This is a genomic window from uncultured Senegalimassilia sp. (genome assembly GCF_934632265.1).
Lineage (GTDB): Bacteria > Actinomycetota > Coriobacteriia > Coriobacteriales > Eggerthellaceae > Senegalimassilia.
Genome location: NZ_CAKTYH010000001.1, coordinates 1 through 54107, shown reverse-complemented (window position 1 = coordinate 54107; position 54107 = coordinate 1). Strand labels below are relative to the sequence as shown.

27 protein-coding genes and 1 pseudogene are annotated in these 54107 nt (G+C 64.4%); 15 read left to right on the top strand and 13 right to left on the bottom strand.

From position 1 onward, the window contains the following. The first annotated feature begins 231 nt into the window (after positions 1 to 231). Positions 232 to 519, top strand: coding sequence for a co-chaperone GroES (locus Q0H50_RS00140; protein ID WP_042432634.1), 288 nt, complete (start codon positions 232 to 234; stop codon positions 517 to 519). A 90-nt stretch (positions 520 to 609) separates the two neighbouring features. Next, a complete protein-coding gene (groL, locus tag Q0H50_RS00135) occupies positions 610 to 2244 on the top strand; it encodes a chaperonin GroEL (RefSeq protein WP_294414997.1) in 1635 nt (544 codons plus the stop codon). A 343-nt stretch (positions 2245 to 2587) separates the two neighbouring features. Here the strand turns inward: groL and Q0H50_RS00130 are convergent, their stop codons facing one another. The 7 genes from Q0H50_RS00130 to Q0H50_RS00100 form a co-directional block, all read right to left on the bottom strand. Next, positions 2588 to 3661: a type IV pilus twitching motility protein PilT gene (locus Q0H50_RS00130; protein ID WP_294418111.1), complete on the bottom strand. Its 1074-nt coding sequence runs from the start codon at positions 3659 to 3661 to the stop codon at positions 2588 to 2590. A gap of 31 nt (positions 3662 to 3692) precedes the next feature. Then, a complete protein-coding gene (locus tag Q0H50_RS00125; RefSeq protein WP_294418110.1) occupies positions 3693 to 4175 on the bottom strand; it encodes a hypothetical protein in 483 nt (160 codons plus the stop codon). 1 nt (position 4176) lies between these two features. Continuing rightward, positions 4177 to 4605: a hypothetical protein gene (locus tag Q0H50_RS00120; protein WP_294418109.1), complete on the bottom strand. Its 429-nt coding sequence runs from the start codon at positions 4603 to 4605 to the stop codon at positions 4177 to 4179. A gap of 1 nt (position 4606) precedes the next feature. Further along, positions 4607 to 5146, bottom strand: coding sequence for a DUF4860 domain-containing protein (locus Q0H50_RS00115; protein ID WP_294418108.1), 540 nt, complete (start codon positions 5144 to 5146; stop codon positions 4607 to 4609). Continuing rightward, a complete protein-coding gene (locus Q0H50_RS00110; protein ID WP_294418107.1) occupies positions 5143 to 5469 on the bottom strand; it encodes a hypothetical protein in 327 nt (108 codons plus the stop codon). The genes Q0H50_RS00115 and Q0H50_RS00110 overlap by 4 nt, the downstream gene beginning before the upstream one ends. A 20-nt stretch (positions 5470 to 5489) precedes the next feature. Further along, positions 5490 to 6542: a type II secretion system F family protein gene (locus Q0H50_RS00105; protein WP_294418106.1), complete on the bottom strand. Its 1053-nt coding sequence runs from the start codon at positions 6540 to 6542 to the stop codon at positions 5490 to 5492. A 158-nt stretch (positions 6543 to 6700) separates the two neighbouring features. Further along, on the bottom strand, positions 6701 to 7654 hold the full coding sequence (locus tag Q0H50_RS00100; protein WP_294418105.1) for a transglutaminase family protein: 954 nt from the start codon (positions 7652 to 7654) through the stop codon (positions 6701 to 6703). 424 nt (positions 7655 to 8078) lie between these two features. Here Q0H50_RS00100 and Q0H50_RS00095 point away from each other — a divergent pair, with 424 nt between their 5' ends. From Q0H50_RS00095 to Q0H50_RS00085, 3 genes are all read left to right on the top strand, one after another. After that, a complete protein-coding gene (locus Q0H50_RS00095; RefSeq protein ID WP_294418104.1) occupies positions 8079 to 22682 on the top strand; it encodes an Ig-like domain-containing protein in 14604 nt (4867 codons plus the stop codon). Between the two features lie 4 nt (positions 22683 to 22686). Further along, a complete protein-coding gene (locus Q0H50_RS00090) occupies positions 22687 to 23238 on the top strand; it encodes a hypothetical protein (RefSeq protein WP_294418103.1) in 552 nt (183 codons plus the stop codon). A 427-nt stretch (positions 23239 to 23665) separates the two neighbouring features. Further along, positions 23666 to 24622: a putative manganese transporter gene (locus Q0H50_RS00085; RefSeq protein WP_294418102.1), complete on the top strand. Its 957-nt coding sequence runs from the start codon at positions 23666 to 23668 to the stop codon at positions 24620 to 24622. A 291-nt stretch (positions 24623 to 24913) separates the two neighbouring features. On the opposite strand, the gene Q0H50_RS00080 is transcribed toward Q0H50_RS00085, so the two are convergent. After that, the gene (locus tag Q0H50_RS00080) at positions 24914 to 26116 is read right to left on the bottom strand and encodes a diphosphate--fructose-6-phosphate 1-phosphotransferase (RefSeq protein WP_294399149.1); all 1203 of its coding nucleotides are present in this window, start codon (positions 26114 to 26116) and stop codon (positions 24914 to 24916) included. Between the two features lie 416 nt (positions 26117 to 26532). Between Q0H50_RS00080 and recJ the strand changes: the two genes are divergently transcribed. Genes recJ through Q0H50_RS00065 form a run of 3 tightly spaced genes read left to right on the top strand, consistent with a single transcriptional unit; the run spans position 26533 to position 32996 of the window. Continuing rightward, entirely contained in the window at positions 26533 to 29898 is a 3366-nt protein-coding gene (gene recJ / locus Q0H50_RS00075; RefSeq protein WP_294418100.1) for a single-stranded-DNA-specific exonuclease RecJ, read from the top strand. Next, the gene (locus Q0H50_RS00070; protein ID WP_294418099.1) at positions 29882 to 32293 is read left to right on the top strand and encodes a bifunctional (p)ppGpp synthetase/guanosine-3',5'-bis(diphosphate) 3'-pyrophosphohydrolase; all 2412 of its coding nucleotides are present in this window, start codon (positions 29882 to 29884) and stop codon (positions 32291 to 32293) included. The genes recJ and Q0H50_RS00070 overlap by 17 nt, the downstream gene beginning before the upstream one ends. A 43-nt stretch (positions 32294 to 32336) precedes the next feature. Further along, the gene (locus tag Q0H50_RS00065) at positions 32337 to 32996 is read left to right on the top strand and encodes an MBL fold metallo-hydrolase (RefSeq protein WP_294418098.1); all 660 of its coding nucleotides are present in this window, start codon (positions 32337 to 32339) and stop codon (positions 32994 to 32996) included. A 92-nt stretch (positions 32997 to 33088) separates the two neighbouring features. Here Q0H50_RS00065 and Q0H50_RS00060 read toward each other — a convergent pair whose 3' ends face one another. From Q0H50_RS00060 to Q0H50_RS00050, 3 genes are all read right to left on the bottom strand, one after another. Then, entirely contained in the window at positions 33089 to 33718 is a 630-nt protein-coding gene (locus tag Q0H50_RS00060) for a DUF47 family protein (protein ID WP_294418097.1), read from the bottom strand. Positions 33719 to 33918: 200 nt separating this feature from the next. Beyond that, the gene (locus tag Q0H50_RS00055) at positions 33919 to 34860 is read right to left on the bottom strand and encodes a trimeric intracellular cation channel family protein (RefSeq protein WP_294418096.1); all 942 of its coding nucleotides are present in this window, start codon (positions 34858 to 34860) and stop codon (positions 33919 to 33921) included. A 169-nt stretch (positions 34861 to 35029) separates the two neighbouring features. Next, positions 35030 to 35986 carry a zinc dependent phospholipase C family protein gene (locus Q0H50_RS00050; protein ID WP_294418095.1) on the bottom strand — a complete coding sequence of 319 codons (957 nt, stop codon included), beginning with the start codon at positions 35984 to 35986 and terminating at the stop codon, positions 35030 to 35032. 191 nt (positions 35987 to 36177) lie between these two features. Between Q0H50_RS00050 and Q0H50_RS00045 the strand changes: the two genes are divergently transcribed. Next, positions 36178 to 37416, top strand: coding sequence for an MFS transporter (locus Q0H50_RS00045; RefSeq protein WP_294418094.1), 1239 nt, complete (start codon positions 36178 to 36180; stop codon positions 37414 to 37416). Positions 37417 to 38490: 1074 nt separating this feature from the next. On the opposite strand, the gene Q0H50_RS00040 is transcribed toward Q0H50_RS00045, so the two are convergent. Continuing rightward, positions 38491 to 39249: a hypothetical protein gene (locus Q0H50_RS00040; protein WP_294418093.1), complete on the bottom strand. Its 759-nt coding sequence runs from the start codon at positions 39247 to 39249 to the stop codon at positions 38491 to 38493. Between the two features lie 1887 nt (positions 39250 to 41136). Between Q0H50_RS00040 and Q0H50_RS00035 the strand changes: the two genes are divergently transcribed. The 4 genes from Q0H50_RS00035 (at position 41137) to Q0H50_RS00020 (ending at position 46246) form a co-directional block, all read left to right on the top strand. Further along, positions 41137 to 42468 (top strand): NCS2 family permease, encoded by a 1332-nt coding sequence (locus Q0H50_RS00035; RefSeq protein WP_294418091.1) that lies wholly within the window; start codon positions 41137 to 41139, stop codon positions 42466 to 42468. A gap of 181 nt (positions 42469 to 42649) precedes the next feature. After that, positions 42650 to 43930 carry an aspartate kinase gene (locus Q0H50_RS00030; protein WP_114620166.1) on the top strand — a complete coding sequence of 427 codons (1281 nt, stop codon included), beginning with the start codon at positions 42650 to 42652 and terminating at the stop codon, positions 43928 to 43930. A gap of 175 nt (positions 43931 to 44105) precedes the next feature. Next, positions 44106 to 45161: an aspartate-semialdehyde dehydrogenase gene (locus tag Q0H50_RS00025; protein ID WP_294418089.1), complete on the top strand. Its 1056-nt coding sequence runs from the start codon at positions 44106 to 44108 to the stop codon at positions 45159 to 45161. Between the two features lie 341 nt (positions 45162 to 45502). After that, positions 45503 to 46246, top strand: a complete 744-nt coding sequence (locus tag Q0H50_RS00020; RefSeq protein WP_294418088.1) for a TlyA family RNA methyltransferase — start codon at positions 45503 to 45505, stop codon at positions 46244 to 46246. Between the two features lie 160 nt (positions 46247 to 46406). On the opposite strand, the gene Q0H50_RS00015 is transcribed toward Q0H50_RS00020, so the two are convergent. Next, a complete protein-coding gene (locus Q0H50_RS00015; RefSeq protein ID WP_294418086.1) occupies positions 46407 to 48752 on the bottom strand; it encodes a hypothetical protein in 2346 nt (781 codons plus the stop codon). Between the two features lie 400 nt (positions 48753 to 49152). Between Q0H50_RS00015 and gltB the strand changes: the two genes are divergently transcribed. Next, positions 49153 to 53871 carry a glutamate synthase large subunit gene (gene gltB / locus Q0H50_RS00010; protein ID WP_294418085.1) on the top strand — a complete coding sequence of 1573 codons (4719 nt, stop codon included), beginning with the start codon at positions 49153 to 49155 and terminating at the stop codon, positions 53869 to 53871. 3 nt (positions 53872 to 53874) lie between these two features. Next, positions 53875 to 54107 (top strand): annotated as a pseudogene (locus tag Q0H50_RS00005) (glutamate synthase subunit beta); the annotation flags it as partial.

The following is a 54107-nucleotide window of genomic DNA, read 5'->3' as shown; positions in this document are numbered from 1 at the left end:
GCGGCTATCGGCCGCCGGCTCTCCCCTCTGCCTTATGCAGCTGCACAAGAAGTTTGCGAAGCGCGCCATAAATCACCGTAATCCACTTGCAATCGGACGGCCGGCTGCTATAGTAGGCAATGTGTTTAGCACTCGTTACCAAAGAGTGCTAGCACTCAGAAAGACAGAGTGGTTAAATAACGGGTATGCGAAACCAATCTCGCGTAATCGATGCGAAAGGAAGGCAGCGTTATGAATCTGAAACCCCTGGGCGACCGCGTTATCGTGAAGGCCGACGAAGCTGAGGAGACCACGGCTTCCGGTCTGTTCATCGCATCCGAGGCCAAGGAAAAGCCTCAGAGCGGCGTCGTTCTGGCAGTCGGCGCTGGCAAGCCCGATAAGGACGGCAACCTGGTTCCCGTTCCCGTGAAGGTCGGCGACAAGGTCGTCTACGGCAAGTTCGGCGGCCAGGAGATCAAGGTCGACGGCGAGGACCTGCTCATCCTGCGCGCCGACGATCTGTACGGCGTCTTCGAATAAGTTTCGATCGTTTCACCTCGTAAGTAAGCATGGGCCCGCGCCCGGTATCTTGGAACCGCGCGCGGGCCGCATTCGAAAGGAAGCTTTAGAATGGCTAAGGATATCAAGTTCGAGGCTGATGCCCGCAGCGCTCTGGCCGCAGGCGTCAACAAGCTGGCAAACGCCGTCAAGGTCACGCTCGGCCCCAAGGGCCGCTACGTCGCCCTGGAGAAGTCCTTCGGCGCTCCGCTGATCACCAACGACGGCGTCACCGTCGCCAAGGAAGTCGAGCTGGAGGATCCGGTCGAGAACATGGGCGCCCAGCTCATCCGCGAGGCCGCTGTCAAGACCAACGACGTCGCCGGCGACGGCACCACCACCGCCACGCTGCTGGCCGACGTGATCGTCTCCGAGGGCCTCCGCAACGTCACCGCCGGCGCCGACGCCCTGGGCATCCGCCGCGGCATCCAGAAGGCAACCGACGCCGTGGTCGAGGCCATCAAGGCCGACGCCACCCCGGTTTCCACCACCGAGCAGATCACCAACGTCGGCACCATCTCCGCCGGCGACGCCGTGATCGGCGCCAAGATCGCCGAGGCCATGGACGCCGTGGGCAAGGACGGCGCCATCTCCGTCGAGGATTCCCAGACCTTCGGCCTGGATATGGACATCGTCGAGGGCATGCAGTACGAGCGCGGCTACATCAGCCCCTACATGGCCACCGACATGGAGAAGATGGAAGCCAACCTCTCCGACCCCTACATCCTGCTGACCGATCAGAAGATCTCCAACATCCAGGACATGGTCCCGCTGCTGGAGCAGATCATGAAGACCGGCCGCCCGCTGTTCATCGTCGCCGAGGACGTTGAGGGCGAGGCTCTGGCCACCATCCTGCTGAACAAGCTGCGCGGCACCTTCACCGCCGTGGCCATCAAGGCCCCGGGCTTCGGCGACCGCCGCAAGCGCATCCTCGAGGACATCGCCGCCGTCACCGGCGCGCAGGTCATCGACAAGGACTTCGGCATGACCCTGGCCGATGCCAAGATCGAGATGCTCGGCACCGCCAAGACCGTCAAGGTCACCAAGGACCGTGCCCTGATCGTGGACGGCGCCGGCGACAAGGCCGCCATCCAGGACCGCATCACCCACATCAAGAAGGAGCTGGAGCGCGTCGACTCCGACTTCGACCGTGACAAGCTCCAGGAGCGCCTGGCCAAGCTGTCCGGCGGCGTGGCCGTGCTGAAGGTGGGCGCTGCCACCGAGGCCGAGCTCAAGGAGAAGAAGTCCCGTATCGAGGACGCCCTGCAGGCTACCCGCGCTGCTGTCGAGGAGGGCATCGTCGCAGGCGGCGGCGTGGCTCTGATCAACGCCATCCCGGCTCTGGACACGCTCGAGATCACCGATCCCGACGAGAAGGTCGGCGTGGAGATCATCCGCAAGGCCATGGAGGCCCCCATGCGCGCCATCGCCCAGAACGCTGGCTTCGAGGGCTCCGTCATGGTCGACAAGGTCCGTCACATGGAGAAGGGCGAGGGCGTGAACTTCGCCGACGGCACCACCGGCAAGATGATCGAGATGGGCGTCAACGACCCCGTCAAGGTCACCCGCACGGCTCTGCAGTCCGCTGCTTCCGTGGCTGCCCTGATCCTCATCACCGAGTGCACCATCAACGAGATCCCGAAGGATCCCGATCCGGCGGCCGCTGCTGCTGCCGCAGGTGCAGCCGGCATGGGCGGCATGATGTAAGCAACAGGTTCATAAACCTTGCAGCAAAAGGACCCGCTTCGGCGGGTCCTTTTCGTGTTTAGCGGGGAAGGCGCGGCCGCCGCGGCTTCGATATGCGCACCTGCGGTGCTCTGTGCGATCGCGGCGAAGCGCGCCGCAGGTGCAGCCGCCGCTGCTTTCGCCCAGCATATCGCGCTACGGCGGGCAAAAGCGCGCGCTGGGAAGCCTGAGCCGCCTGCTTAGGTTCTCCGACCAGGTGCTCAGTCGCCCATTCGATCGTCAAGGCGCAGCAAAAACGCCCTCCTGCGGTTGCAGGAGGGCGTTTGCGGCTTCGTATGCGGTCGGCAGGAGAGTCCAGCGGGCCTTACAACCCCTCGGCCTGGAAGCGGCGCAGGAGGGCTTCCTGGTGGTGCGAGTACTGCAGCGCGACGTCCTTCGCTACCTTGCCATCGCGCACGGCGTTGAACAGCCCCTGGTCCATGGTCTGCATGCCGGCAGCGCCGTTGGAGGCGATCACGGAGTCGATCTGGTAGGTCTTCTCCTCGCGGATGAGGTTGCGGATGGCGGTGTTCATGTGCATGACCTCGAACACGGGGATGGTGGTGCCGTCGAGCGCGGGGATGAGCATCTGGCTGACCGTTGCCTGCAGCACGAGCGACAGCTGGGTGCGGATCTGGCGCTGCTGGCTGGCGGGGAAGGCGTCGATCATGCGCTCGATGGTGTCGGCGGCGCTGGTGGTGTGCAGCGTGGAGAGCACCAGCTGCGTCATCTCGGCGGCGTTGATGGCGGTGCCGATGGTCTCGGCGTCGCGCATCTCGCCGAGCAGGATGACGTCGGGGCTTTCGCGCATGGCCGAGCGCAGCGCCTCGGAGTAGCTGGCGACGTCGGTGGGGATCTCGCGCTGCGTGATGATGCAGGAGCCGTGCTTATGCACGAACTCGATGGGATCCTCCATGGTCAGGATGTGGCCCGTGCGCTTGTGGTTCATGCGGTCGAGCATGCACGCCAGCGTGGTGGACTTGCCGCAGCCGGTGGGGCCCGTGACCAGCACCAAGCCCCTGTTCAGGTCGGCCAGGCGCATGACGGACTCGGGGATGTTCATCTCGTCGGGGTCGGGCAGTCCGAAGGGGATGACGCGGATGACGGCGCCGTAGGAGCCGCGCTGACGGAAGATGTTGGCGCGGAAACGGCCGACGCCCGGCACGGCGAAGCTGAAGTCGTCGTCGTGGTTGACGCTGTCGGTGAACAGGCTCAGGTCGCGTCCGGCCAGCTCGTAGACCGTTGCGATGTATCCTTGCGTGTCGGCCGGGGTGAGCGTGGGCGTGTCCGTGCGCACATGCGATCCGCTTGCCTGGTATGACAGAGGCAGGCCGGCGATGATGAACACGTCCGAAGCGCGCACCTCTATCATCTTCTCGAGTAGGCTTTTCAGTTGCATGGCGATCCTCCTATGCTATTGCTTCTCGTCGTTAGTTGGTTGAAAGAAGAGCTTGCTCGGGAAGCTCTTGCGCGGTAGTCATCTTCCAGTCGTCCACGGTATAGCCGTTTGCGGTGATGGTCGCCGTGGCGGCAAGCTCCTTGCCGTCTTGCGCGACGACCGTGAACGTGACCTGCGTGCCCGCTACGTCGATGAAGGACCGCAGGTCGTGGGCGCCGCTTGCCTCGGCGGCGTTCTCCAGCAGCTTGTCAGAGCGGTGCTGGACCAACGCGGCGGCCGTTGCGGGCGAGCCGCTTTCGGCGATCTGCTCGTCGATCTGGGCGAGCAGCGCTTGGCCGAAAGCGTCCAGCTCGTAGGTTTGCGACAGCGCGTCGGCCTGCCGCTGGGCCATGGCCTCGGTTGCGTGCGTGGTGGTGACGCACAGCATGGCCAGCACCGCCAGCAGCAGCACGGACACCAGCGTCAGCAGCGTGATGGGGCCGATGCGCACGCCTTCCCCGGTTCGCCTTGCCATGCTATCTCACCCCGCTTTCGTAGCGCGACGCGTCGAGCGCGTACACTTCCCCGGAATCGTCGCTCACGGTGATGTGCGCCGTGTACAGCGTGCCCCGGCCCTGCGCGTCGGAATCGACGTCGCAGCTGACCGTCAGGCCGTCGGAGCCGTCGACGGCGGATGCGTTCCCGGCGGCGACGCCCTGGCCGACCGTCTTGCCGGCGGCGACGGCTGCAGGGTCGGACGAGAACTCCTCGGCGGCGTTCTGGGCCAGCAGCGTGGCCCTTGTCAGCTCCTCGGCCTGGTGCGCCGCAACCGCGGAGTGCGTGAACAGCTGCGTGAACACGGCCATGGATGCGATGAGCACCGCCATAAGCACCAGCGCCTCGATGAGGAACGCCGTGTTGACCTTGGTCTTCGAGGCGTCTTCGATCTGCTCGATCTTCGTCATCCTAGGCACCTCCCTGCATGTAGCGAAGGGCCACCTCGGCGGTCCCCTGGTCGGTGGTCACGGCCAGAAGGCCGTTGGAGTACGAGAAATCGAAGGTGTCGGAAGCCGTCACCTCGGTGGCCTTCTCGGGCGTGTACCCGCTGCCTGCCAGGCTGTATTCCTGCACCACCTTGCCCTCGTACAGATAGAAGCGCGTCTCGTACGTGCCGGAATCCAGCGGCTCAACCACCACGAGCGACTTGCCTTCCGGCCCCTGGCCTTGGGCGATGGCGCCCTTGGAGTCGTTGGCGCGCACGACGTTGCAGATGAGCCCCGCCCCTTCGCGCTGCGCGCTGCTAGCCTGTTGATCTGCGGAAACAGCCTTATAAACGGTCACGCCCGAGATCATCGCCATGAGCAGCGCCGCAAAGAACACCGTCAGCAGCAGCGTGGGGAAGGCGCGCCTTGCGGCGGCGCGTTTTTCGTTGGACGGCGCATCTTGCGTCACGGAAGCGATGGCATGGATGCGCTGCTTGTGGGTTTCGTTCGCCTGCGGGTTCATCGGGGCGTCACCACCACGCTGGGCATGATGTTGTCGGCGAAGCACTCGTAGGTGATCACGTAGTCATCATGGTTGATGGTCAGCCCGTAGCTTTCCTCAAGGTGCTCAAGCGAGCTCGGGTAGCTGCCCTCGATGGCGCAGCACTGCTTGGCCGCGGCCAGGACGGAATCGCGCAGGGCCACGGCGCCTTGCGTCTTGGCGTTCTCCTGCACGACGCTGTATACGGCGAAGGCGGCGACGACGAGCGCCGCCACCAGGCATGCGGTGACGGCGATGCGCTTGCGCCGCCGCTTGATATCGTTGTCGGTGAGTTCGTGGAACATGGCTGTCACCTGCGGTTTCGCTACGCGATCGATCCCATGATGCCGATGAGCGGCAGCATGACGGCGATCAGGGTTGCGCCGACGGCGATGGTCAAAAACGCTGCCAGCGTAGGCTCGACCCGGTCGACCGCGGCGTCGATCTGCACGTTGGCGTCGTCGAAGAACACCTGCGCAAGATGGCCGAGCACCTCGTCGACGGAGCCTGCGCGCGTGCCCATGAGCAGCATGCGGCCGTACACGGGCTCGACGATCTCGTGCTCGTTGATGGCCTGGGCAAGGCTGTGCGGGTTCTCGAGGTCGATCATGGAATCGTAGGCTGCCTGCAGCTTCGCCTTAAGCTGCGCATGGTCGATGGTGGCCATGGCCTTGCGCATGGCGTCTTCCTCCTGCACGCCCGATGCTACCAGGGACGAAAGCGCGCTGACGAAGCGGGAGAGCGCCAGCTGGTACATGGCGCGGCGGGTGCCCGGGTAGCGCTCGAGCATCTTCAGCACGCGGCCTCGCCCGCCCTCGCTGCGCGCGCAGATGGCGATATACAGGGCGGCTATGGTGGCGAGCAGCACGATGGCAAGCGCGACCCAGCCGATGGCGATGGACGCGCCCACGGTGTTGAAGGAGCCCGAGGTCATGGAGCCGGACAGGTTCTCGTAGGCGCTGGAGAAGATGGGGAGGATGACCGCCACGGTGAACACCAGGATGACGCTCATGATGCACAGCAGCGCCGCCGGGTAGCCGACCGAGTTGCGCAGCTTGGCGAACGCGCGGCCTTCGCTATCGTAGTAGCGCCCGAGGCTGCGCAGCACGCGCTCGGTGCGTCCCGATGCCTCGCCGACGCGCACCGTTTCCGTTGCGTAGGCGGGGAAGGCGCCGGTGGCCTCCATGGCGTCGGCAAGGTTGGAGCCTTCGACGACTTTGGAGTAGACCGCATCGCAGACGCGCTTGAACTCGGATTGCTCGCGGTTCTCCGCAAGCATGTGGACGGCTTCGTCCGTTTGGACGCCGGCAGCCAGCATGGTCGCCACGCTGCTGCAGAACGCGCTGATGGCGCCGCTCTCCAGAAGCTTTCCTGTCATCGGTACCTCCTGGGTTATCGGTTTAAACGTTCGTTATTGTCTCACATCTAGTAGGTCGTGGTGTGCGTTTTCGCCTGTTTTTGAGATGAAGTTGACACCCCGGGGCCACTATGTACCGGGCGAAGGGGTTTCGGTAGCGAGCGCTTTCGCCCGTACGTCTAGTACACATAGCGATCGGTGTAGCTTTCCCCGTCCCCGACGTTCGCCCCGCCCCCCGTTGCGGCGAAGGTCAAGTCGATGCGCGACCAGGTGTTCGGGGAAACGCTGAAGCGGGCGCTTTGCCAGGTGCCGTCGATGTTCACCATGATCCACGCGTGGTAGATGCCCTGCGGCGAGACGGTGCCGGTGACGATCTTCGCAGGGATGCCCTGGCTTCGCAGCATGGCCGCGCCCAGGCTTGCGTAGTCGAAGCAGATGCCCTTGCCCGACTGCAGCGTCTCGTCCGGGTCGGGGATGTAGCCGGTGGAATCCTTGAGCTTCGCGGCCTTGTCGTCGTCGTAGGCCACGTTGTCCACGATGTAGGTGCAGATTGCGCGTAGGGCCTCCCCTTGGTTCTCGCAGCCTTCGACCAGCTCGCGGGCCTTGTCCACGCAGCTGCTGGAAGCGGTGTAGCTGCAGTAGACGTTCGGGCGCAGGAACGGGGCGAACTCCGAGGTCAGCGCGACGTCGATGTCGGCGCTGCACAGCTCCACGTAGTTGTTGCCCGACGTGTTGCGCATGATGCGCACCGTGTACGGGCCGTCGCCGAACGCCAGCGGGCACGCGATGGGCGTGCCGTTTTGGGGCATGTCGAAGCTGGAGCTTGCCTGGCCACTGATGACCTGGGCTTTTATGCGGGCGCTTGAGGTTGCGCTCACGCTGACGTAGCCGTCTTGCGCGTGGGACGCATCGATGAGCGCGTCGTTGGCGCCCGTGGCGGCGCTCGCGTCGAACAGCGTTTCCCCGACCGCGGCGGCAGGGGAGAACGCGGCGCCGGTGGCTTGGTCTTTGCCGGCGCCTCCCGCGCCGCCGGAGCCGCTGCATGCGGTAAGCCACATCAGGGCGCAGAAAGCCGTCGCCGCGATGGCGGCGAAGAAAGGGAGGGTGCGCCTTGTCTGTGCGGATGATTCCATGATGCGTCGATTATACGCGCGAAGGGTGCGATTTCGGCGTGCGCCGCCGAACGGTTTTCGAGGGAGGCGCCGCGGTTGCTTCGCCGTTCGGTATGCCGTCCTGAAAACCCGGAAAACCCTGCTATCAGAGGGGTGACAGATGTGGGGGTATCCGAGTGAGGGGGCTTCTAGTGCGGCCTAGGTGAAGGGGAAGGGTGAACCTGGTGTTGAGCAGGCATTTTGCTGAAATTCAGATATGAATTGAACGCGGAGATATAGTGGTAGGGGAGGTACAGTTTAGGGGGACTCGTTGTATAATTGCTCAGAATACCCGTACTAGATCGATTGCGCCTTTCGAAGGGTCGTGAGTGCGGTATCAAGACGGGTTGAAACGGTATTTCAACTGCGAACGTTTTCGGCGGAAACGCTTGATGGGGTGAACGATATGAAGGCAAAAAGCAACGAGCTGACGGTGGACAGCATGACGCAGCGGTACTCGCTGGGCCATAAGGCGCTGTCCGTAGCGCTGTCCGTGGTCTTGATGGGATTCGGCTGGCCGGCGGTTTCGCCGTCGCAGGTGTACGCCGGGGATGGCGAAACCGCCGCCGATGCGGCGGCGCAGGTCGAGAGCGCCTCGTCCGCCGCGGCCACGAGCGCGGCTGACAAGGCCGCCGATACGGCGGCAAGCTCCGCGGCGTCCGCAACAAGCTCCGCGGTGCCTGCGGCAAGCGAGCAGCCTGCTTTCGCGACATCGCAGCAGCAGGCGGCTTCTAGCGCCTCCGAGTCCGCGCAGCCCGCTGCAACGCAGCAGGTCGAAAGCGCGAAGGAGGACGCCGGTACGGCCGACGTCGAGCTGGTGCTGGGCAACGCCTCCATCACGTATATGAACCAGGTCGTCTCCGCGCCTGCGCATAAGGTCACCGTGCCCGTGAAGGACGACTTCAAGTTCACGGTGTCCCTCGATAACGGCTACAACCTCACGAAGGCGGTGCTCAAGGTTTCCGGCAAGGAGAACCCCATCTCACCCGATGACCAGGGCGTATACACCGTCTCCGCCGCCGACGTCGCCGCCGGCGCGACCGTGACGCTTGAGACCGAGGCGGTTTCCAGCGAATCCGGCAAGGATGCCGCCGCCGTCTCCATCGAGGACGACGCCGACGAGGAGGCACAGGCTTCCGTCTCCGGCGCGGGCGCCATCTCCGGCCCCACTTTCGTAGCCCAGGGCAACACCATCACGCTCACCTATAACGGGGATATGAGGATCGACAACTGGTATGGTGGCGATGGTCTTTTCTCCGGATGGGACGTTTCGGCCGACAAGAAGTCCATCACGTTGACCGCAACCAGCAACTGGGCGTTCACCGGGTCCGAGAAGACGACAACCATCTACCTGGGATACATTGACCAGTCCGGCACGTGGCATAACCAAGGTGACGACCGCTTGGCTTTCAACGTGACCGTCAAGAAGCGTGCGTTCACCGTCGTGCAGCCGGAGTCGGTTGCGGAAGGCCAGGATCATTTCTGGATCCCGCAGATCAAAGACAACGAGACGGGGAAGGTGTTCAGCATTTCCGATGCGCCAAGCGGCGCCTTCCTCCCGCTCGAGTACTACCGTGATGGCCAGAGGATTGAAAACGCCAGCCAGTATTGGCATGATGCGAACGAGTTCTCTAAGCCCGGCACCTATACGGTAGTTGTTAAGCCGAATAACGGATGGATTTACGACTTCGAGGGTATGGGTCAAATCGAAATCACCATTCCCACCAAGAAGCCCGACAGCACGGACTTTGAGAAGTGGATCTACGTTGGCGAAAGCGTCGACCTGGAAGGCGACGGAAGCGCGTGGTGGGGCGAGTCGTGGACGGTGCTCAACGGCTCCGAGAACATCGAGCTGTCCGGGTCCAGCAGCGGGTCGCGAACCGCAAAGGGCCTTAAAGTTGGCGATGCGACGGTGCAGCGTGATTACACTTCCGCTTTGGGCTGGCGGTATACCGAAACCTTCACCATCCATGTGATGAAGAAGCCGGCGGCGACGTCGCTGTCCATTTCCGGGCCTGATACGGTCGAGCAATTCAAGAACATCACGCTGACCACGGACTCCGATACGGGCGTCACGTGGACGTCGAGCGATCCCTCGGTCGCCACCATCGATGCCTCCGGCAAGGTGGTTGGCGTCAAGGCGGGCACGGTCACTATCACGGCCACCACGGTCACCGCTGAGGGCAAGGTGCTCACCGCCACCCACGAGGTGACGGTGACGAAGTCGACCGCCTCGGCGACGAGTTGCTATCTGTTCTTCCAGAACAGCCCCACCGCCGACCCGGACAGCAATAAAACTTCGCAATGGTTCCCCTCCGGCGATGTCCTGGGGGTCAAGGTCAATCTTGACGGTTTGAACCTTCCAGGTGGCAAGAACAGCTACGACAATGTAGCGAATCGTGTGATGCAATGGCCTGATGGCAGTACGGGGACAAGCTGGACTCTCGACAAGAACGCGTATAGCCAGTACTGGAACGCTGTTTTCCAGGCATGGAAGGACACGCTTTCCAAGGAGCAGGGTACTCAAATCACGGAAGACGACGTGGAGGAGATCGCCCTTTATCCGTACAAGATCTCGAACAATACGAATGTCGGTTGCGGGTACCACCTGGATTGCAAGGTAGTGGTGAAGTGCAGCAAGGCGATTAACGCGGTGTTTTATCTGCAGGATGCCGATGCGTCCGGCTTCGCTCAGTATGATGCTGCTACGTACAAGCTGGAAAAGGGCATTGCGCAGGTTGCCGCTCCTTCCGTAACCCCCGCCGCGGAAAAGACCGTCAACGGCGTGAAGTACAAGTTCATGGGTTGGTACTCCGACCAGGCTTGCACGCAGGCGGTGTCGTTCCCCATGCGCGCGAGCGAGAACGTGAACTATTACGGCAAGTATGTCGCTTGCGACCAGTCGATCCAGGTCAACTATTATCTCCAGGGGACCACAACTCAGGTTGCGCCGTCACAGACCCTTTCCGGTTATATGAAGGGTCAGACGGTTGTGCAAAGCCCCATTTCCGTTGAGGGCTATACGCCTGTTTCCGGCGAGATAAAATCCGGCGTGGTGGGCACCGATTCTTCCATCGACTTCTACTACACCGCAAATCCGGTGGACTATAGCGTCGAGTACTACTGGACGGGTTCGGACAAACCGCTTTCAAGCGAGAAGCGTTCGGGCCATGTGGGCGACCAGGTCACCGGACTTGAGCCTAAGGCGATCGACGGTTACACACCGGTAAGCGATAACATCAAGGACCTCAAGCTTGGTGTCAAAGAGTCCGATAATGTGGTCAAGTTCTACTACCGCCAGAACGTTTCGCTGACGGCGAATTCCGATACCAAAACCTATAACGGCTCCGAGCAGAGCGTCGAAGGCTACACGACGAACCTTCCCGAGGGCGTGAGCACCAGCTTCGATGGCGTGACGCTCGACGGCGGCAAGGGCACGAACGCCGGGGACTACCCGTATACGTTCGCGGATGGCACCATCGGCAAGGTCAGCTCCGATAATAAGTACATCGTGACCGAGACGACGCCCGGCACCCTGCACATCAGCCCCGTCGACAAAGAGGTCGTTGTGAAGATCGCGGGCAAGACGGGTACCGAGAAATATAACGGCAAGCGGCAGACCGTCTCCGGCTGGGACGTGGCCGAGGCGCCCGACGGCTTCGATCAATCGAAGATCGCCCTTGCAACGGGCGCTACGGCCGAGGCAAGGGGCAAGGATGCCGGCACCTACAATATGGGGCTTACTGCCGCCAGCTTCGTTTCCTCTGACGGCAACTACGCCAAGGTGAGGTTTGAAGTCGTCGACGGCTCGCTTGAGATCACCAAGCGAAAGGTGACCCTGTGGTCCGAGGACGGCCACAAGAACTATGACGGCCGCGCGCTTCAGCGTCAAACCGATATCCGCGTCGACGGGACGAAGGACGTCTACGACAACGATAAGGACACCACCACCCAGAAGACCTTCAAGGGCGATGGCTTTGTCGAAGGCGAGGGCGTGAACAACAAGAACGTCAGATGGTTCGACGAGAACAACATCGCCCCTGGCTGCTATGACAACAAGTTCGAGTGTGAGCCTCTTTCCGGCACCAACTTCGACAACTACGAAATCACGTACAAGTACGGAAAGCTGTACGTGAACAAGCGCGCCGACAATAAGAAGTACGAGGTCACCGTCAAGGGTGCGAGTGGCACGTCCGTCTATGATGGGCAGCCTCATAGCGCAACCGGCTTGGAAACGACTGTCTATGCTAATGAAAAAGGTGTTCAGTTCTCCATCCAGGCCAAGACGTCCGGGGCTGAGAATAAGGTGGACGCCGGTGAATATGAGAACAAGGTTTCCGACGTTGTCATCACCGATCCCCATGGCAACGACGTGACCGATCAGTTCAAGATCACGACTGAGGATGGCAAGCTCATTATCGACAAGCGCTCGGTGACGATCACGGCTGGGTCCGCGGAAAAGGAATATGACGGCAGCGCGCTGACCGCTGATCAGGCTAACCCGAAGTTCACCACTGAGGGCTTCGTTGACGGCCAGGGCATCTCCAACGTTACCGTAGAGGGCTCGCAGACCCAGTGTGGCACTTCCGCCAGCACCATCAAGGACAAAAGCTGGAAGTTCCAAAACGGGACGAACGGAAACAACTACAGCGTCACCGTAAAGCCGGGAACGCTGACGGTGAAGCATCGTTCGGAGGACAAGAAGTATGTCATCACGCTGACGGGTAAGAGCGATGATGCCGCAACCTATGACGGCAATGAGCACGCGGTGTCCGGCGTGGTGCAGGATAAGTGGACCTTCGACGGCGTCGAGTACACTGTTTCGAATTACCATGCAAGCGTTTCGGGCACGGATGCTGGCACCTATAGCAATATCGTCACGAGCGGTGACGGCGGCTATAAGGTGACTGACCCGAACGGCACCGACGTGACGGCGGAGTTCTCCATCAGCGTCGCTCCGGGCACGCTGACCATTAACCCCGCTGAGGCAATCGTGACTGCCGGCTCTGCGAGCAGGGCTTACAACGGGTCCGCGCTGACTGCCGCCGAGGCTAATCCGCAGTTCGCCGAAGAAGGCTTCGTGGGCGAGGATGGTATCGCGTCCGCTAAGGTCGACGGCTCCGTCACCGATGTCGGCGTAACCGAAAGCAGCGTGGTGCAGGACAGCGTCGTGTTCAAGGACGGCACCAAGGCCTCCAACTACGACATCACGTACAAACTCGGCAAGCTTGAGGTGACGCCCAACACCGACGAGGTGGTCGTCACCATCGCCGAGAAGTCCGATACGAAGGAATACGACGGTACCGAGCAGTCCGTCGAGGGCTATTCCTTTGTCGGCATCTCGAATAGGGAATACGCCGCCACGGATATCGAGTTCGTGGGATCTGCCGACGATAAGGTTGCCAAGGGCACCGATGCCGGCGCGTATGGGATGAACCTCAAGTCCGAAGACTTCAGGAACAACAGCGCCAACTTCACCAACGTGAAGTTCGTAATCGTTGACGGCTCGCTCACCATCACGAAGCGCTCCGTCACGCTGGCTTCCGCCACGCCTGCTGAGAAAACCTATGACGGCAACCCGCTTGAGGATCATACCGTCAGCATCACGAGTGGCAGCCTGGCTACCGGGGATACGCTCGTCGCAGACGTCACGGGTTCTCAGACCAATGCCGGCAGCAGCGCTAACGTGTTCACGTACAAGTTGGTGAACGCTGCGGGCGAGGAGCTGGCGAAAGACGCCGAGGGCGCCTACCGCAACTACGACGTCACCAAAGTCGAGGGCGTTCTGAAGGTGAACCCGGTGTCCGATGGGGTTGTCGTGACTATCGCGGGCAAGCATGTCGAGGGCGCTTACAACGGGAAGCCTTTGACGGCTGCCGGTTATGCCTTTGAGTCCACTAACGCGCTGTACACCAGCGAAAAGGTCGCTTTCTCCGGCGAGAGCAGCGTGTCGCGCATCGATGCCGGCACGACCGTCATGGACCTGCAGGGCAAGTTCACGAATGCCGATGCGGTCAACTTCCCCAACGTGCGATTCGAGATTGCGGACGGTTTCGTTGTTGTCTCCAAGGCGGAGGTGAAGCTTCAGTCCGCCGACCTTACGAAGGAGTATGACGGCACGGCTCTGACCAATAAAAACGGCGGCGAGGACCAGACCCCGCTTGAGGTGGAGTCCGGCTGGGCCGAGGGTGAAGGCGCCGCTTACACCTTCACCGGTTCTCAGACGCTGGTGGGCGGTAGCCCCAACGCGTTCAGCTACACGCTGAATGAGAATACGAAGGCGGACAACTATGAGATCAGCGTGATTCCCGGTCAGCTGACGGTGACCAATCGCCAGGCGCAGTACCAGGTCACGGTCGAGGCAAACTCCTCCATTGACAACACGTACGACGGCGCTGAGCACGCGGCAACGGGCTTGAAGGCGTCCGAGTTCACGGTGGAAGGCCAGAAGTACACGGTCGAGGGCCTGAAGACCTCCGACCCGAAGGCCGTTAACGCTGGCGAATATGCGAATACCATCAGCGGCACGCCGGTAGTGAAGGATGCCAATGGCAACGATGTGTCCAGCCAGTTCGCCGTAACGTTGGTTCCGGGCAAGTTGGAGATCGCGAAGCGCTCCGTCACGCTGACCTCGGCAAGCGAGAGCCGGGAGTACAACGGCGAGGCGCTGACCAATGATGGCGTCACCGTTGGCGGTGGCGGCTTCGTTGCGGGCGAGGGCGCAGTCTATAGCGTGACGGGCACCATCACCGACGCCGGCAAGACGACCAACTCGTTCACGTATGCGGCCAATTCGGGCACTAACTTCGACAACTATACTATTACTAAGGCAGAGGGCACCCTTGAGGTGATGCCGGTTGCCGACAAGGTCACCGTCACCATCACGGGCAAGAGCGCCACACTGTCTTACAGCGGCTCTGAGCAGAACGTGACCGGTTACGACTTCGCTACGAGCGATGATCGCTACCGCGAAGCCAACGTCAAGTTCCAGGGCGAAGCCGTTGCCAAGGGCACGAATGCCGGCACCTACAACATGAACCTGGCTTCCGGGCAGTTCTCCAACATCAGCGGCAACTTCACCAACGTTGAGTTCGTGGTCGTCGATGGCTCGCTTAAGATTGAGGGCGGCACGATCGACGCTGACGGCGTTGTCTGGGATGTGCGCGATGTGCAGAAGGTCTACGATGGCACGCCGCTTTCTGCGTATGTCGCAACAGCCACCGATAAGTTCGGCAATCCGCTCAAGGTGGAGTACAGCACCGACGGTGAACAGTGGACGGACGATCCGTCGAAGATCTCGCTGACCCATTTCAGCGCTCACGCTCAGCCGGTGATGCTGCGCGCGACGAGCCCCAACTACGCTGCTGGTCGGTACGCGACAAACGAGGAGTCAATCGCGATTACCAAGCGCCTGGTCACGTTGACTTCCAAGGGCGACAACAAGAAATATGATGGCGAACCGCTTACCAACCATACCGTGATGGTTACTCCGAAGGGCGAGGGGACCGGCTTCATCGACGGCGAGGGCGTGACCATCAACGTCACCGGCTCCCAGACCGATGCCGGCGAAAGCGATAACACCTTCGACTACACCTTCGACGAAGGCACGAACGCCGGCGACTACTGGGTGACGACCAAATTCGGTAAGCTCGTGGTGACCGCCAGCGATTCCGAGGTGGTTGCGACCATCGCCGGCCATAACAAGACCGTCGAATACAACGGTTCTGAGCAGTCCGTCGACGGTTACGACTTCGTCGAGGCTTCAAGCAAGTTGTACGGTGAAAGCGACTTCACCTTCAGCGGAGAGGCCGTTGCCAAGGGCACGGATGTCGGAACCTACAACATGAACCTTGCTTCCGGGCAGTTCGCCAACAAGAGCGGCAACTTCTCGAAGGTCACGTTCGCCGTTAAGGACGGCACGCTGACCATCACGCCGAAGTCCATCGTTCCCGATTCCGAGAACCCGAAGAACACGATGTCCGTCGATTCGCCTGCGAACGTCGTCTACAACGGGCAGGATCAGACGTGGAAGCCCGTGGTCAAGGATGGGGAGCGCACGCTTGAGCCCGGCAAGGATTACACCGTCGAATACAGCACCGCCGACCACACCAACGTCGGCGAGGTCACGGTCACCATCACCGGCGCCGGCAACTATTCCGGTGAGGTCAAGCGCACGTATCAGATCACCAAGCGCCCCGTTGAGCTGAAATCCGAGGGCGGCTCGAAGCCTTACGATGGCACCGCGCTTGTCAAGCCCGAGGTTTCCGGTTGGCAGCAGCAGGGAGATACCGGCTTCGTGGAAGGCGAGGTTTCCAACGTTCGCGCTACGGGTTCTGTGACCACCGTTGCCGAGGGTGAGGTCACCAACTCCATCGCATACGATACAAACGCTGGCTTCAACGCGAGCAACTACGCCATCTCCAAGGACGAGGGCAAGCTGAGCATCACGGCGCTTGCGGCCGAAGATGGCATCGCCATCACGCCGAAAAACGCTACCTATATATATGATGCGTCTTCGCGTGAGGCGGACGCCGCAACGGCTAAGGCTTCCGTCGAGGGAACCGACGTGAACCTTGAGTATCGCGTCAAGGACAGCGCCGATGCCGAGTGGCGCAGCAACCCTTCTGCGATCACGGCGATTAACGCCGGCACCCTGACCATCGAGGTTCGCGCTTCCGCCGCGAACTACAGCGGCTATAAGTATGCAGAGCAGACGCTTATCATTGAGAAGCGCGACGTCGAGCTGACGTCCGCCAGCGCTTCCAAGGTCTACGATGGCACGCCTCTTACGAAGGACTGGATTGACATGGGCCCGAATCGTCCTGACACGGGCTTCATCTGGACCGACCTTGCCGGCGACGGCCAGGTGCACGCGACGGGTTCGCAGACCGAGGTCGGTTACTCCGAGAACTCGATCTCCTACCAGCTCAAGGACGGCGCGGAGAATAACTACAACATCATCGGCAAGCACGTCGGCATCCTTACGGTGACGGCTCAGTCCATCGCGCCTGATCCGCAGAACCCGGATTCCTATAAGGGCGTCGTGATCGACGAGCCGAACGACCATGTCTACGACGGCACGGAGCACAAGTGGGCTCCCGAGGTCACCGACAAGGACGGCAACAAGCTCGTCGAGGGCGACGACTACACGGTGTCCTACGATACCGACGACTTCGTGAACGTGAAGATCGTCAACGTGACGATTGCTGGCATGGGCAACTACACGGGCACGTGCGTGAAGACGTACGAGATCACGAAGGCGCCGCTGACCGTGAACGCTGGCAGCGCTTCCAAGGTCTATGACGGCGAAGCCCTGACCGCGGGCGCGACGATCGAGGGCCTTGTCGGCGACGAGACCGCGACCGCCCAAACCCAGGGTTCCCAGACCGAGGTCGGCTCTTCTGCCAACACGGTGTCGGGCATCACGTGGGATACCGCCAAGGAAGGCAATTACTATATCGCCGCGCAGAACGACGGCACGCTGACCGTTACGCCCAAGGGCATCGCCCAGATGACCGCCGACAGCCTGTCCGACGTTACCTACAACGGCGAAAGCCAGCAGCAGAAGCCGGTCGTGAAGGATGGCGAAAAGGTGCTGGTCGAAGGCGTTGACTACGAGCTGACGTACTCCGAGAACACGACCGATGCGGGCATGGTGACCGTGACCGTTACCGGCCAGGGTAACTACGCCGGCAGCGTCGAGCGCGCGTACCGCATCACGCCCGCGCCGCTTACGGTTGCCACCCCGAGCGCCTCCATGGTCTACAACGGCAACGCCCTGACCGCCGCCGGCTCCATCTCCGGCTTCGTCAACGGCGAGTCCGCGCCCTTCGAGACCACCGGCAGCCAGACCGAGGTCGGCACGAGCGACAACACCTACGCCATCGACTGGGCGGCGGCCGGCGCCACCGCCAAGCAGGCGAACTACACGGTCTCCGAGACCGTCGGCAAGCTGACCGTCACCGAGTCCGCCGACGAGGTGGTCGTGACCACCACGGGCGGCACGTTCACCTACGACGGCGCGTCCCATGGCGCCACCGTGACGGTCAGCGCGCTGCCCGAGGGCTACACGCTCGAGGTCGCCGCGTCCAGCGCGACGGCGACGAACGTCTCCGACGGCGAGGTTGCGGCCACGGCAGACGTGCTCGTCATCAGGAACGCCCAGGGCGAGGACGTCACCGGCAAGCTGAACGTCAAGTTCATCGACGGCGCCATCAAGGTCGAGCCGGCGAAGCTGACGGTCACCACCCCGAGCGTCTCCAAGCCCTACGACGGCCAGGCGCTGACGGCCGAGGGCAAGGTCTCCGGCTTCGTGAACGGCGAGGCGGCCACCCTCAAAACCACCGGCAGCCAGACCACCGTCAGCAAGAGCGAAAACGGCTATGAGCTGGTGTGGGACGACAACGCGAAGGCTGAGAACTACACGGTCGAGGAGAACCTCGGCACGCTCGAGGTCACCAAGAGCATGGTCGGCATCGTGGTGATCCCGCAGGGCGGCACCAAGGTCTACGACGGCACGGCCCTTGAAAGCGCCGGGGTCAACGTGATCGGCGTGCCCGCGGGCTTCACCCTTTCGGCCAAGACCAAGGGCTCCATTACCGATGCCGGGTACGTTACGGCAGAGGTCGATTCCTATATCATCACGAACGCCGCCGGCCAGGACGTCACCGACCAGTTCGGTAACGTGGCAACCGGCAAGGCCTCGCTCGTCGTGACCAAGCGCCCGGTGACGCTTGTCTCCGGCGACGCCTCCAAGGTCTACGACGGCGCCGCGCTTACCGAGCACGAGGTCAGCGTTGCGGATGGTTCGCTTGCCTCCGGCGAGGAGTTCGGCTACGACTTCTTCGGCTTCCAGACCTCCGTGGGCTCCAGCAAGAACACCTTCGCCGCAAAGCCCGGCAACGGCGCCACGAAGGTGGAGAACTACGACATCACCTATAGGTACGGCACGCTGACGGTGAGCGCGCAGTCCATCAACCCGGACGACCCGATCCCGGGCGCGTATGTCGGGGTGAGGATCAACGCCCCGAGCGACGCCGTCTACGACGCGCGCGAGCATAAGTGGATTCCCGTGGTCACCGGCAAGGACGGCAATGCGCTCGTCGAGGGCCGCGATTACACGGTGACCTACAGCACCGACGACTTCACCAACGTGACGGGCACCATCAAGGTGACCATTGCGGGCATCGGCGACTACACCGGCTCCGTTACCAGGGAGTACCAGATCACGCCCGCTTCCGTGAAGCTTGCGTCCAACACGCGCGAGTTCGTGTACAACGGCGCGTACCAGTCCGACGACGCGGTGACGGTCCAGGGCGCCGAGGCCCTGTTCCTCAGCCAGGTCGATGACCTGAAGGCGGTCGGCAAGGTCATGACGGTGGCCGAGGGCAAAGTGCCCAACACCATCGCCTTCACCTGGAAGGAAGGCTTCAAGGCGAGCAACTTCGCCATCGAGAAGGCCGAGGGCGAGCTGTCCGTCGTCGCGAAGGGCATCGTCTCCTCCGCCGACATGACGGTTTCCAGCCCGAGCGACTTGGTCTACGACGGTAATGAGCACAAGTGGGCACCCGAGGTGAAGGACGGGGAGAAGGTCCTGACGGAGGGCGTCGACTACGCGGTGTCCTATGGCGCCGACGACTTCACCAACGTGGCGGGCGCCATCACGGTGACCGTTACCGGCCAGGGTAACTACGCCGGCAGCGTCGAGCGCGCGTACCGCATCACGCCCGCGCCGCTTACGGTTGCCACCCCGAGCGCCTCCATGGTCTACAACGGCAACGCCCTGACCGCCGCCGGCTCCATCTCCGGCTTCGTCAACGGCGAGTCCGCGCCCTTCGAGACCACCGGCAGCCAGACCGAGGTCGGCACGAGCGACAACACCTACGCCATCGACTGGGCGGCGGCCGGCGCCACCGCCAAGCAGGCGAACTACACGGTCTCCGAGACCGTCGGCAAGCTGACCGTCACCGAGTTCGCCGGCCGCGTGGTCGCGACGCCCGGCAGCTATTCCGGCGTCTACGACGGCCGGGCTCACGGCGTCGACGTGACGGTGTCCGGCCTGCCCGAGGGCTATTCGGTGAAGGCCGCGCGCTCCAACGCCACGGTCACCGACGCGACCGACGAGGCGGGCGTGACCGCCTCGGTCGACGAGCTGGTCATCGTCAACGCCCAGGGCGAGGACGTCACCGGCAAGCTGGATATCGAGAAGCAGACCGGCGTCATCAAGATCGCGCCCGCCGAGTACTATGTCGTGACCGAAGGGGCCTTCAAGGTCTACGACGGCACCGCGCTGACGGCGCCCGGCAAGATCGTCGGCCTGGTCAACGGCGAGGAGGCGTCGCTTTCCGTGACCGGCAGCCAGACCAACGCGGGCTCCAGCGCGAACGCATACGCCATCGCGTTCGATAAGTCCGCGAAGGAAGGGAACTACGTCCACGGCGCCGATACCATCGGGTCGCTGGAAGTGACCCCCGCCAAGGCGGAGGGGAGGATCTCGCTGACCGGCAGCTCCGCCTCCAAGGTCTACGACGGCAAGCCGCTTGCGGCGAAGGCCGCTTCCGCGGCGGTCCCGACGCAGGATGCGGTGACCATCGAGTACAGCCTTGACGGCCAGAACTGGACGACCGACCCCGGCTCGCTCGCGGCGACCGACGTGGCAGATTCCGCAACGGTCCAGCTCCGTGCGTCCAGCCTGGGCAACTACGAGGGCTACGTGTACGGCTCGCAGCAGCTGTCCGTCACCAAGCGCGCGGTCAACCTGAAGAGCGACAGCGCTTCGAAGGTGTTCGACGGCAACGCGCTCACCAGGCCCGAGGTGGCCGGCTGGAAGCAGCTCGGCGACGAGGGCTTCGTCGACGGCCAGGTCTCCGACGTGCGCGCCACGGGCAGCGCCACCCACGTCTCCGACGGCAAGGTGGCGAACGCGATCGCCTACACCGAGGGCGAGGGCTTCAGCGCTGACAACTACGCCATCTCCAAGGACGAGGGCGTGCTGAGCGTCACGGCCAAGCAGATCGCCGCGGCCGATATGACCGTCCAGGCTCCGGCCGACGTCGTGTACAGCGGCAAGGCCCAGCAGCAGAAGCCGGTCGTGAAGGACGGCGATAAGGTGCTGGTCGAGGGCGTCGACTACGAGCTGACCTACTCCGGGAACGTGACCGACGCGGGCACCGTCACGGTGACCGTGACCGGCAAGGGCGACTACGCCGGCAGCGTCGACGTGGCATACCAGATCGCGCCCGCGCCGCTGACGGTGGCAACCGAGAGCGCCAACAAGGTGTACGACGGCAAGCCCCTGACCGCCGGCGGCAAGGTCGACGGCCTGGTCAACGGCGAGACCGTCGCGTTCAAGCTGGTCGGCAGCCAGACCAAGGTCGGTTCGAGCGACAACGCGTACAGGATCGAGTGGAGCGGCACGGCGAAGCGGGTGAACTACAGGCTTGAGGCCGAGACCATCGGCAAGCTGACCGTCACCGAGTCCGCCGACGAGGTGGTCGTGACCACGACGGGCGGAACCTTCACCTATGACGGCACGTCCCACGGCGCCACTGTCAAGGTGGCCAACCTGCCCGAGGGCTACTCGCTTGAGACCGCCGAGTCCGCGGCAAGCGCGAAGGATGTCTCCGACGGCGAGGTTGCGGCCACGGCAGACGTGCTCGTCATCAAGAACGCCGAGGGCGAGGACGTCACCTCGAAGCTGAACGTCAAGTTCGTCGACGGCACCATCAAGATTGAGCCGGCGAAGCTGACGGTGACCACTCCGAGCGTCTCCAAGCTCTACGACGGAGAAGCGCTGACGGCCGAGGGCAGGGTGTCCGGCTTCGTGAACGGCGAGGCAGCAACCTTCAAGACCACCGGCAGCCAGACCGAGGTCGGCTCGAGCGCGAACGGCTATGAGCTGGTTTGGGACGGTAGCGCGAAGGCGGCGAACTACACGGTCGAGGAGGAGCTCGGCACGTTGGCGGTGTCGGCGCAGTCCATCAACCCCGACGACGCCGGCGCGTTCGGCGGCGTGACGGTCGGCTATCTGGCCGACACGGTGTACAACGGCGCCGAGCAGCGCTTCGAGCCTGAAGTGGTCGATAAGGACGGCAAGGCGCTGGCGAAGGGCCGCGATTACGAGCTTTCCTTCTCCGGCGACGCGAAGAACGTTGGCGAGGTGACCGTGACCGTCATCGGCAAGGGCAACTACGCCGGCAGCGTCGAGCGCACATACCACATCACGCCCGCGCCGCTGACGGTGACCACGGGCAGCGACTCGAAGATCTACGACGGCAGCGAGCTTGTGAACGGCGAGCTGTCGATTGAGGGCCTGCAGGGCGAAGATTGCGTCACGGCGGCCACCACCGGCAGCCAGACCGAGGTGGGCAGCTCGGAGAACACCTATCGCATCACGTGGGGCGATGTCGATGCGGCCAACTACGTCATCGACGAGCATTTGGGCACGTTGGCGGTCACGCCGGCCCCGGAGCCTCCGACCCCGGAGCCCACGCCGACCCCGACGCCGGATCCCGCTCCGACGCCCACGCCGAACCCGGATGGCGGCACCACGCCTGGCACGACGCCGGACGGTGGCACGACGCCCGGTTCGACCCCGAACCCGGGCAACGGCTCGACGCCGGATGGCATGACGCCCGTGCCTGCGCCTAGCTCGTCGGCTTCGACCCCGGCGCCTGCGGCTGCCGGCCCGCTCGATGCGTTGGCAGACGTGCTCGAGGGCGCGTACGAGTCGGTGACGGGCAGCCCCGAGGCCGATAACCCGGTCGAGGAGGAGCGGATCTACGAAGCCGAGAACCCGTTGGGCAGGGAGTCGGTCGAGGATCATTGCTGGGTGCACTGGTACATGATCGTCGGCATGGCGCTGACGGCCATTTATGGTCTTGCGGCGGCGCTTCGCCGTAAGAACCACGAGCGCAAGCTGCGCAACGACATGAACGACGTCTTGGGCGATGGCGACGGCAAGGACTCCTCGGGGTCTCCCGCCGCCAAGCCCGCCGGAATGGAGGCTTAGGGCCATGAGGAAAAGCAACTACCTGGTGCTGGGCGCGGCGGCCGTCGTCGCGGCGATGTTGCTGGTGCTGTGGTACCACCTGGGCTTCAACCACATCGATAGCCCGCTCGACCTGACGTTGGCTCTGGTGTGGTGGGTCGGCATCGTGGTCATCGCCGCGATCGTCGTCCGCGTCGAGGAGCGTCGTCGCCGTCAGATCCGCACGCTGTACGTGTCCCCGAAGTCGCTGTACAGCAGTGAGCTGGGCATGGTGGGCATCGGGGAAGTCGGCGCGGTCGAGGCCATGCGCGGCATGCTCGGCCAGCTGAAGTACGGCTTCGATTCGAAGGGCCTGCCTGACCGCAAGAAGTTCGACTACTGCTTCGTCGTGCGAACCGACGAGTTCAAGGAGCACGACTGGGAGGGCGGCAAGCCCGCCGATGACGCGGCGGCAAGCTCGGCGGCCCAGCGCAAGGACCCCACGTGGAAGGGCACGGTCATCAAGATCGACCGTCAAAACGGGAACACCGAAACCCCCTTCGACGGCATCGATCAGCTGAAGGCGGCATTGGCGTAGTCGGTCGGCCGCGCGGCTTCGCCAGCCGCCCCCGGCATCAAACGAGGGCGGCAGCAGGGAAAACCCAAACGGGCCCGGGATCTCTCCCGGGCCCGTCCCGTATCTGAACAGGTTCCAGGAACCTGTTCAGATACAGGAACCTGTTCAGATACGCGTGGCATCGAGCGAACACCCTCCTGGAACCTGTTCAGGCTCCTGTGGACGCTGGGCGAACACCCTCCTGGAACCTGTTCGACCGATCACCAGCGGGCAGGCGCTGCAAGCTGTAAGGCGACGCCGCCCGAGAGGGCAAAAGTCGAGAAAGTTAACCACCGTTCACGGATTCTTCACGTTCGCTTGACGCGTTCTGTAAACTGGGAACCTGACACACGGAGCGCATGCGACGCATGCGCAGGCAAGGGCATCTTTCGATCGCAAGGCAAGGTTCATGGAAGACATCACGCATCTTATCGGGCACGTCCTCGAGCACTCCATCGAGGACACGCTGTACCTTATCCCGTTTCTGTTCGTCACTTATTTGGCAATGGAATGGCTCGAGCACAAGGCGGGCGACAAGGCCGAGGAAGCCGTGCGGCGCGCGGGCGCGGCGGGGCCGGTGGTCGGCGCGCTCGTGGGCATCGTCCCGCAATGCGGCTTCTCGGCGGCGGCTGCAACGCTGTGGGCTGGCCGTGTCATCACGTTGGGCACGCTGTTCGCGGTGTTTTTGTCCACGTCCGACGAGATGCTGCCCATCTTCCTGGCCGAGCAGGTGGCGCCGATGACCATCCTGAAGATCATGGGCGTGAAGCTGATAATCGGCATGGTCATGGGCTTCGTGGTGGACGCGGCCATCCGCCTGGCGCGCCGCGACCGCGAGAAGCTGCGCATCCACGAGTTGTGCGAGCGCGACCGTTGCCACTGCAACGGCGATTGCGATGCCTGCGAGCAGCAGCCGGAGCTGGCGTACGATTACGAGCACGATGAGGAACACGAGCACCACCACGAGGGCGGTTCCATCCTGCGCAGCGCCCTCAAGCACACGGTGCAGGTCACGGTGTTCATCTTCGTCATCACGCTCGTGCTCGACGGCGCGCTGGAGCTGGTCGGCGAAGATGCGCTCGGCGCGTTTTTGGGCAGCAACCCGGTGCTGTCGGTGCTGGGCAGCGCGCTGGTGGGCCTCATCCCGAACTGCGCGGCAAGCGTGGTGATCGCGCAGCTCTACGTCGAGGGGGCGCTCGGCGCGGGCGCCATGATGGCGGGCCTTCTGGTGTCGGCCGGCGTGGGCCTGCTGGTGCTGTTCCGCACGAACCGCCGCCTTCGCCAGAACCTCATCGTCCTGGCGGGCCTGTGGGCCACCGGCGTGTTCTGGGGTCTCATCATCTCCGCCTTCGGCATCGTGTTCTAGGGGCCGAAGCGGCGGCGCCATCGCCGCCATGCAGTCGTTCGCGCCCGACCGCGACACGTTCGTCGCAGCAGAGTAGCGCTTCGGCACCTAATCCGCTCAAAAGAAGGAAGCGCCCGGCGCCCCTCGATGAATCGCCAACCCATTCAAGAGGCAGGGGCGGTCCAAACAGGGGGACACCGGGCGTTTTCGCGTTCAGCGCCTGTCGCTTGCGAGCTCGTCGTCTTCACGGCCGCAGGCGCTTCGCTTTTGCGTTCGCAACCGCTTCGCCTTATGGCCTGCGGCCCGTGCCTGCTAGCGCCTGTTGAAGGGGCGCATGGTCACGGGGATGCCGTTCTCGCAGATCAGCTTCGGCTCGCCTTGGATGAGCGGGCGGAAGTAATCCAGTGCCTCGTCGGAGACGCCCTGGTAGTTCGGTAAGATCCATTCGCTGGGGAAGGGGCGCACGAAGTTGGCCAGATCGGAGGCGGGGCAGGCGAAGAACTCGGTGTTGTAGCCGCCGTCGACGCCCTGGCCGCGGCGGATGCCCACCACCTGCCCGGTGAACTCGGGCTTTGCGCTGCGCATGTGCGCGGAAACGCCCAGGTCGTAGGACTCCTCAAGGTCCACCAAGCTCATGGCGAAGTTGCTCGAGCGCGCCACGCGCGACAGGTCCTGCACCACGCAGCGCGGCACGATGCCGGCTTCCACGATCATGGACTTCAGCCGCCCGGCGGCGCCGCCTAGCATGGCGTGGCCCAGCCCGTCGGCGGCCTTGCCGTTGGCCGACAGGTACGTGCCGTCGTACCAGCGCGCGCCTTCCGACACCACCACGTAGCAGCTGCCCTGCTGCTCCATCTTCGCGCGCACCTGCTCCAAGAAGATGCTGCGGCGGAAATCCACCTCAGGCAGCACGAGCAGGTCGACGTCGCCGGTCAGGCACGTGCTTGCCGCAAGCCAACCCGCGTCGCGGCCCATGGTCTCCAGCACGAACACCTCGGGGCGCGTGTAGGCGTCGTAATCCATGCGCGTGGCGTGCGTTATCTCGCACGCCACCTTCGCGGCGCTGGCGAAGCCGGGGCAGTGGTCCATAAGCCCCAGGTCGTTGTCGACGGTCTTCGGGATGCCGATGAAGCGCTTGTCCAGGTTGCGCTCGGCAGCCCAGGCGGTCATGGCGGCCACCGTGGACATGGAGCCGTTGCCGCCGATGTAGAACATGGTGGAGATGTCGTTCTCGTCCATGACGTCGATGAGGCGCTGGAAATCGGCTTCTTCGGAGAACTTGTAGCGGCACGTGCCCAGCGCGCACGAGGGCGTTTGCTTGAGCACTTCGATCTCGTGGCCGCTCAGGTCGGTCAGGTCGAACAGATTGCCCGCCAACGTGCCCTCGATGCCGTGAAGGCCTCCGAGGACGCGGTCGTAAAGCGGGTTGAGCTGGTTTGCGCGGATGACGCCGGCAAGGCTGGCGTTGATGACGGCGGTAGGGCCGCCCGATTGGGCGACAAGGCAGTTGGCCATGCGATGCTCCTGCACGTTGTTCAGGGTAGGAAGGCCCCATTATCGCACGCTCGCGCCAGGCTGCGGGCTAAGGGCGAAAGGCTGCAAAAAAGCTGCGAACGGGGCGGCTGCGGGCATGGTGGCAGGATCGGCGGGACGTGGCTGCGGACATGGCAGCCGGGGTGGCGGGACATGGCGGCCGGGGTGGCGGGGGCGCGGCGGCCGAGACAGCGTCGCGTGGCTGCGGGCATGGCGGCAGCGGCGGTGTCGTGCGGCTGCGCCCCCTGCCGCGCGCCTCCGCAGCACATCAGGGCGCCTCTCTCGAACCGCTCGCCACGTTGCCCGCCGACCGCGGCACTTCCCGGCGGCGGTGCCACGCACTTGTGCGACAATAGAGGCGAACTATAGGAAAGCACTGCAATAAGTAGGTACCCACCATGTCTGCCAGATTCAACATCAAGGCGGCAGAGCCCGAGGCGGTCGCATGCCTGCAGCGCGAGCTGCACATGCCGCACTTCATCGCGGCAACGCTCGTCTCGCGCGGCATCGACACCCCGGAAGCCGCGAACCGTTTCCTCACGCCGTCGCTGGACCGTGACTGGCGCGACCCCTACACCATCCCCGGGCTGTCCGAGGCGGCCGATGCGCTGGAGGCGGCCATCCGCCGCGGCGACCACATCCTCGTGTTCGGCGATTTCGACCTGGACGGCATCTCCGCCACCACCGTCATGACGCGCGGCCTGCGCGAGTTCGGCGCGCACGTCACGCCCTTCATCCCGCGCCGCTTCGAGGAGGGCTACGCCATCACCCCGGCGGCCATCGAGCGCCTGTCGCAGGTCAAGCCCGATTTCCTGGTCACCGTCGACTGCGGCATCGCCTGCAAGGCCGAGGTGCGCCTGCTGCAGGAGCGCGGCATCGAAGTGGCCGTCACCGACCACCACGAGCCTTCCGACCTGGTGCCCGAGGGCGTGCCCGTGGCCGACCCGAAGCGCGACCCCTCCTGCCCCAGCGCCATCCTGGCCGGCGTGGGCGTGGCGCTCAAGATGGTGCAGGCGCTGGGCGGCCGCTTCGGCAAGCCGCATCTGTGGCGCCAGTACACCGACTTCGCCACGCTCGGCACCATCGCCGACCTCATGCCCATGCGCGACGAGAACCGCGCCCTGGTGGCCGACGGCCTGCGCCGCATTAACCAGGCCCCGCGCCCGTGCATCGCCGCGCTGCTGGACACCTCCGGCGCCTCCGGCAAGCAGGTCACCGCCACCAACCTCAGCTTCTCCATCATCCCGCGCCTGAACGCCGCCGGCCGCATGGGCGACGCGCAGCTGGCGCTCGACCTTCTGCTCACCGACGACTTCGAGCAGGCCAACCAGCAGGCGCAGCGCCTTGAGGGCGTCAACGACCAGCGCCGCGCCATCGAGGCCGAGCTCTCCGAGATCGCCAAGGCCCAGGCCGCCGAAACCTACAAGGGCCAGCGCGCCCTGGTGGTGGCCGGCGAAGGGTGGCACGAGGGCGTGAAGGGCATCGTTGCCAGCCGCCTGGTGAACACCTACGGCGTGCCCTGCCTGCTGTTCACCATCGACGGCGACGAGGCGCGCGGCAGCGGCCGCAGCGTGGGCCAGGTCAACCTGTTCAAGGCCGTGGAAAGCTGCTCCGATTTGCTGCTGCGCTTCGGCGGGCACGAGGCCGCCGTGGGCGTGACGCTTCCCACCGAAAAGCTCCCCGAGTTCGAGCGCCGCCTGTGCGAGTACATGGACGCGCTGCCCGAGGGCGCGTTCCATCCGCTTATCACCATCGACGCCTGCGTGAACCTCGACGAGCTCACGCTGCGCAACGTGGCGCAGCTCGACGCGCTTGCCCCGTTCGGTCAGGAGCATCCCGTGCCCGTGTACCTGGCGCGCGACGTCACGCTGCTGCACAGCCGCGCGGTGGGCGCCGAGCGCAACCACTTCTCGTGCTCGCTTTCCAACGGGCGCACCACGGTTGCCGGCATCATGTTCCACTGCAACGACATCGAGGCGCTCATGAAGACCGACAGCGTGGTCAACGCCGCCTTCGAGGTGCAGATCGACGAATGGAAGAACCGCCGCAGCGTGAAGGCCATGCTCAAGTCGCTGTCGCCGGCGCGCACGTGCGCCGCGCTTGAGGCGTGCCTGAACCCGGAGAACCTCAGCTTCGTGAGCGACCTGTACGCCACGCGCGACGAGGAGCTGTGCGCCGACGCGCCCCACGACCCCGAGGCCATCGAGGAATACGAGAACGAGCTTGAGGTCAACCGCGCCCACTGGGAGGCCATGGCGCGGCAGGACCCGCAGCGCCTGCGCGAGCATATCGTGCGCGCCATCATCGGCGACGGCCAGCTTCATCAGGCCCAACGCGACATCTTGGATAACCTTGCGCAAGGCAAGTCGGTGCTCGGCGTCATGGTCACGGGCCGCGGCAAGTCGCTCACCTTCCAGGTGCACGCCACGCTGCGCGCGCTGGCGGCTCGCGAGGCCAGCCTGTTCGTGTACCCGCTGCGCGCCCTCATCGCCGACCAGGCGTTCCACCTGCGCGAGGCCCTGGCGCCCTTCGGCATCACCGTGGTCACGCTCACCGGCGAGTCCACGGTCGACGAGCGCCGCCAGGCGTTCGCGGGCCTGGCCGACGGCAGCGTGGACATCGCGCTGACCACGCCCGAGTTCCTGGCATGGCACGCCGATTCGTTCGCCTACACCGGGCGCGTGAAGTTCGTGGTGGTCGACGAGGCGCACCATGTGGGCCTGGCGCGCGCCGGCCAGCGCGAGGCGTATGCCACCATCGGCTCCGCGGTGCGCAGGCTGGGCAACCCCACGGTGCTCGCGCTCACCGCCACGGCCGACGACGAATGTGCGCAGGCCGTGCGCCGCGAGCTGCCCATCGACGCGTGCGTGTTCGACGCCTCCGATCGCCCGAACCTGCGCCTGGACGACCGCCGCAACGTGCCCAGCCGCGACAACTACCTGGCCAACCTGGTGGCTACCGGCGAGAAGACGGTGGTGTTTGTGAACTCCCGCGAGCAGTCCGTGGCCGTCGCCCGCGCGCTGCGCAAGCATGCGCCGCAGGTGGCGCCGCTCATCGGCTTCTACAACGCGGGCCTGTCGCGCAGCGAGCGCAAGCGCATCGAGCAGCTGTTCCGCACCGATGCGCTTCTGGTGCTCATCGCCACCAGCGCGTTCGGCGAGGGCGTGGATATCCCGAACATCCGCCACGTGGTGCTGTACCACATGCCCTTCAACGAGATAGAATTCAACCAGATGTCGGGCCGCGCCGGACGCGACGGCAAGCCCGCCTGCGTGCACCTGCTGTTCAGCCGCAACGACTGCGCCCTCAACGAGCGCATCCTGGCGGACATGACGCCATGTCATGACAGCTTGGCGCAGGTCTACCGCAAGCTGCGCGCCATGCAGCGCGCATCCGACACGCTGTTCTTCACCACCAGCGACGCCGAGCTGGCCAAGAACGTGTCCACCGATATCTTCCCGGTGAACACGGCATCGGTCACGTGCGCCGTGGCGGTGTTCCGCGAGCTGGGGCTTATCGAGGCGCACGCCATGTTCGGCCCCGACGGGCTGGTGCGCTCCATCCACGTGAAGGACACGCAGGACAAGGTGCAGCTCACCGACAGCGTGCGCTATCGCGAGGGGATGGACGAGCGCGAGATCTTCCACGCGTTCCGCGATTGGGTCATGCGCAGCAACGCCGCCGACCTGCAGAAACGCGTGTCCCATCCCATCCTGCCCACCACCGCCGTTGCAAAGGAGGCTGGAAATGAACAAGTCGAATAGCCGATCGGACCAGAACCTGTTGGGGGCGCAGCCCGACGTAGTCCGGCAAACCGTCGACGATAGCCTGCTGGGCCGCCCGCACGTGGCGGAGAAGGCGTTTTCCACCGAGGCCACGAAGGTGATGCCCAAGGGCGAGAAAACCCCCGATGAGCGCTTCGCCGACCTGCAGGACATGACGCGCGGCTACCTGACCGACGAGGAGGAGGCCAAGCTCGAGAAGGCCTTCCGCTTCGCCGCCAACGCGCACGAGGGCGCGTGCCGCAAGTCGGGCGAGCCGTTCATCGCGCACCCGGTGGAGGTGGCCATCATCTTGGCCGACCTGCGCATGGACGTGGAAACGCTGTGCGCGGCGCTTCTGCACGACACGGTGGAGGATACCGACGTGACCAGCCAGCTGGTCGATCAGGAGTTCGGCCCGCACGTGGCGCAGCTGGTCGACGGCGTCACCAAGATCACGCGCATCGAGGTGGAAACCCTTACCGACGAGCAGGCGGCAACCATCCGCAAGATGTTCGTGGCCATGAGCAAGGACATTCGCGTCATCGTCATCAAGCTGGCCGACCGCCTGCACAACATGCGCACCTTGGCGGCGCTCAAGGAGGACCGCCGCATCTTCAAGTCGCGCGAGACGCTTGAGATCTACGCGCCCATCGCGCACCGCCTGGGCATCAACTCCATCAAGTGGGAGCTCGAGGACTTGAGCTTCTACTACCTGGAACCCAACAAGTTCAAGCAGGTCTCGCGCATGGTCACCGAAAGCCGCTCCGAGCGCGAGGAGTACCTTGACCAGGTCATCTCCGTGCTGCGCGGCGAAATGGACAAGGTGAGCATCCAGGCGCAAATCATGGGCCGCCCCAAGCACCTGTACAGCATCTATCAGAAGATGGCGAAGAAGGGCAAGGGCTTCTCCGAGATCTACGACCTGATCGCCGTGCGCATCATCGTGAAGACGGTGAAGGACTGCTACTCGGCGCTGGGCGCGGTGCACACGCTGTGGCACCCCATGCCCGGGCGGTTCAAAGACTACATCGCCATGCCGAAGTTCAACATGTACCAAAGCCTGCACACCACGGTCATCGGCCCCGCCGGCCGCCCGCTGGAGGTGCAGATCCGCACCGAGGAGATGCACCGCCAAAGCGAGTACGGCGTTGCGGCGCACTGGCGCTATAAGGAGAAGGGCGGCCGCGGCGGCAACGACTCCATGGACAAGCAGCTGGCCTGGCTGCGCGAGATGGTGGACTGGCAGGACGAGACGCACGATTCGCGCGAGTTCCTGAAGGACCTGAAGGTGGACCTGGCGCCTACCGAGGTGTTCGTGTTCACGCCGAAGGGCGAGGCCATGAGCCTGCGCGCCGGCTCCACGCCCGTGGACTTCGCCTACGCCATCCACACCGAGGTGGGCAACCATTGCGTGGGCGCGAAGGTCAACGGCGCCATCGTGCCGCTGGCCTACGAGCTGCAGCTGGGCGACCGCGTGGAGATCCTCACGCAGAAGTCGGCAAGCCCCAGCCGCGACTGGCTCAACATCGTGAAAACCCCCAGCGCGCGCAACAAGATCCGCGCGTACTTCAGCAAGGTCACCCGCGCAGACGACCTGCTCAGCGGCCGCGACAAGCTGGCGCGCGAGATGCGCAAGCACGGCCTGGGCATCTCCAACACCCGTTCCGAGCGCGCGCTGCGCACCGTTGCCGAGCACATGGGTTACAAGGACGCCGACGACATGTTCGTCAGCATCGGCACCAGCAAGGAGAGCGTGCAAAGCGTGGCGAACCGCCTGCTCGCCGAGCTGGGTCGCAAGGGCGACCAGCAGCCCGACCCGCTGAACCTGGGCACGGCGGCCATGACCACCGGCAAGCTGCCGCCTATGCTCACGCTGGTGAACAAGCCGAAGAAGCACGAGACAAAAAGCTCCAACGGCGTGGTGGTGGAAGGCGTGGAAGGCGCGCTCGTGCGCCTGTCGCGCTGCTGCAACCCCGTGCCGGGCGACGACATCATCGGCTTCGTCACGCGCGGCCGCGGCGTGTCGGTGCACCGCCGCGACTGCCCGAACGCCAAGGAGCTCATGGCCCAGCCCGAGCGCATCATGAAGGTGCGATGGGAAAGCGACCTGCCGAAGAACACATCGTTTAAGGTGGAGGTCTACATCGAGGCGCTCGACCGTTTGCAGCTGCTTTCCGATGTCGTGCTCGTGCTGTCCGGCATGGGCGCCAACGTCCTGTCGTCGAATACGGTGTCGCATCGCGACGGCATGGCCGAGATGCGCTTTTTGTTCCAGGTCAGCGACATCACGCACATCGACATCATCCTCAGCAAGCTCAAGGCGCTCGAGGGCGTGTTCGATGCCCGCCGCATGGTGCCGAAGGTAGGCGGAGGAAAGGATTCCGCCCTCTTGTAGGGGATGGGCTGCAAGGATGAAGATACTGATTTAGGAGGACAACATGGCATATAAGGTGAAGGGAACGTGCGTCGACGCAGCGTTCCTGGTTCTAGGACCGTATCAGACCAACGTGTACGTCGTGTCGGACGGCTCCGCCACCTTCGTGGTGGACCCCGCAAGCGATGCGAAGAAGATCGCGGCGGCGCTTGGCGGGCGCAAGCTCGACGCCATCGTGCTGACGCATCGCCATTCCGACCACGTGGCAGCGGCAGCCGAGCTGCGCAGCCTTACGGGCGCCACGGTCATCGCTTCGGCCATCGACGCCGACATGATCTGCGGCGACACGCCCGTGCCGCGCGATGACCAGAAGTTCCCCGCATGCCCGGTCGACCAGCGCGTCAACCACGGCGACGTGGTGAAGATCGGCAACATGCCGTGGAAGGTCATCAGCACCCCCGGCCACACCGAGGGCAGCATGTGCCTGTTCCTGGACTCCTCGCTCACCGAGCGCCTGGACGCCAAGCCGGTCCTCATCGCCGGCGACACGCTGTTCTTCGGCTCCATCGGCCGCACCGATTTCAGCGGCGGCAGCATGTCGGCCATGCGCAAGTCGCTCAAGCGCCTGGCGGTCCTGCCCGACGATACGGTGGTCCTGCCCGGCCACGGCAACCTGACCACCATCGGCGGCGAGCGTCGCCGCGTGTTCGCCTTCTACGCATAAGGCGCAGCGGCCTGGCCGCAACCTTGCAACCGCATGAGAAAGGCCCGCGTGAGCGGGCCTTTCGCGTTGCTATGGGTTTGTGCGGCTTGCGCCTACACGTTCTTCAGCATGATGGTGTTCATGACGTCGGCCGCAAGCTCGCATGCGTCGCAGCAGGCTTCCATGCTGTCGAACAGGTTCGTCCACACGTACACGCGCATGGGGTTGTCGCAGTCGTTCACGTGCAGGTTGCGGATGACCTGGGTGTAGAGCTGGTCGGCCTGCTCCTCGAGGTCGTGGACCTTCACGATGAGATGCACGAAGTTCTTCGACTTCTTGAAGTTGCGGAAGTCGCACATGGCGTTGTCGAGCGCCTCGCAGCTGCCCTGGATGAGCTTCGCGAACTCGAGGGCCTGGTCGTGCATGAAGTGGATGTCGTACATGTAGAAGCGCTGCATGACGTCTTCGATGTCGTCGACGATGTCGTCGAGCGCCTGGCACATCTCGATGATGTCCTCGCGGTCGATGGGGGTGATGAAGTCGGTGGCGACCGTCTTGAAGATCTTGTGGTTGATCGTGTCGCCCTCGTGCTCGATCTCGTGCGCCTTCTGCGTGTTCTCTTGCAGCGCGGATGCTTCCGTGAACTGCTCGATGGTCTCAACCAGCAACTCCGACTCGGCGACGGCCAGCTTCGAGTGCTGCTCGAATGCGCCGAAATAGTCGAACTTGTGCTTCCTGCCCATGGGGTCTCCTTCTAAGAACAAGTACCTACCACGTTCGCACGTGCGATTCCAAAGTGTAACGCAAGTTAACGTGCGGGAAACGGTGAATCCACGGCGGCGTTGCGAAAGACGCGAACCGTCATCATCCCGTTATATTTGAAGCCCCGTTTCCGCAACAGCTGGGGCGGATGCCCCAGCTGCCGGCGCGGCCGGCCGGCTCCTTACGTCTCGCTCTCGGGGCGCGGGGGCTGGTCGTCGCTTTCCGGATAGCAGCGGTTCTCGCCGTCGGTGCTGGTAACGCCGTTGCCCAAGGCGCTATCCGACGACGGGCCGTCGGATGCGATGGGGGTCATGCTGCCGGTTGCGCTCGGGGAAGTGATGGGCGGCATGCTGCCGGTGACGCCCTTGGCGGTAACCGGTGGGATGGGGCCGGTGAGGCCGGTGGTCTGGGCCTGGAAGCCGGTGGGGCGGCGACGGGCGCGCACGCGGTTGGCCATGCGCTTGACCGGCTGGGCGACGGCCTGCGTGACCACGTCGGAGTAGTCACGCGCCGGGCGGGTTCGCCAGCCGAACGCCAGCGAGGCGTAGCGGATGCCCATGACCAGCGCGACGCACGTGATGGCCGCATACTGGTCGAGCAGGTGGTTCTGCTTCATGATGGCGAAGGCGAGCGCGCCGATGAACGCGGCGCTCACGTACACCGTGCCCGCTTGGAACGCCTCCGGTTCCCGGTTCATGCAGATGTCGCGCACGATGCCGCCGCCGTTTGCGGTGATGGTGCCAAGGATGACGGCGGGCACCAGGTCAAGGCCGGCGGAGAGCGCCTTGCCCGTGCCGATGATGGCCCACAGCGCCACCGATAGGTTGTCCAGGAAGTCCATGAACGGGTCGAAGTACGTCATGAGCTTGCTGAAGTAGAACGCCACGATACCGGCGGCGATGCAGGCGAGGATCAGGTTCGGCTTCTGGAAGGCGTAGATGCCGTAATCCTGCAGCAGGATGTCTCGCGTGATGCCGCCGGCCAGGCCGACCACGATGGCGATGCAGCACACGCCGAAGATGTCGTATTTCGCCCGTACCGCGCTGAGCGCTCCGAAGATGGCGCCCGAAATGGTTGCGGCGAGCTCGAGCCAATAGGGGATAGCCAGGGCTACTTCCAGCATGAATACCCTTTCATATGGGAGTCGTTATATAGGATGAGGTTGCCGCCCGCATCGCTGCGGGCGGATGTTGGGACGTTCGGGTTTTGTCGGGGTCGGTGTGCGGAACGGTCGCGCGGCTGCGCCGCGGGCGGACGTTGCCGCGCGAGGCGCCCATGCCGGCCGCAGTCCGCTATTCCACTGCCAGCACTTGGGCTTGCGTGGGGCGGCCGGAGAAGTCCAGCTCGCCGGTCAGCTCGCGCGTGCGCTCGGCGGTGAAGCCCGGCTGGTCGAACGCGGCGATCAGGTTCTTCGCCTTGTACTGCGCCTGATCGTAAAGGTCCCAGAAGCCGGTGGTGCGCACGTCGCCGGTGAAGGGGTTGGTCCAGGCGGCGTGCTCGTGGTTGTCGAACACGCTTTCGGCGGTTGCCACCGGGCGGTGGCTCATGGACTGGTAGAACGAATGCGGGCGCGTCAGGCGCTCGATGCGGCCGATGAGGTCGCGTTTGATGCCGGTGGGCGACCAGAACAGGCGCTGCACCAGGCGGAAGCCCTGCACCGACAGGCGGAACAGGTTGTGCGGGATCACTTCGCCGTACACGTTCAGGGCCAGGTAGGCGTACATCTTCGACACGGCGACGAGCACCGCCTCGCTTGCGTGCAGGATCTCGCGCGAGGGGTTGAACGTGGCCACGGTGTCGCCGCGCTTGGCGAACAGCACCATCTCGTCCAGCTCGCTTTCGATGACGCCGTGCACCTCGCCGCCGTCATCGCGCGTCAGCCCCGGCTCGCCCGCGTCGCACAGCGCGTGCTCGTGGCAGTACACCAGCGGGTGGACGGTGGAGTCGAGCGCGTAGTGGCAGAGGAACCCCAGCGCGTAGGCGCGCCCGAGCGGCTTCTCCTCGGGATCCAGGACGCCGAGGGAATCCTTCAGCGCCGCCAGCAGCTCGGCGGGCTTTTGGCTGTGCATGGTGTTGCCCAGCTTGTGATAGGCCGTGGCGCGGAAGTCGGCCACCGCGTAGAACAGCGGGTCGGGGCCCTGGTTTCCCAGCAGGAACGCGTCGGCTTCGTCGCGCGATCCGCCGATGGTCTGGAACAACGCGTCGTACACGTCGCGTCCGAAGAAATCATGGGTGATGATTGCTGGCATTCCGTGTCCCCGTTTCTCGTGTGGCTGACATTCATTTTACGTGGACGATTATAGCCATCATATACAATGGATTGCGCGCCGCTCGGCGGCGTTCAACGTACATGCACGATTCGGTGTTTGAAACCGCACGGGCCTGCGCGTCGGCGGGTTCCCGCGGGCGGCGCGGGCCTCGCCGATAGCAAGGAGCAGCCATGGGATTGGGCCTTCGAAGCCTGTCGAAACGCGAGCGCAGCTGGGTTTTGTACGACGTGGGAAACTCCGCGTACGTCATGTTGGCGGCAACGCTCATCCCCATCTATTTCTCGGCCATCGCCGAACCTGGGTCGTCCGCGGTGGTGGCCTGGGGTTATGCGACCACGGTGGCCTCGCTGGCGCTTGCGCTGCTCATGCCGTTTCTGGGCAGCCTGGCCGATCTGAAGGGCAACAAGAAGAAGTTCCTTGCGGGCACCATCGGCACGGGCGCGGTATCGCTTGCGGTCATGGGCGTGCCCGGCAACGCCATGGTGTTCCTGGTCATATATGTGTTCTCGTCGGTCATGCTCAACGCATCGCTGGTGTTCTACGACGCGTTCCTGGTCGACGCCACCGAGCAGGATCGCTACGACGAGGTCTCGTCTCAGGGCTACGCATGGGGCTATATCGGCTCGTGCATCCCGTTCATCGTGTGCCTGGTCATCGTGCTGTTCGGCAGCAGCTTCGGCATCGGGCAGCTTGACGGCATCCGCATCTCGTTCGTCATCACCGCGGTGTGGTGGCTGGTGTTTTCCGTGCCGGTGCTGCGCGACGTGCACCAGACGCATTTCAAGCCGCGCGAGGCGCACCTGTTCCGTCACACGCTCAAGGGCCTGGCGGGCACGTGCAAGAAGATCGCCCGCGACAAGCGCCTGCTCATGTACATGCTGGCGTTCTTCTTCTACATCGACGGCGTGCACACCATCATCACCATGTCCACCAGCTACGGCACCGACCTGGGCATCGATTCCACGCAGCTGGTGCTGGCGCTTCTGGTGACGCAGTTCGTGGCGTTCCCGTCGGCCATCGCCTACGGGCGCCTGGCCGGGCGCTTCGGCACCAAGCGCATGCTGCTGATCGCGGTGTTCGCGTACTTCTGCATCACGCTGTTCGCCGCGTTCTTCCTGCGCTCCGCCGCCGAGTTCTGGGTGCTGGCCGTGTGCGTGGGCCTGTTCCAGGGCGGCATCCAGGCGCTGTCGCGCAGCGAGTTCGGCAAGCTCATCCCGAAGGAGAATGCCAACGAGTACTACGGCTTCTTCGATATCTTTGGCAAGTACGCCACCATCATGGGCACGCTGCTGGTAAGCGTGTTCACCCAGCTCACGGGCTCGAGCAGCTACGGCGTCCTCAGCGTGGCCGTGCTGTTCATCGTCGGCTTCGTCCTGCTCTGGAAGATGCCGGAGGAGCCCGCCCGCTAACCGTCCCCGCTTGCGTTTGCTCGCACCTCGCCTCCTTACCCGGGCGTTTCGCTGCTTGCGTCCTCCGTCCGCCATGCCGTCCCTTGTGGTTCGCCCTTTCTTCGGGAAGGATTTTGCGGAAATATGGCTGAGATTGCGAGTTTTCCGAATTTTAGGCGCCGCTTACTCGCTTCGCACTGATGGCGGGAAGCGCGTGACCTGGGGAAACGCAGGGAAGAGACGTCTTCGATTGTTTTCGCACTCGGAATCCTTGGCGAATCGTGTCATCAAATTCGGAAAACTCGCAATCTGTGACACGAAAAGCGAAAAACCTTCCCTAGCGATAAGCGTGAGCCGTGAGCTCGGCGATGAGGTTGCCGTGAAGCGGGCGAGTTGTCGCATGGGGCTCTCGCGACAAGCGCGATTACGATTTCGGGGCGAAGCTCGCGAGCTTCCGCATAAAGCACCATGGCCAGCGCGGTCTTCCGATGAAAACGCGAACAGCCTTTCCGAGCGGCAGGGGACAGACGTGATTGCGACTCGAAGCCTGCGGACCTTTGCGCACTCCCGCAGGCCAACGTGTTCGCTCGCCCAGTGGATGCCGCGCCGTGAGCGGTGCTTCTGCGCGAGGCCGCGAAAGCTCGTGTCCCGTTTGGTCGGCGGATGCCGTTTGTGTGCGATGCTGTTTGCGAGGCTTTTCCCTGCTCCTTTACGCGTCTTTATCGTGCTTGGCAAGGGGATGGGGTGGATGAGAAGATTTGCGAGCTATTGCCGTTCGCCAGTATCCTCGTATGCGACACTTCCTCCGGAATCCACCTTCTCGCAATCGCCCCCAAGCCCCCAGGCAATCGCGCAGTCGAAGGTGCGCCTCTGCGAACCCGTGACCATCTGCGCTTTCCCGTTGGATATGGCGCTGCGCGCGGCTTGTTGTCCGGGCTTCTTCTTCCGTGTATTCCCCTTATTACCCGCTTCGGCGGCAACCCTCTTCCATCGCCCTCATACCCCCAGCTCATCGCGCAGTCGAAGATGCGCTTTCGTGAAGATGCGCCATCTGCGCGATTTCTTCGCTTTCTCCTTGTCGGCTCTCCATCGCCCTCATACCCCCAGCTCATCGCGCAGTTTTAGATGCGCTTTCGTGAAATCGGGGTCTTTGTAGCGCAGCCTGTGGTTCGCCAGAACGGCTAGCTGTTTCGCAAGCTCGTTGAACGCTCCGCTGTTGCGCACCTGTCCCGAAGCGACGTTGACGGACGTGATCCCCATGGCCTCGAGTGCAGCTCTCCGTCGGCCATCGAGCAGCATCTTCTCCTCGTGCGCGTGGAACGCGTCGCTATCGTATTCGACGTCGAGCTTCAGCTCCGGCCAATACAGGTCAAGTATGTACCGCCTTTTTGCGCCAAGATGTTTCGGCGGGCGAACGGCGTAATTGAGCCTCGGGTTGGGAAGCCCATAGCCGCCGAGGCGATAGGGAAGCGCAAGCATCATTGCCAGCTGCGTCTCGCGAGGCGACGCCGACCCGTCGATGATGTGCCGCATCGCGTGTCGTGCGGCTTGTTTGCCCTGAAAGCTGCCCGACTTCTCAATGAAGCCGGACAGCTTCGCGACGTTTGTCAGCGGAATGGCGTGATAGGAGGTTTCCTTTTGGCCGAAGGAGGCGTACGTCCCGCAAAGCTCGAATCCGAGCGTGACCAGCTGCGTGAGGCTAAGCCGCTTCGCCATCTGGGTAAATGCCAACTCTGGCGAAGCTGCAGCGTATCCCTGCCCTATGCGCACGAGCGAACTCGGCGGCAGCGCGGCGGTTCGCAGGTGCGTGACGACTGACGCGCTTTCCGTGCGGGCGTGCTTGTCGGTGATCATGACGTGCAGGGGTGCCGTGCATTCCGGCGGCGCATCGCGCAGCCGGGTAGGAGGCTTGACGGATGCCGATTCCAGCGCCAGCTTCGTGTCCGCCCAGCGGGTTTTCGCCGTTCCCAGGAGCTGCTCTCGGTTTTCGCATGAGCGCCGCGCAAAAGCCCAGTATTGCAGCGCGCTCGATCCGTGAAGCGTTATGAGTCCATGAGCGTCCGCGCCCTTCGCCGTCATTGCGCCCCCTTCCGTCCCCGTCTTTCGAGTCTCCGCTCCTATCCTTCAAGTCTGTGAACCATATCTTTCGGGCGCGACTGCGTCGACGTGGCGGTCGTCCTTGACACCGATTCGTAACGCGGGAGGGCGCAAAGCCCTTCGTTGTGTTCGCCGACGCCTCCGATTGCGAAGATGCGGTGAAGAGACGGATCGGCATGCGGCTGGGTGTCTAGGGGCAGAACGGGCTGGGTTTCCCGGGAAAGAGCGTTGAAGTGCGGCTGGGCATCCTGGTGCAAAGCGCATCGGCGTGCGGTGAGCGGGATGCGGAAAGATGCTTCGCCATGAAATCCTGCGGGGATGCAGCGGACTCCGTCGCCGACTGCGTGGCGGCGTTTCTCGGGGAGTTTGAGCTTCGGAAAGCTTTCGGTTTCTTCGCGTGTGGTTGGCGCGTGATGAGGTTCGATGCCTTCGCGACGCACTGTTCTTCGGCTTCGCGAAAAGAGGGCGTCGGGGCGTGCGGCTCTGGCTTTGGGGAAGGAGGGGCGCTGCGGCGTGCGGCTCTGGCTTTGGGAAGGAGGGGCGCCGGGGCGTGCGGCTCTGGCTTTGGGAAGGAAATTGGCCGATTGTGTCTCAAAATGCGAGTTTTCCGAATGTTTGCCGATGGATTGGCGGGCTTCGAGCGCCTTTTCTCGGGCGCCTGCGGCATGACGAGAAGATAATGCCTGGTGAGAGCGTTGTCGCTTCGGGCTCGGTCGGGATCCGTTGATTAGTCCCAAAGCTAACTTCTGGAAAACAAGCGATTTGAGCCGCGAAACGCGAAAAACCTTCCTTGCAAACGTTTCGCGGCCCGCGCTGAGCGTGCATCGTCCTCGTTGGGGGCGCATCGGCCCCCGTTGGAGGTGAGCTAGCCCTCCCTGAGCATGAGCCGGCCTGCGCCGAGCGTGCGTCGGCCCTTGTCGAGCGCGTGTCGGTCCGCGTTGGGGTGAGTCGGCCCTTGCCAAGCGTGATTCGGCTTGTACTGAGCGTATGTTGCCCCGCGCCGAGCGCATGCCGACTTGCGCATTTGCTTGGGATGGCGAAAGGAACCCTTCTGGCCCCGCTTGCGACTCGGCATAGATGGAGTTCTCGCTAGCATGCTCGCTACGGCCCGATACCAAAGGGAAGCTTTTGCCGGCGTTCTTTCGGACATTTGGCGGCGGCGGGCTTTTTGGCGTGGAATCGGGCGAAGCGCCTGTTGGCGAGCATGTGCGGGGATCGGGGATGCTGCCGGCCGCCTCGCCCGTCCCTTGCAGCTCGCCCTCTTGCCCGGGGTGTTTCGCCGCCCGCGTTCGCCGCCCGACTTTCCCTTGCAGTTCGCCCTGCTCCTGGGCGTTTCGCCTCCTGCGTTGCGTCGCCCGCGTCCGCTGCCCGCCGTGTCGCCTCTTGCACCTCGCCCTGTTGCCCGGGCATTTCGCTGCCCGCCATGCCGTCCCTTGCAGCTCGCCCTCTCGCCTGGCCCTCCCGCCGCTTGGGTTGCGTCGCCTGCCCCCCCGTGTGTGTTACTGTAACGGTTGCGGTTTTTTCCGCATGTGATGATTCGACCCCGGCCGCCCGTGCGTTTGCGTGGGCGGCCGCCGCGCTGTGAGGGCGCGGAAGGAAGAGGGGTGCGTCGCAATGCGTGCATCCGGGAAGGGAAAGGGCGGAATGGAAGCGGCTATCGAGCGTTTCTTCAAGGTAGGCGAGCGCGGCAGCTCGCTGGGCACGGAGGTGATGGCGGGTCTGACCACCTTCCTGACCATGGCATACATCGTGGCGGTCAACCCCGCCATGATGGAGGCGGCGGGCATCCCGTTCAACGCCGCCCTCACGGCGACGTGCTTCGGCGCCGCGGTCATGACGGCGGCCATGGGCCTGATCGCCAACCGCCCCATCGCGTTGGCGTCGGGCATGGGCATCAACGCCATCGTCGCCTTCACGCTGTGCGGGTCGATGGGGCTCGACTGGCGCATCGCCATGGGCGTGGTGTTCTTGGAGGGCGTCATCATCTTGGTGCTGGTCATGATGGGTTTGCGCGAGGCGGTCATGGATGCCATCCCCGTGGCGCTGCGTCAGGCCATCGGCATCGGCATCGGCCTGTTCGTGGCGTTCATCGGCCTGAAGGGCGGCGGCATCCTGGCGCCCGACTCCTCCACGCTCGTCACCATGGGCAGCCTGACCGAGCCCACCGCCGTGGTGTCCGTGGTATCCATCGCGCTTGCCATCATATTGACGGTGCGCGGCACGAAAGGCGGCCTGCTCATCTCCATCGTGGCGGCCACCATCGTGGGCATCCCGCTCGGCGTCACGGCACTGCCCACCGAGTTCGACTTCGTCCCCGACTTCAGCGCGCTGTGCGCCCCGTTCCAGCAGCTGCCCGACGGCAGCGGCCTGGCCATCGCGCAGGTGTTCGTGCAGCCGGTGCTGCTCATGTTCGTGTTCAGCCTGCTCATGAGCGACTTTTTCGACACCATGGGCACGATGATGGCGGTGGGCCAGCAGGGTGATTTCGTCGACGAGGACGGCAACGTGGAGAACACGCGCGAGATCCTCATGGTCGACTCCGTGGGCGCCATCGTCGGCGGCTTCGTCGGCGCGAGCTCCATCACCTCGTTCGCCGAATCCACCTCGGGCGCGTCGGCCGGCGCGCGCACGGGCCTGTCCAACATCGTGGTGGCCCTGGCGTTTTTCGTCTGCGCGTTCCTGGCTCCCATCATCGGCATGGTGTCCAGCTCGGCCACGTGCGGCGCGCTGGTGGTCGTGGGCTACCTTATGATGAGCGACATCGGCAAGATCGACTGGGGAAGCCTCGAGGCGGCCATCCCCGCGTTCGTCACCATCATGGGCATCCCGTTCACCTATTCCATCACCAACGGCATCGGCTTCGGCTTCATCACCTACGTGGTGGTGAAGGTGACGCAGGGCCATTGGCGCGACGTCAAGCCGCTCATGTGGATCGTGTCCGCGGCATTCCTGTTCACGTTCATCGCGTTCTCGTAAACGGCGGGTTGCTCCCGCTATCCCGCAAACCGATAATGCGCTGCCGTTCGGCCCGATATCGCCAGCTCGTCCATACGTTCGCTGTGAAAAAACAACCTCGCAACCATCGTTTGACGCGGTGGTTACGAGGTTGTTTGCTATAGTGGCAGACAATCGAAACCCCGTCCGAAAAAGGAAACGCATGTCGCTAATCGTATGCAAATTCGGGGGCACGTCCGTTGCAAGCCCCGAGCGCATCCAAATGGTTGCGAAGAAGCTGATCGCGAAGAAGCAGGCCGGCCACGACGTGGTCGCCGTGGTGTCCGCCATGGGCAAGACCACCGACGAGCTGGTGGGCCTGGCCGCCGCGCTCAACGACAACCCGCCGCTGCGCGAGATGGACCGTCTGCTCTCCACCGGCGAGCAGGTGTCCATGTCGCTTCTGGCCATGGCCATCGAGGCGCGCGGCTACAAGGCCATGAGCTTCACCGGCCGCCAGGCTGGCATTGAGACCGACAAGTTCCACAACAAGGCGAAGATCGTCATGGTGCACAGCGAGCGCGTGCGCGATGCGCTCGAGCGCGGCGCCATCGCCGTCGTCGCCGGCTTCCAGGGCGTCGACGCCGACGGCGACATCACCACGCTCGGCCGCGGCGGCTCCGACACCACGGCGGTGGCCGTGGCGCACGGCCTGAACGCCGACGTGTGCGAGATCTACTCCGACGTGGACGGCGTCTACACCGCCGACCCGCGCATCTGCCCGCGCGCGAAGAAGCTCGACGTCATCAACTACGACGACATGCTGGAGCTCTCCGGCTCCGGCGCCGGCGTCCTGCAGATGCGCGCCGTCGAGTTCGCCCGCAAGTACAACGTGGTCATCCATTCCCGTTCGGCGTTCTCCGACGCCGAGGGCACCTATGTCAAGGAGGAAACCGACATGATGGAGGAAGCCGTCATCACCGGCATCGCACACGACACGTCGGAAGTGAAGGTCACCATTCGCGGCGTGCCCGACATGTCCGGCGTGGCCGCCAAGCTGTTCAGCGCCTTGGCCGGCAACCAGGTGAGCGTGGACATGATCATCCAGAACGTGTCCGAGGACGGCATCACCGACATCAGCTTCACCTGCCCGGGCGCCGACGAGAAGCGCGCCTGCGAAACGGTCGAGCGCATCCTTCCCGACGTCAACGCGCGCGAGTACGTGGTCGACGAGGACATCGCCAAGGTCAGTATCGTGGGCACGGGCATGAAGTCCAGCCCCGGCATCGCCGCCAAGGCGTTCCAGACCCTCGGCGAGAACAACATTAACATCCTGGCCATCTCCACGTCGCCCATCCGCCTGTCCGTGGTGGTCGACGGCGCCCAGACCGCTGCCGCGGTGCGCTGCCTGCACACGGCGTTCGGCCTGGACTCCGACAGCGTGTTCGAGGAAACGCAGCTGTCCGCGGAGGAGATCGCCGCGAAGATGAACAAGGGCAGGTAGTCTGGCCGCCATACGGCGAACGGACCGCTTGGAGCCGCGGGGGTGAGAAGCATCCCGCGGCTCCTTTCCCATTGCGCGCAGGCAGGGGCCGGCGCACATCCCCCAAGGCAATATGGGGCGCAAAAGCACCCATCTTGACGATATATCAACCCGGAACGTGAACGAGGAGGACCTCATGGCTTGGACGAAAGTTATGCCGGCTAACCCGGTGGTTGCGGTTTGCGGCGCTACGGGCGCCGTCGGCAACGAGTTCTTGAATGTGCTGCACGACCTGGATTTCCCCGCGTCGAAGGTCATCGCGCTGGCCTCCGCGCGTTCCGCCGGTAAGAAGCTGCCGTTCAAGGGCTGCGGCCAGGTTCCCGCAGGCGAGCTGACCGTGCAGGAGATGACCCCCGAGTCGTTCGAGGGCGTCGACATCGCGCTGTTCTCCGCCGGCGGCTCCGTGTCGAAGGCCATGCGCGAGGCCGTGGTCTCCCATGGCGCCGTCATGATCGACAACTCCAGCGCGTTCCGCATGGACGAGGACGTGCCGCTGGTGGTGCCCGAGGTGAACCCCGGCGACGTGAGCTGGCATAACGGCGTCATCGCCAACCCGAACTGCTCCACCATCCAGATGGTGGTCGCGCTCAAGCCGCTCTACGACCTGGCGCGCATCACCCGCGTGGTGGTCTCCACGTATCAGGCCGCATCCGGCGCCGGCGCCCCGGCCATGGCCGAGCTCTACGATCAGACGCGCGAGTTCCTGGACGGCAAGCCCGAGGACGAGTTGACCATCAAGGCGTTCAAGCACCGTATCGCGTTCAACACCATCCCGCACATCGACGTGTTCCTGGACGACGATTCCACGAAGGAAGAGTGGAAGATGGTCGCGGAGACGAAGAAGATCATGGGCGACGAGGGCGTGCAGGTGGCCGCCACCTGCGTGCGCGTGCCCGTGCTGCGCTGCCACGGCGAGTCCATCAACGTCGAGTTCGTCGGCGATGTGCCGCCCGAGGCCGCTCGCGAGGCGCTTGCCGCCGCGCCGGGCGTCACCGTCATGGACGACCCCGCCAACGACGTGTATCCCATGCCGGGCCTGCTGGCCGGCACGAACGACACCTACGTCGGCCGCATCCGCCGCGACCCCACGGTCAAGCACGGCCTGGCCATGTGGGTCGTCGCCGACCAGATCCGCAAGGGCGCGGCCCTCAACGCCGTGCAGATCGCTCAGCTGCTGCTTCCGCAGGAGTAGGGAAACGGCGAAGGGTACGCTCGAAAGGGTCTGCTCGAACAGCTTATGAAACGCTAACGGGGAGCTGCGGCACGAAGCCGCAGCTCCCCGTGTTTTTGGGAGGGGTCTTCTTGATGCTCGTCTTTTGATCGACGACGCGCCCCCTTCGGCTTTCCGATAAGGCGGCAACCTCTCGCGAAAGGCGTTTTCGCGATGCCGACGGAGCCTTCCTGTTTCGCTGGCGCCGCAAAACCGCCGAAGGTTCTCGCAGGGCGTGGGAGTCGAGCGCCTGCGGGCGGTATTCCGGTGGGACGGTGCGTTTGCTTGCGGGGTTGACGAGGTCTTTCGCTATAATGGGCCGCATGACTAAGAAACCGAAAAAGATACGCTTGGATGAGCTGCTGGTCGAACAGGGGGTGTTCCCCGACGCCGGCACCGTGCTGCGCGCCGTTTTGGCGCATGAGGTGAAGGTGGACGACGTGTACGTCACCAGCGCCGCCATCAAGGTTGCGCCCGATGCCGACATCGTGGTGAAGGGCCGCAAGAAGTTCGTCTCGCGCGGCGGACACAAGCTGCAGGGCGCGCTCGATGCGTTCGGGCAGGACGTTTCGGGCATGCGCTGCATGGACATCGGCAGCTCGACGGGCGGATTCTCCGATTGTCTTCTGCAGGCCGGCGCCGGCAGCGTGGCGTGCGTGGACGTGAACTACGGGCAGCTGGCGTGGAAGCTGCGCCAAGACCCGCGCGTGGCGGTGTTCGAGCGCACCAACATCAAGCTGGCCGACCCCGCCGAGCTGGGCACGCCGTTCGACCTGCTGGTGGCTGACCTCAGCTTCATCGGCCTGGCGGCGCTGGCGCCCACGTTCGCGCGCTTCGCGCAGGCGGGCACCATCTTCATCGGCCTGATCAAGCCCCAGTTCGAAAGCCAGCACGACGAAACCGACCACGGCATCGTGCGCGACGAGGCCGTGCGCTTGCGTACGGTCGACGAAGTACGCGCGGCCCTGGAAGCCGCCGGCTTCGAATGCACGGGCGTCACCGAAAGCCCTATCACCGGCCACGAAGGCAACGTGGAGTACCTGGTGCGGGCAGTTTTCCAAGGATAAATGCCAGCGAGGCGCGCCCGAGTTCGGGCGCGCGCTGCGTTGTTATGCTTGCGTTTGGCGTTGGCTTTGCGTGTGGGCGGGCGTGTTGGCGTGCGCTCATGTCGACGCTCGCGCTCGTGGGTATGCCGGCATCGCCCACGCCTCGGCGCGCGCAACCCGTCTACACGCGGTACACGGCGATGCCCGTGAAGTTGAATATGCGCTTGCCGTGGTCGTGTAACGCCACATATGCGCGGCTGGTCGTCCCGTCGTTGTTCACGATGGGCGCATAGTATTTGTAGCGATAGAGATGCGACGGATGCTTCATTTGGCGTTCTTCGATAAGCGGCAGCTGATAGGCGACAAAGGGGACGCCCGTGTTGCGCGGCGCGGCAAGGTTGCCCTCGCCTTCGCCGAACAGGATTTCCGTGAGCGTTTTCTTCTTGCCGTAGTCAAGGTACATGTTGACCAGCTGATCTTGCGTGAGAACGCAATGACCTGCGGAATCTTTCATGAGCTGCTTTTGCGTCAGGCCGCCGCCCTCGGTCGTGCGCACGTTCGCGGCGTTGGCGGCGATCTGCACCTGATGTCCCGGCACCTGGTAGTAGCGGATGTTGTCGGCACGTTTCACCAGTTTTTGCGCGGTGGCCATCGCCGCAACCTCGTTGGCGACGCCCGTTGCGGCGCCGTCGGCATCGTCGTCCTCGGCAAGCAACGCCATCGCCGACTGGGGCAGGGTGGCGGTTCCGAACAGGCCCTTCCAAAATCCCAGCCACTCGGCAAGCTCGGTCTTCTTCTCGGGGTCGTCCTTGATGACAAGGTAGTGCTCGTTGAGACAGAACGTCGAGTAGTTGATGAGCGCCATGAAATTCGACAGCACCGAGCTTTGGAAGTTGGCGCGCATCTCGTATCCGTGGTGCTCCCATTTGTAACTCAGCACCATGAGCTCGTCGAACGCGCCGAACAGGTTCTTGTTCGTGCCGGTGTAGCACTGCATGATCTCGTTGCCCAGGACGCCGGCCATGTCGTAAACGTATCTGCCGCACACCTGGTAGCGGGGGTTCGAGTACAGGTTCTCGGCGAACTCCTTGCGGCGGGCTTCCTTCTCTTCCCCGTCGGGCAGCGCGTCGATGGATTCCGTCATGCTGCTGAGCTTCGAGAGGTCCCATCGCATCTCGGCGGAGAACTTGCTGAGGTAATTGTTCACCTGCAGGTAACAGGCCTGCTTGTCGAATTGGGCTATGACCTGCGCGATCTCGCGCTCGATGTCGTCGAGCTGCCCTTGGATCTCGGTAAGCTTCGAGATGATCTGCGCCGATTCGTCGTCGCCGCCGAACACCAGCTCGAGCAGCGACGAGCTCCCGTACTCGAAGGCGCGCCCCGCCGTCTGCTCGCCGATGAATTTCAGGCCGGCGATCAGCAGGTCGATGGCCTCGATCGCGACGTCGGCCTGGGGGGCGGGGTCTTCCGCGGTCAGCGCGGCCACATCTTGCTGGAAGTCCTCGGCCGGTTGATCGTCGGATGACATGTCGGGCTCGCTGTCGGTTTCCAGGGGCTCCCCGGGCGTGAAGGACAGCAGGTTCTCGTCGTTGTCGTCGTCGGCCGTATCCTCCGTGTCGATGACGACGTCGCTTGCAGCCTCGTCCGCGTAGGCGGTTTGAGGGGCGAAGGGGTTGGCGGGGGCGGTGGTGCTGGCGGCGGTTGCGGAAGCGCCGCTGCCAACGGGAGCCTTCGCCTGCTGGACGGTTGCGGTGCCGGCTAGGGCGGCGATGGCGTCCTCCCAGGCCGTATCGTCGTTCGCGGCCTCGAGCAGCGTGCCGTGGCGCTGCTCGGCGGCGCCTTCGTCGCCGGTGATGGTCACGCGCGCGCTGCCGGCTCCTTCGCCGGACACCTGGGCCTCGAAGGGCGCGTCGACGTCGCCCACGGAGCTGTTCGCGTTGATGACCAGGTCGGCGCACGAATCGCCCAGCGTTGCCTGCCCGATGCGCGCGCCGTCATGCGCGACGGCGTCGCTTTTGCCGACGACGATGAGATGGTCGACCGATCCCTCGATATCGGCGGTCTTGATCGAGCCGAGGCTCAAAACGCCGATCGCCGCATCAGGTTGGATGGAAACGACGCCGTCGGAGTTCACGCCGTCGACGTTGAGCATGCGCAGCGTTCCCGTCACGATGACCGGGGACCCAAGCGACGCCAGCGTCGTACAGCAGGGGTCGGGGTTTTCGCCATCGCGATAGCAGAGCGCTATGGTGCCGTCGGCAAGGTTCGGGACCAGGGAAAGCGCCGCGCCCGAGAACGCGGTTCCCTCGGTGTCGCCGTCGATGAAGAAACGCTGGTCCTCGACGTGCAGCGTTACCTGGTCGGACTCGTTTGAGGAAGCGCCGCCTCCGTTGTTGTCCGCGCTGCATCCGAGCGAGGTGACGCCCGTGAAACCGAGCGCGCACGAGCCGATGAGCACGGCGGACGTTTTGATCATGGTGCGGCGGGTGAGGCCGTTCCCGGCGGGTCGAGCGTCGAAGCTTGTCATAGGGGCTCCTCCCCGAAGGTGAAAACGTTGCGCACATGATATGACACGCGTACTCGCTTCCGGAAGGGGGATGCCCACCTTTTTCGGCGGCGGGCGGCGTCCCGTGCCAGGCGTGAAGAAGGGCGGACTGCCCTTGCCTGTTTGCTTGCGGTTACCGACGGCGGGCAGCGACGGGAGGCAGTGCGGGCTAGCCGCGAAGATGTGCGGCGTTGCCCTTGCCCGTTCGCTCGCGGTCATCGGCTATGGGCGGCGTTGCCCTCATGTTTCGGGTTTCGAACGATGCTGTTTCCAGCTGGTTAAGCGCGGCGGTGGAAATAATCGCGTAACACGCGGCCTGCACACTGAATGCGGGCCGCTCATGTTCTCGGGCGGTCTTATCATCGCAGACGAAGGACCGCATATGAACGCTGAACTTACCGAACAAGCCGAGGCAGCCCGCGAAACCGGGGCGGCCGCTGGTTTCACCGGCGCGCAATGCGCGAACGAAACGGCCGGTTGCACGCATGCCGCTCCGGCGGCAACCGCAACGCGCACGCCCGGCCTCTACCGATCCAGCTACGAGCACGACGCGTGCGGCATCGGCGCGCTTGCCCACCTGAAGGGCCAGCGCAGCCACGCCATGCTCGACGACGCGCTTTCCGTGCTGGTGAACCTTGAACACCGCGGCGGCACCGGCTTGGAACGCAACACCGGCGACGGCGCCGGCGTGCTGTTCCAGATCCCGCATCGTTTCTTCCGCAAGGAAGCGCAGAAGGAAGGCCAGCTTCTGCCCGACGAGGGCGATTACGGCGTGGCCATGCTCTTCTTCCCGCATGACGACCCCACGGGCGTGCGCGATGCGAAGCGCACGTTCGAGGAAGGCTGCGCGAAGTGCGGCATCCCGCTGATGTTCTGGCGCGAGGTGCCCGTCGATCCGCACGACCTCGGCTCCACCGCGCAGACGTGCATGCCCACCATCCTGCAGGCGTTCCTGCGCCGCCCCGCCGACGTCGACGCAGGTCAGGCGTTCGAGCGCAAGCTGTACGTGTGCCGCCGCACCATCGAGCGCGCCGCCGACGCCAACCCGGCGCTTGAGGGCAAGATCTTCTACGTGTGCTCCATGTCGTCGCGCACCATCGTGTACAAGGGCATGTTGGTGGCCACGCAGATGCGCCGCTTCTTCATCGACCTCAACGACGCGGCGGTGGAGACCAGCCTGGCGCTCGTGCATTCGCGCTATTCCACGAACACCACGCCCAGCTGGGAGCGCGCGCATCCGAACCGCTACATCATCCACAACGGCGAGATCAACACGCTGCGCGGCAACATCAGCTGGACGCGCGCCCGCGAGCCGAAGCTGTACAGCCCGGCGCTGGGCGATGACCTGCGACAAGTGCTGCCGATCATCAACCGCGAGGGTTCGGATTCGGCGATCCTCGACAACGTGCTGGAGTTCCTGACCATGAACGGCCGTCCGCTCGACCGCGCCGTCACCATGATGATCCCCGAGCCATGGGACCACAACGACCGCATCTCCGACAAGCGCCGCGCCTACGACGCGTACCAGTCCATGCTCATGGAGCCGTGGGACGGCCCGGCGGCCATCGCGTTCACCGACGGCCGCATGCTCGGCGCTGCGCTCGACCGCAACGGCCTGCGCCCGGCGCGCTACTACGTCACGCGCGACGACTGGCTGATCCTGTCGTCTGAGGTGGGCACCATCGATGTCGACCCGGCCAACGTGCTGCAGGCCGGCTGCCTGGGCCCCGGCGAGATGCTGGAGGTGGACCCGGGCCAGGGCCGCGTCATCTGGAACGATGAGATCCGCAACCGCTACGCCAACGAGAAGCCGTACCGCGATTGGCTGGACGAGGAGACGCTGGCCGTCGACGACCTGGAGGCCCCGGCGCCCGGCAAGCTGCCCGCCGAGCGCGACGCGAACGTGGGCTTCACGCGCCGTTTGGCGAAGCTGGGCTACCACTACGACGACGTGCAGGAGCTGGTGCGCCCCATGGCCGAGCAGGGCAAGGTGCCGCTGGCGTCCATGGGAACCGACGCCCCGCTGGCGTGCCTGTCGAAGCGCCAGCGCAGCTTCTTCGACTACTTCAACCAGCTGTTCGCCCAGGTCACGAACCCGCCGATCGACGCGCTGCGCGAAAGTTTCGTCACCAGCAGCGTGCTGTACGTGGGCAATCACGGCAACATGCTCGAGGACTGCCGCGACACGTGCCGCCTGGTGCGCCTGGAAAGCCCGATGCTCACGCATGACGAGTTCGACCGCCTGTGCGCCATCGATCGCGTCGGCTTCAAAACGCAGCGTTTCGTGTGCGCCTACGACCGCGATGCCGCCGAGGGCGCTCTCGCGGCGGCGCTCGATGAGCTGTGCGCCGATGTCGAGCAGGCGGTGCGCGATGGCGTGAACCTGGTCGTGCTGACCGACCGCACGGCGGAAGGCGAAGTGCCCATCCCCAGCCTGCTGTCGCTGGCGGCCGTGCACAACCATCTGATCGCCGTGGGCCTGCGCACCGACGCCGACCTGATCGTGGAGACCGGCGACGCGATGCGTGCACACGATTTCGCCTGCTTGGTGGGCTATTCCGCGTCGGGCATCTACCCGTATGCGGCCCACGAGTGCATCCGCGACCTGTGCGAGCGCGGCGAGATCTCCATCCCGGGCGATCAGGCTGTGGCCAACTACGACCGCGCCGTTGTGGCCGGCATCACCTCCATCATGTCGAAGATGGGCATCTCCACGATGCAGGGTTACCACAGCGCGCAGATCTTCGAGATCTTGGGCCTGGACGATTCCCTGGTGGAGAAGTACTTCACGCACACCTCCACGCGCATCGGCGGCCTGGACGTCGCCGGCGTGCAGCGCGAGCTTAACGAGCGCTACGACAGCGCCCTGGCCCTGGAGAAGAGCCCCTCGCCCGAGCAGCTTCCCACGCTCGGCGTCACCGCGTGGCGTCCGCTTGGCGGCGAAGAGCACCTGATCAACCCGCAGACCATCTACCTGCTGCAACGCGCCTGCCGCGAGGGCGACTACGACCTGTTCCGCGAATACAGCGCCGCGTGCCACGTGCCCGGGCGCGCGGTCACGCTGCGCGACCTCATGGACTTCGCGCCCACGCGCCAGCCGGTGCCGCTCGAAGAGGTCGAGCCCGCGAGCGAGATCGTCAAGCGCTTCAACACCGGCGCCATGAGCTACGGCTCCATCTCCAAGGAAGCGCACGAATGCCTGGCCATCGCCATGAACCGTCTGGGCGGTCGCAGCAACACCGGCGAGGGCGGCGAGGACCCGGCGCGCGAGACGCCGCTGGCCAACGGCGACAGCAAGTGCAGCGCCATCAAGCAGGTGGCGTCGGGCCGCTTCGGCGTGACCAGCCGCTACCTGTCGAGCGCCATCGAGATCCAGATCAAGATGGCGCAGGGCGCGAAGCCCGGCGAGGGCGGCCACTTGCCCGGCAAGAAGGTGTACCCGTGGATCGCGGAGGTTCGCCGTTCCACGCCGGGCGTGGGCCTGATCTCCCCGCCGCCGCATCACGACATCTACTCCATCGAGGACCTGGCGGAGCTCATCTTCGACCTGAAGAACGCCAACCCCAATGCGCGCGTGTCCGTGAAGCTGTGCGCGCTGGCGGGCGTGGGCACCATCGCCACCGGCGTGGCGAAGGGCGGCGCGGACAAGATCACCATCGCCGGCCACAACGGCGGCACGGGCGCAGCCCCGCGCGATTCCATCTACCATGCGGGTATCCCGTTCGAGATCGGCTTGGCCGAAACCCAGCAGACGCTTCTGCGCAACGGCCTGCGCAGCCGCGTGGTGGTGGAGACCGACGGCAAGCTCATGTGCGGCCGCGACGTGGCCATGGCGGCGCTGCTCGGCGCCGAGGAGTTCGGCTTCGCCACCATGCCGCTGGTGGCCATGGGCTGCATGATGCAGCGCGACTGCCAGCAGGACACCTGCCCGGTGGGCATCGCCACGCAGAACTGCAAGCTGCGCGGCTGCTTTGCCGGCAAGCCCGAGTACGTGGTGAACTTCATGATGTTCGTGGCCGAGGAGCTGCGCGAGATCATGGCTGAGCTGGGATTTTGCACCGTCGACGAGATGGTCGGCCATCCCGAGTGCCTGCGCCAGGTGGAGGTGCCCGGCAACTGGAAGGCCAACGAGATGGACCTGTCCGACATGCTGGCGCCCGCGACCTGCGAGTTCGGCCGCGCCATCCCCGGCGCGGACGGGCGTCACTTCCTGCCGTCCATGGCGGCGGACTGCCAGCTTGACAAGTCGCTCGACGCCACGCTGTTCATCCCGTACACGGCCAGCGCGCGCGAGCACCTGGAGCCCATCCGCTTCCGTGCCGACATCGACAACGTGAACCGTTGCGTGGGCACCATGCTGGGCAGCCAGGTGACGCGCCAGCATCCCGAGGGCCTGCCCGAGGGGTCGATCACCGTCGACTGCGACGGTTCCGGCGGCCAGAGCTTCGGCGCGTTTCTGCCCTGCGGCGTGACGCTCAACATCACCGGCGACGCCAACGACTACTTCGGCAAGGGTCTCTCCGGCGGCATCCTGACGGTGCGCCCGCCCGAGACGGCCACGTACAAGTTCGACGAGAACGTGGTCATCGGCAATGTGGCGTTCTACGGCGCCACCAGCGGCAAGGGCTTCGTCAATGGCCTGTCCGGCCAGCGCTTCGCCGTGCGCAACTCCGGCGCCACCGTGGTGGTGGAGGGCGTGGGCGACCACGGCTGCGAGTACATGACCGGCGGCGTGGCGCTCATCTTGGGCGAGGTCGGGCCGAACTTCGCGGCTGGCATGTCCGGCGGCGTGGCCTACGTGTACGACAAGTTCGGCACGCTGGCGGCCAACTGCAACCTGGACATGGTGCGCCTGTGCGAGCCTTCCGCCGACGAGATTGAGCTGATCCGCAGCCTGATCGAGGAGCACGCCGAGCGCACGCAAAGCCCGCGCGGCATCAAGCTGCTGTACCAGTTCAACACGCTGAAGCGCCACTTCGTGAAGGTCATCCCGCGCGATTACGAGCGTGTGATGACCGTGGTGGCCGAGGCTGAGGCGGCAGGCAAATCGCGCACCGATGCGCTGCAGATCGCATTCGATGCCATGACGGAAGGGAAGTAGGAGATGGGAAAGCCCGGAGCATTTTTGGAACACGGCCGCTGCGCCCACAGCCTGCGTCCCGTGCAAGAGCGAACCCGCGATTTCGACGAGCTGTACGAGCCGGTGCCTGAGGAGCGGACGCGCGTGCAGGCAAGCCGCTGCATGGCATGCGGCGTGGCGTTTTGCCAGGTGGGAGCGCCGTTTGGGAAGGCAAGGCCTTCCGGTTGCCCGCTGCATAACCTGATTCCCGAGTGGAA

What these genes read in the sequence shown, in the direction of transcription:
- Q0H50_RS00140 (WP_042432634.1), top strand. Translation starts at nt 232, where the DNA reads ATGAATCTGAAACCCCTGGGCGACCGCGTTATCGTGAAGGCCGACGAA.
- groL (WP_294414997.1), top strand. Translation starts at nt 610, where the DNA reads ATGGCTAAGGATATCAAGTTCGAGGCTGATGCCCGCAGCGCTCTGGCC.
- Q0H50_RS00130 (WP_294418111.1), bottom strand. Translation starts at nt 3,661, where the DNA reads ATGCAACTGAAAAGCCTACTCGAGAAGATGATAGAGGTGCGCGCTTCG.
- Q0H50_RS00125 (WP_294418110.1), bottom strand. Translation starts at nt 4,175, where the DNA reads ATGGCAAGGCGAACCGGGGAAGGCGTGCGCATCGGCCCCATCACGCTG.
- Q0H50_RS00120 (WP_294418109.1), bottom strand. Translation starts at nt 4,605, where the DNA reads ATGACGAAGATCGAGCAGATCGAAGACGCCTCGAAGACCAAGGTCAAC.
- Q0H50_RS00115 (WP_294418108.1), bottom strand. Translation starts at nt 5,146, where the DNA reads ATGAACCCGCAGGCGAACGAAACCCACAAGCAGCGCATCCATGCCATC.
- Q0H50_RS00110 (WP_294418107.1), bottom strand. Translation starts at nt 5,469, where the DNA reads ATGTTCCACGAACTCACCGACAACGATATCAAGCGGCGGCGCAAGCGC.
- Q0H50_RS00105 (WP_294418106.1), bottom strand. Translation starts at nt 6,542, where the DNA reads ATGACAGGAAAGCTTCTGGAGAGCGGCGCCATCAGCGCGTTCTGCAGC.
- Q0H50_RS00100 (WP_294418105.1), bottom strand. Translation starts at nt 7,654, where the DNA reads ATGGAATCATCCGCACAGACAAGGCGCACCCTCCCTTTCTTCGCCGCC.
- Q0H50_RS00095 (WP_294418104.1), top strand. Translation starts at nt 8,079, where the DNA reads ATGAAGGCAAAAAGCAACGAGCTGACGGTGGACAGCATGACGCAGCGG.
- Q0H50_RS00090 (WP_294418103.1), top strand. Translation starts at nt 22,687, where the DNA reads ATGAGGAAAAGCAACTACCTGGTGCTGGGCGCGGCGGCCGTCGTCGCG.
- Q0H50_RS00085 (WP_294418102.1), top strand. Translation starts at nt 23,666, where the DNA reads ATGGAAGACATCACGCATCTTATCGGGCACGTCCTCGAGCACTCCATC.
- Q0H50_RS00080 (WP_294399149.1), bottom strand. Translation starts at nt 26,116, where the DNA reads ATGGCCAACTGCCTTGTCGCCCAATCGGGCGGCCCTACCGCCGTCATC.
- recJ (WP_294418100.1), top strand. Translation starts at nt 26,533, where the DNA reads ATGTCTGCCAGATTCAACATCAAGGCGGCAGAGCCCGAGGCGGTCGCA.
- Q0H50_RS00070 (WP_294418099.1), top strand. Translation starts at nt 29,882, where the DNA reads ATGAACAAGTCGAATAGCCGATCGGACCAGAACCTGTTGGGGGCGCAG.
- Q0H50_RS00065 (WP_294418098.1), top strand. Translation starts at nt 32,337, where the DNA reads ATGGCATATAAGGTGAAGGGAACGTGCGTCGACGCAGCGTTCCTGGTT.
- Q0H50_RS00060 (WP_294418097.1), bottom strand. Translation starts at nt 33,718, where the DNA reads ATGGGCAGGAAGCACAAGTTCGACTATTTCGGCGCATTCGAGCAGCAC.
- Q0H50_RS00055 (WP_294418096.1), bottom strand. Translation starts at nt 34,860, where the DNA reads ATGCTGGAAGTAGCCCTGGCTATCCCCTATTGGCTCGAGCTCGCCGCA.
- Q0H50_RS00050 (WP_294418095.1), bottom strand. Translation starts at nt 35,986, where the DNA reads ATGCCAGCAATCATCACCCATGATTTCTTCGGACGCGACGTGTACGAC.
- Q0H50_RS00045 (WP_294418094.1), top strand. Translation starts at nt 36,178, where the DNA reads ATGGGATTGGGCCTTCGAAGCCTGTCGAAACGCGAGCGCAGCTGGGTT.
- Q0H50_RS00040 (WP_294418093.1), bottom strand. Translation starts at nt 39,249, where the DNA reads ATGATCACCGACAAGCACGCCCGCACGGAAAGCGCGTCAGTCGTCACG.
- Q0H50_RS00035 (WP_294418091.1), top strand. Translation starts at nt 41,137, where the DNA reads ATGGAAGCGGCTATCGAGCGTTTCTTCAAGGTAGGCGAGCGCGGCAGC.
- Q0H50_RS00030 (WP_114620166.1), top strand. Translation starts at nt 42,650, where the DNA reads ATGTCGCTAATCGTATGCAAATTCGGGGGCACGTCCGTTGCAAGCCCC.
- Q0H50_RS00025 (WP_294418089.1), top strand. Translation starts at nt 44,106, where the DNA reads ATGGCTTGGACGAAAGTTATGCCGGCTAACCCGGTGGTTGCGGTTTGC.
- Q0H50_RS00020 (WP_294418088.1), top strand. Translation starts at nt 45,503, where the DNA reads ATGACTAAGAAACCGAAAAAGATACGCTTGGATGAGCTGCTGGTCGAA.
- Q0H50_RS00015 (WP_294418086.1), bottom strand. Translation starts at nt 48,752, where the DNA reads ATGACAAGCTTCGACGCTCGACCCGCCGGGAACGGCCTCACCCGCCGC.
- gltB (WP_294418085.1), top strand. Translation starts at nt 49,153, where the DNA reads ATGAACGCTGAACTTACCGAACAAGCCGAGGCAGCCCGCGAAACCGGG.